38 protein-coding genes are annotated in these 41390 nt (G+C 74.8%); 18 read left to right on the plus strand and 20 right to left on the minus strand.

Annotated features, from left to right (window positions below):
• Positions 1-1051 (plus strand): trypsin-like peptidase domain-containing protein (locus AB0H57_RS01585; RefSeq protein ID WP_357501514.1); only part of this gene is annotated, 1051 nt, incomplete at its 5' end.
• Between the two features lie 120 nt (positions 1052-1171).
• Positions 1172-2131, plus strand: a complete 960-nt coding sequence (locus AB0H57_RS01590; protein ID WP_357501515.1) for a hypothetical protein — start codon at positions 1172-1174, stop codon at positions 2129-2131.
• Between the two features lie 96 nt (positions 2132-2227).
• Here AB0H57_RS01590 and AB0H57_RS01595 read toward each other — a convergent pair whose 3' ends face one another.
• The gene (locus AB0H57_RS01595) at positions 2228-2800 is read right to left on the minus strand and encodes a DUF3000 domain-containing protein (RefSeq protein ID WP_357501516.1); all 573 of its coding nucleotides are present in this window, start codon (positions 2798-2800) and stop codon (positions 2228-2230) included.
• 165 nt (positions 2801-2965) lie between these two features.
• Here AB0H57_RS01595 and hemE point away from each other — a divergent pair, with 165 nt between their 5' ends.
• From hemE to hemQ, 3 genes are read left to right on the plus strand one after another with little or no spacing between them, the layout of a single operon-like run.
• Positions 2966-4042: a uroporphyrinogen decarboxylase gene (gene hemE, locus AB0H57_RS01600; RefSeq protein WP_357501517.1), complete on the plus strand. Its 1077-nt coding sequence runs from the start codon at positions 2966-2968 to the stop codon at positions 4040-4042.
• A gap of 2 nt (positions 4043-4044) precedes the next feature.
• On the plus strand, positions 4045-5454 hold the full coding sequence (gene hemG, locus AB0H57_RS01605; protein WP_357501518.1) for a protoporphyrinogen oxidase: 1410 nt from the start codon (positions 4045-4047) through the stop codon (positions 5452-5454).
• Positions 5451-6152: a hydrogen peroxide-dependent heme synthase gene (gene hemQ, locus AB0H57_RS01610; protein ID WP_357501519.1), complete on the plus strand. Its 702-nt coding sequence runs from the start codon at positions 5451-5453 to the stop codon at positions 6150-6152. The genes hemG and hemQ overlap by 4 nt, the downstream gene beginning before the upstream one ends.
• 70 nt (positions 6153-6222) lie before the next feature.
• Here the strand turns inward: hemQ and AB0H57_RS01615 are convergent, their stop codons facing one another.
• The 3 genes from AB0H57_RS01615 to AB0H57_RS01625 all read right to left on the minus strand — a co-directional run bounded on the left by AB0H57_RS01615 (position 6223) and on the right by AB0H57_RS01625 (position 9439).
• Positions 6223-8595, minus strand: a complete 2373-nt coding sequence (locus tag AB0H57_RS01615; protein ID WP_357501520.1) for an N-acetylmuramoyl-L-alanine amidase — start codon at positions 8593-8595, stop codon at positions 6223-6225.
• A gap of 75 nt (positions 8596-8670) precedes the next feature.
• Positions 8671-9120 (minus strand): GNAT family N-acetyltransferase, encoded by a 450-nt coding sequence (locus AB0H57_RS01620; RefSeq protein ID WP_357501714.1) that lies wholly within the window; start codon positions 9118-9120, stop codon positions 8671-8673.
• 58 nt (positions 9121-9178) lie between these two features.
• Positions 9179-9439 (minus strand): Prokaryotic metallothionein, encoded by a 261-nt coding sequence (locus tag AB0H57_RS01625; protein ID WP_357501521.1) that lies wholly within the window; start codon positions 9437-9439, stop codon positions 9179-9181.
• A 156-nt stretch (positions 9440-9595) separates the two neighbouring features.
• On the opposite strand from AB0H57_RS01625, the gene AB0H57_RS01630 reads away from it, so the two are divergent.
• A complete protein-coding gene (locus AB0H57_RS01630) occupies positions 9596-9871 on the plus strand; it encodes an isoamylase early set domain-containing protein (RefSeq protein ID WP_357501522.1) in 276 nt (91 codons plus the stop codon).
• A 29-nt stretch (positions 9872-9900) separates the two neighbouring features.
• On the opposite strand, the gene msrB is transcribed toward AB0H57_RS01630, so the two are convergent.
• Complete coding sequence (gene msrB / locus AB0H57_RS01635; RefSeq protein WP_357501523.1) at positions 9901-10311, minus strand: peptide-methionine (R)-S-oxide reductase MsrB; 411 nt, start codon at positions 10309-10311, stop codon at positions 9901-9903.
• A gap of 47 nt (positions 10312-10358) precedes the next feature.
• Between msrB and ligD the strand changes: the two genes are divergently transcribed.
• Positions 10359-11384, plus strand: coding sequence for a non-homologous end-joining DNA ligase (gene ligD / locus AB0H57_RS01640; protein WP_357501524.1), 1026 nt, complete (start codon positions 10359-10361; stop codon positions 11382-11384).
• A 21-nt stretch (positions 11385-11405) separates the two neighbouring features.
• Here the strand turns inward: ligD and AB0H57_RS01645 are convergent, their stop codons facing one another.
• Entirely contained in the window at positions 11406-11567 is a 162-nt protein-coding gene (locus AB0H57_RS01645; RefSeq protein WP_357501525.1) for a hypothetical protein, read from the minus strand.
• A gap of 170 nt (positions 11568-11737) precedes the next feature.
• Between AB0H57_RS01645 and AB0H57_RS01650 the strand changes: the two genes are divergently transcribed.
• From AB0H57_RS01650 to AB0H57_RS01665, 4 genes are all read left to right on the plus strand, one after another.
• Positions 11738-14926, plus strand: a complete 3189-nt coding sequence (locus tag AB0H57_RS01650) for an FtsX-like permease family protein (RefSeq protein WP_357501526.1) — start codon at positions 11738-11740, stop codon at positions 14924-14926.
• 61 nt (positions 14927-14987) lie between these two features.
• Positions 14988-17690: an FtsX-like permease family protein gene (locus AB0H57_RS01655; RefSeq protein ID WP_357501527.1), complete on the plus strand. Its 2703-nt coding sequence runs from the start codon at positions 14988-14990 to the stop codon at positions 17688-17690.
• Entirely contained in the window at positions 17687-18679 is a 993-nt protein-coding gene (locus tag AB0H57_RS01660; RefSeq protein WP_357501528.1) for an ABC transporter ATP-binding protein, read from the plus strand. Before AB0H57_RS01655 ends, AB0H57_RS01660 begins: the two co-directional genes overlap by 4 nt.
• Positions 18676-19395, plus strand: coding sequence for an ABC transporter ATP-binding protein (locus AB0H57_RS01665; protein ID WP_357501529.1), 720 nt, complete (start codon positions 18676-18678; stop codon positions 19393-19395). The genes AB0H57_RS01660 and AB0H57_RS01665 overlap by 4 nt, the downstream gene beginning before the upstream one ends.
• A gap of 31 nt (positions 19396-19426) precedes the next feature.
• Here the strand turns inward: AB0H57_RS01665 and AB0H57_RS01670 are convergent, their stop codons facing one another.
• The 4 genes from AB0H57_RS01670 to AB0H57_RS01685 all read right to left on the minus strand — a co-directional run bounded on the left by AB0H57_RS01670 (position 19427) and on the right by AB0H57_RS01685 (position 23369).
• Positions 19427-19990: a hypothetical protein gene (locus tag AB0H57_RS01670; RefSeq protein ID WP_357501530.1), complete on the minus strand. Its 564-nt coding sequence runs from the start codon at positions 19988-19990 to the stop codon at positions 19427-19429.
• A 113-nt stretch (positions 19991-20103) separates the two neighbouring features.
• The gene (locus tag AB0H57_RS01675) at positions 20104-20556 is read right to left on the minus strand and encodes a GNAT family N-acetyltransferase (RefSeq protein WP_357501531.1); all 453 of its coding nucleotides are present in this window, start codon (positions 20554-20556) and stop codon (positions 20104-20106) included.
• 79 nt (positions 20557-20635) lie between these two features.
• The gene (locus AB0H57_RS01680) at positions 20636-22198 is read right to left on the minus strand and encodes an alpha/beta hydrolase (RefSeq protein WP_357501715.1); all 1563 of its coding nucleotides are present in this window, start codon (positions 22196-22198) and stop codon (positions 20636-20638) included.
• A 55-nt stretch (positions 22199-22253) separates the two neighbouring features.
• On the minus strand, positions 22254-23369 hold the full coding sequence (locus tag AB0H57_RS01685; protein WP_357501532.1) for an ATP-dependent DNA ligase: 1116 nt from the start codon (positions 23367-23369) through the stop codon (positions 22254-22256).
• Between the two features lie 136 nt (positions 23370-23505).
• On the opposite strand from AB0H57_RS01685, the gene AB0H57_RS01690 reads away from it, so the two are divergent.
• The 3 genes from AB0H57_RS01690 to AB0H57_RS01700 all read left to right on the plus strand — a co-directional run bounded on the left by AB0H57_RS01690 (position 23506) and on the right by AB0H57_RS01700 (position 24957).
• Positions 23506-23733: a hypothetical protein gene (locus AB0H57_RS01690; protein ID WP_357501533.1), complete on the plus strand. Its 228-nt coding sequence runs from the start codon at positions 23506-23508 to the stop codon at positions 23731-23733.
• Between the two features lie 163 nt (positions 23734-23896).
• The gene (locus tag AB0H57_RS01695; protein ID WP_357501534.1) at positions 23897-24319 is read left to right on the plus strand and encodes an SRPBCC family protein; all 423 of its coding nucleotides are present in this window, start codon (positions 23897-23899) and stop codon (positions 24317-24319) included.
• Between the two features lie 137 nt (positions 24320-24456).
• Positions 24457-24957: a DUF1990 domain-containing protein gene (locus AB0H57_RS01700; RefSeq protein ID WP_357501535.1), complete on the plus strand. Its 501-nt coding sequence runs from the start codon at positions 24457-24459 to the stop codon at positions 24955-24957.
• A gap of 53 nt (positions 24958-25010) precedes the next feature.
• Here AB0H57_RS01700 and AB0H57_RS01705 read toward each other — a convergent pair whose 3' ends face one another.
• The 10 genes from AB0H57_RS01705 to AB0H57_RS01750 form a co-directional block, all read right to left on the minus strand.
• Positions 25011-25931, minus strand: coding sequence for a DNA-3-methyladenine glycosylase 2 family protein (locus tag AB0H57_RS01705; RefSeq protein WP_357501536.1), 921 nt, complete (start codon positions 25929-25931; stop codon positions 25011-25013).
• A 222-nt stretch (positions 25932-26153) separates the two neighbouring features.
• On the minus strand, positions 26154-26828 hold the full coding sequence (locus AB0H57_RS01710; RefSeq protein ID WP_357501537.1) for a hypothetical protein: 675 nt from the start codon (positions 26826-26828) through the stop codon (positions 26154-26156).
• Between the two features lie 202 nt (positions 26829-27030).
• The gene (locus tag AB0H57_RS01715) at positions 27031-27816 is read right to left on the minus strand and encodes a zf-HC2 domain-containing protein (RefSeq protein ID WP_357501538.1); all 786 of its coding nucleotides are present in this window, start codon (positions 27814-27816) and stop codon (positions 27031-27033) included.
• Positions 27813-28511 (minus strand): sigma-70 family RNA polymerase sigma factor, encoded by a 699-nt coding sequence (locus AB0H57_RS01720; RefSeq protein ID WP_357501539.1) that lies wholly within the window; start codon positions 28509-28511, stop codon positions 27813-27815. Before AB0H57_RS01720 ends, AB0H57_RS01715 begins: the two co-directional genes overlap by 4 nt.
• 82 nt (positions 28512-28593) lie before the next feature.
• A complete protein-coding gene (locus tag AB0H57_RS01725) occupies positions 28594-29451 on the minus strand; it encodes a fused MFS/spermidine synthase (protein ID WP_357501540.1) in 858 nt (285 codons plus the stop codon).
• Positions 29451-30422, minus strand: coding sequence for a hypothetical protein (locus AB0H57_RS01730; protein ID WP_357501541.1), 972 nt, complete (start codon positions 30420-30422; stop codon positions 29451-29453). The genes AB0H57_RS01725 and AB0H57_RS01730 overlap by 1 nt, the downstream gene beginning before the upstream one ends.
• Positions 30419-32893 carry an SMC family ATPase gene (locus AB0H57_RS01735; protein ID WP_357501542.1) on the minus strand — a complete coding sequence of 825 codons (2475 nt, stop codon included), beginning with the start codon at positions 32891-32893 and terminating at the stop codon, positions 30419-30421. Before AB0H57_RS01735 ends, AB0H57_RS01730 begins: the two co-directional genes overlap by 4 nt.
• Positions 32893-34041: an exonuclease SbcCD subunit D gene (locus AB0H57_RS01740; protein WP_357501543.1), complete on the minus strand. Its 1149-nt coding sequence runs from the start codon at positions 34039-34041 to the stop codon at positions 32893-32895. Before AB0H57_RS01740 ends, AB0H57_RS01735 begins: the two co-directional genes overlap by 1 nt.
• A gap of 71 nt (positions 34042-34112) precedes the next feature.
• Positions 34113-35861, minus strand: coding sequence for an ATP-binding protein (locus tag AB0H57_RS01745; protein ID WP_357501544.1), 1749 nt, complete (start codon positions 35859-35861; stop codon positions 34113-34115).
• Positions 35862-36120: 259 nt separating this feature from the next.
• The gene (locus AB0H57_RS01750) at positions 36121-36876 is read right to left on the minus strand and encodes a pyrimidine reductase family protein (RefSeq protein ID WP_357501545.1); all 756 of its coding nucleotides are present in this window, start codon (positions 36874-36876) and stop codon (positions 36121-36123) included.
• Positions 36877-37026: 150 nt separating this feature from the next.
• Between AB0H57_RS01750 and AB0H57_RS01755 the strand changes: the two genes are divergently transcribed.
• The 4 genes from AB0H57_RS01755 to AB0H57_RS01770 all read left to right on the plus strand — a co-directional run bounded on the left by AB0H57_RS01755 (position 37027) and on the right by AB0H57_RS01770 (position 41236).
• Entirely contained in the window at positions 37027-37572 is a 546-nt protein-coding gene (locus AB0H57_RS01755; RefSeq protein ID WP_357501546.1) for a plasmid pRiA4b ORF-3 family protein, read from the plus strand.
• Positions 37573-37896: 324 nt separating this feature from the next.
• Positions 37897-39213 (plus strand): extracellular solute-binding protein, encoded by a 1317-nt coding sequence (locus AB0H57_RS01760; RefSeq protein WP_357501547.1) that lies wholly within the window; start codon positions 37897-37899, stop codon positions 39211-39213.
• A gap of 123 nt (positions 39214-39336) precedes the next feature.
• Positions 39337-40326 carry a sugar ABC transporter permease gene (locus AB0H57_RS01765; RefSeq protein ID WP_357501548.1) on the plus strand — a complete coding sequence of 330 codons (990 nt, stop codon included), beginning with the start codon at positions 39337-39339 and terminating at the stop codon, positions 40324-40326.
• Positions 40327-40339: 13 nt separating this feature from the next.
• The gene (locus tag AB0H57_RS01770; protein WP_357501549.1) at positions 40340-41236 is read left to right on the plus strand and encodes a carbohydrate ABC transporter permease; all 897 of its coding nucleotides are present in this window, start codon (positions 40340-40342) and stop codon (positions 41234-41236) included.
• Positions 41237-41390 lie beyond the last annotated feature (154 nt).

The following is a 41390-nucleotide window of genomic DNA, read 5'->3' on the forward strand; positions in this document are numbered from 1 at the left end:
TACCGGAGCAGCCACCGGCCCCGGCCGGTCCGGCAGCCGGATGCCCGGGCAGCCGACCGCGGGGTTCGCGTACCCGGAGCAGTCGACCCCCCGGTCCGCTGGGCAGCCCGTCCCCGGGGCCGCGTACCCGCAGCAGCCGACCGCCGGGTTCGCGTACCCGGGGCGGCCGGTCTCCGGGTCCGGCCCGGTGGCCACCGCGCACCCGGGGCAGCCGGCCGGCGCCGACCTGTCGGGGCAGCCGGCGTATCCGGTCCGGTCCGCCGACCCGACCGCCCGGCGGCGCCGGTGGCCGGTGGTGGCGCTGGCCTTGGCGGGCCTGCTGGCGGCGGTCGCCGGTGCGCAGGCGTACCAGATCCACCGGCTGGACGACCGGCTCACCGCCACCGATCGGCGGCTGGCCGATGCGCAGGGCGCGACCGGGACCCGGTTGGACGGCCTGGAGCAGCGGGCGGAAGCCCTGGAGAAGCAGGCCGGGGCCGCCTTCAACCCGGAGGCGGTGGCCAGTGCGGTGCTGCCCAGCGTGTTCCGGGTCCGCGCCGGCAACTTCACCGGCACGGCGTTCGCGGTCGGCAAGCCCCCGGCCGGGGGAGGCACCACCCTGCTGACGAACTTCCACGTGGTCGAGTCGGTCCACGGCGGCGGCGGCCGGAAGGTCTTCCTGGAGCGCACCGACCAGCGGTTCGAGGCCACCATCGTCCGTGTCGACCGGGACAAGGACCTCGCCCAGTTGCGGACCACCGCCCGGTTCAAGCCGCTGGTCGCGGCCGCCAAGCCGGTCCGCTCCGGGCAGCAGATCATCGTCGTCGGCGCCCCGCTGGGCCTGCAGGACACGGTCACCACGGGTGTGGTGAGCGCCTTCCGCAAGGACGAGGGCGACGCCGGCCCGGTCATCCAGTTCGACGCCTCGATCAACCCCGGCAACTCGGGCGGGCCGGTGATCAGCGGCAACAAGGAGGTCGTCGGCGTCGCGACCGCCAAGGCCCGCAACGCCGAGGGAATCGGCCTCGCGGTCCCCATCAGGACCGCCTGCGACACCTTCGCACTCTGCTGACCGGCTCCTACCGCCGGTCGCTCTCGAACCGCAACGCGCAGCGGCGTGCCCCGACCACGCCGATCCGCAGACCCGAACGCCTCGGGTCCACCCACGGGGACCAGAAACCTGGAGGAAGACATGTCCCAGCCACCGAACGGCGCGGGCCGCTATCCGGCCCAGCCGCCGGGCGGCACCGTGTACGGCAGCCCGTACGGGGGCGCCCAGCCGCCGTCCCCGCAACCCGGGGGCCCCGAGCCGCCGTCCGCGCAGTACGAGCCGGCCCAGCCGCCGTCCGCGCAGTACGAGCCGGCCCAGCCGCCGTCCGCGCAGTACGGGAGCGCGCAGCCGGTGTCCCCGCAGTACGAGCCGGCCCAGCCGCCGCTCCCGCAGTACGGGGGCGGCCAGCCGCCGTTCCCGCAGTACCGGCCGGCCCAGCCGGAACCCACGCTGGCCCAGCGCGGCGTGCCGCAGCCCGCGCCGCCGGTTCCCGGTCGGTACGCCCCGACTGCCGCCCCCACGCCCGGCTATCCGCAGCCGATGTCGGCGCCGCCCGGCTTCGGCCCCGGCTACGGCCCCGAGCCGATGTCGGTCCCGCCCGGCTTCGGCCCCGAGCCGATGTCGGCCCCGCCCGGCTTCGGCCCCGAGCCGATGTCGGCGCCGCCCGGCTCGCCGTACGGGCCGCCGGCCCCGGGCCCCGGCAAGAGCCGCACCGCCCTGATCCTCGCCGTCGTCGCCGGGCTGCTCTTCGTCCTCGGCGGCGTGATGACCGGCCTCTACGTCACCACGAACGGGAAGCTGGATCGGGCTGAGCAGCAGGTGAGCCAGCAGGAGGGCACCATCGGTGCCAACCAGCGGGAGATCGACAAGCAGAAGGCCGACCTCCAGTCGCTGCGGGACAAGCTGGCCGACACGCAGCAGGACCTGACCGGCACCAAGAACGACCGGGACGAGCAGGCCCGGCAGAAGAAGATCATCGCCACCTGTCTGGACAAGCTGACCACGGCTCTCGGGGCGGCGTCGCGGGGCGACCGGGCCGCCTTCGACGCGGCGAGCAAGGGCCTGAACAAGGTCTGTGACGAGGCGGACAACTACCTCTGAGCACCCACGGTACGGGCCGCGCCGGTCACCGGTGCGGCCCGTACGCGTTCCGCTGGCCGGCGACCGGCGTGCCGGTGCGGTCGCGGGCTCAGCCTGTCAGGCCGCGCCCGCCGGGCGGCGGTCCGGCAGCGCCGTCACCCCGGGCGGCGGCAGCCCGGCGGTGGAGGCCAGCAACGCGCACCAGGCGAGCAGGTGCGGGGTCAGGTCGCCGCCGAGCGGCGTCCAGGAGGCGCGGATCTCGATGTCGCCGGCCGCGGGCGGCCCGGCCAGGTCGCCGAACCGGGTCGACATGGTCTGCGTCACGGTGCCGCCGATCGCCCGGTAGCTCGCCTCCTGCGCCTCCAGCGCGTCGGTCAGCCAGGTCCAGCCGACCCCGGGCAGCAGCGGATCCGCGGCCAGGTCGGCCTCCAGGTCGGCGGTCACGTACGTGACCAGCCGCAGGGTGCCCTGCCAGGCCTCGTGCCCGGCCGGGTCGTGCAGCAGGATCAGCCGCCCGGTGGCGACCTCGTCGCCGTCCCGGTGCACCCCGGCGGAGAGCGCGAAAGCGTATGGCGCGAGCCGCTGCGGCGCGCCGACCTCCTCGAGGGTGATCTCGGGCCGGGGGGTGGCCGACCGCAGCCCGGTGACCGCGTGGGCGAACGTCTCCGGGAGCGCGATCGGGGGGGCCATGCCGGCAGCCTATGCCCGGATCGCCCCGGCGGGCGCGACGGCACGCCGACGGCCGGCCCCGGCGGTCCGCCCCGCCGGACGCGGACCCGGGTGTTGACCGGGGCCCCTGCTCTACCGAATGCGTTAACAGGGGGCCCCTCCTTGCACCTCAGGGGGCGTGGCACGATGACCGCGATGAGCACCTACACCACGGGCGCCGCCGCCCACGACTCGGCCTTCGTCCGGGCCTGCCGGCGTCAGCCGGTCCCGCACACTCCGGTCTGGTTCATGCGCCAGGCCGGCCGGTCGCTGCCGGAATACCGCGAGATCCGCGCGAACGTGGCGATGCTGGACTCCTGCCGCCGCCCCGAGCTGGTCACCGAGATCACCCTCCAGCCGGTCCGCCGGCACGGGGTGGACGCCGCGATCCTGTTCAGCGACATCGTCGTCCCGGTCGCCGCCGCCGGCGTGGACCTGGACATCGTGCCCGGCACCGGGCCGGTGGTCGCCGAGCCGGTGCGTACCGCCGCCGACGTGGAGCGGATCCAGCCGATCGGCCGCGACGACGTCCCGTACGTGGACGAGGCGGTCCGGCTGCTCGTCGCCGAGCTCGGCGACACCCCGCTGATCGGCTTCGCCGGCGCCCCGTTCACCCTGGCCAGCTACCTGGTCGAGGGCGGCCCGTCGCGGACCCACGCGAAGACCAAGGCGATGATGCACGGCGACCCGGAGCTGTGGCACGCGCTCTGCGGCCGGCTCGCCGACGTGACGCTGGAGTTCCTCCGGGTGCAGGTCGCCGCCGGGGTGTCCGCGGTGCAGCTGTTCGACTCGTGGGCCGGCGCGCTCTCCGAGGCCGACTACCGCCGCTTCGTCATGCCGCACTCGGCAAGGGTGCTGGCGGGCCTGGTCGACGCGGGCGTGCCGCGGATCCACTTCGGGGTGGGCACCGGCGAGCTGCTGGCCGCGATGGGCGAGGCCGGGGCGGACGTGGTGGGCGTGGACTGGCGTACCCCGCTGGACGTCGCGACCCGCCGGATCGGCCCGGACAAGGCCGTGCAGGGCAACCTCGACCCGACCCTGCTGTTCGCCCCCTGGCCGGTGGTCGAGGCGGAGGTGCGGCGGATCCTCGCCGAGGGCCGGGCCGCCCCCGGGCACGTGTTCAACCTCGGCCACGGCGTGCTGCCGGAGACCGACCCGGAGGTGCTGACCCGGGTGGTCGCGCTGGTCCACGAGGTCTCCGCCCGCCCGGCGGAGCGGGGCTGACCATGGCCCGGCCGTGGCGCATCGCGATCATCGGCGGCGGGATCACCGGGCTGGCCGCCGCGGTCCGGTTGCGCGACGCCGCCCCCGCCGGCACCGAGATCACCGTGTACGAGGGCTCCAGCGCGCTCGGGGGCAAGCTGCGCACCGGCGAGCTGGCCGGCCGGCGGGTCGAGTTCGGCGCGGAGTCGTTCCTGATGCGCGACCCGGCCGGCGGCGAGTCCGCCGCGGTGGCCCTGGCCCGCCGGCTCGGCCTGGCGGAACAGATCGTGCACCCCACCGTCGGGCAGGCCGCCCTCGCGGTCGACGGCGAGCTGCGCCCGGTCCCCGGCGGCACCCTGGTCGGCGTACCCGGGGATCTGGAGAAGGTGGCCGCGGTGGCGGCGCCGGCGGCGGACGCCGACCGCGACGCCGGCCGGCCGCTGCTCGGCGCGGACCAGGATGTGGCGGTCGGCGCGCTGGTTCGGGCCCGCCTGGGGGACCAGGTGGTGGACCGGCTGGTCGACCCGATGCTCGGCGGCGTGTACGCCGGCCGGGCCGACGACCTGTCGCTGGCCACCACCATGCCGGCCCTGGCCCGGGCGGCCCGGGTGGAGCACACCCTGGTCGGCGCGGTCCGCGCCGCGCAGGCCGCCGCCCCCCGTACGCCCGGCGCGCCGGTCTTCGGCACCCTGGCCGGCGGCCTGAGCACCCTGGTCGAGGCGGCGGCCCGGGCCGGGGGCGCGACCATCCGCACCGGGGCGACCGTGCGGGAGCTGACCCCGACCGGCGGCGGCTGGCGGCTGACCGTCGGCCCCACCCGTGACCCGGAGTTGGTCGAGGCGGACGCGGTGCTGCTGGCCGTGCCGGCCCGGCCGGCCGCCCGGCTGCTCGCCGACGCGGCCCCCGCGGTGGCCGCCGGGATCGGCGGGCTCGACTACGCCAGCGTCGCGCTGGTCACCCTGGCCCTGCCCGCGCCGCGACTGCCCCGGCTCTCCGGCTTCCTGGTGCCGGCCACCGCAGGGCTGCTGATCAAGGCGTCGACGTTCTTCACCACCAAGTGGGGGCACCTGACCCAGCCGGACGGGTTGGCCCTGGTCCGCGCCTCCGTCGGCCGGTACGGCGAGGAGACCGCGCTCCAGCTCGCCGACGACGACCTGCTGGCGGCCGTGCACAAGGAGCTGTCCGGGGTGCTCGGCGTGCCGCTGCCCGCCCCGCTCGCCGGCCACGTGCAGCGCTGGGGCGGGGCGCTGCCCCAGTACGCCCCCGGTCACCTGGACCGGGTGGCGGCGGCCCGGGCGGCGCTGCGCGCGGCGCACCCCACGCTGGTCCTGGCCGGCGCCGGCTACGACGGCGTCGGCATCCCGGTCTGCGTCCGCTCCGGCGCGACGGCGGCCGACGAGATCATCGAAGCACTGGGAGGATCGGGGAGATGACCGAGCAGACCAACGCGGCCCGGCTGCGGGAGCTGAACGCCAGCGTCCGCTACACCATGTGGTCGGTGTACCGGGCGAGTGGACCGCTGCCGTCCCTGCGGGACAACGTCGTCGGCGAGGTCGAGTCGCTCTTCGAGGAGCTGGCCGGCAAGGACGTCACCGTCCGCGGCACGTACGACGTGTCCGGGCTGCGCGCCGACGCGGACGTGCTGATCTGGTGGCACTCCTCCTCCAGCGACGCGCTCCAGGACGCGTACCTGCGGTTCCGGCGCACCACGCTGGGCCGGGCGCTCACCCCGGTCTGGTCGCAGATGGCGCTGCACCGGCCGGCCGAGTTCAACAAGAGCCACATCCCGGCGTTCCTGGCCGGCGAGGAGCCGCGCCGCTACCTCTGCGTCTACCCGTTCGTCCGCTCATACGAGTGGTACCTGCTGCCCGACGCGGAGCGGCGGGAGCTGCTGGCCGAGCACGGCCGGCTGGCCCGCGGCTACCCGGACGTCCGCGCCAACACCGTCGCCTCGTTCGCCCTCGGCGACTACGAGTGGATGCTCGCCTTCGAGGCCGACGAGCTGCACCGCATCGTCGACCTGATGCGGGACCTGCGCGCCTCCGGCGCCCGCCGGCACGTGCGCGAGGAAGTCCCCTTCTACACCGGGCGCCGCCGCTCGATCGCCGACATCGTCAGCTGCCTGGTCTGACCGCCGGGCAGCACGAACGAACCGGGCCCCGGAGGAGTTCCTCCGGGGCCCGACTCGGGTGTTCAGCGGATCACTTGACGACGGCGAACCCGTCCACGGTGACGGCCGGGCGGCCGGCGGTGCCGACCACCACCACCTCGATGGTGTGGCTGCCGCTGGCGGTCCAGCTCTTCGTCCACACCGCCTGCCGGTACGGGGTGTTCGCGGCGTACAGGTCGACGGTGCCGGCCTTCACCCCGTCGAGGTAGATGTCCGCCTGCCCGGACTGCGGCGAGCGGGCGGCGACGAGGGCGACCGAACGGCCGGTGAAGGTCCACTTCAGCGACGAGCCCTTGGTCGACGAGGTGGTCGCCAGCTTGCCCAGGTGGGAAACGCTGCTGACGTCCTTCCAGGTGCCCTTGCGGGTGGCCGACCGCTCGGAGGTCAGCCCGGCCGTACGGGTGCTGGCGGCGGTCTGCGGGTTCCCCGCCCAGTCGGCGGCCTTCACCTGCCAGGTGGTGGCGGTGTTGTGCGCCGCCGTCCGGGCCCAGCTCCCGTTCGGCGTGTACTGCATCTCGGCCGGGGAGTTGAGGATCTGCACGAACCGTACGGAGGTGTTGTCCGTCGCCTTCGCGGTGACGGTCACCGGCATGGTGGCGGTGGTGCTCAGCGTGCCGGTGCGCAGCGCCACCTCCGGGTTCTGGGTGAAGGTCGGCGCGACGGCGTCGCCGTACAGTTGCAGGGCGGGCGTGGTGGTGAGGTGCCCGAGGACGTGCACGCCGCGTACCTGAAGGGTGTGCGGCCCGGGGGTGACGCGGGCGCTGCCGCTGCGGGCGGTGCCCGGAGTGGTCCCGGCGACCTGGCCGTCGAGCAGCACCTCGAACCGCTCGATCAGCGGCGACGGCGTGGTCACCCCCCAGTTCACCGTGACCGTCGGGTGCCGGGTGAAGTAGGTGCCGCCGGTCAGCGAGGCGTTCAGGCCGGTCACCTTGAGGCCCATGATCCGGGCTGCCTTGTTGCGGATGGTGGGCAGCTGGTTGTAGAGGCTGTCGCCCGGGCACACGGTGGCGTCGCCGTCGCGGTGGCCGGGGATGCGGTGCAGGGTGACCGACGTGCCCACCTGCGGGAACTTCTTGTTCGCCACGACGGTGGTGGTGGTGAAGGTCCCGGCCGGGTCGTAGCCGTACGGGCCGAGCTTGTACGCGGCGACGTGCGCGATCGCGTTCTGCACGGTCTCTGAGACGCCGGCGGTGGTGAAGGTGCCGATCACCGCGATGGATGAGTAGTTCGTGTTGAAGCCGAGGGTCTGCGCGCCGACGACCGGCTTGTCGATGCCGCCCTTGCGTCCCTCGTAGACGGTGCCGCACTTGTCGATCAGGAAGTTGTACCCGATGTCGTTGTAGCCGTCGCTCTTCACGTCGGTGGCGAAGATGCTGCGCACGATGGCGGCCGAGTCAGCGCAGTTGTAGTCGTTGCCGGTCGCCGTGTGGTGCACCCAGAACCCCCGGACCTCGGTGCCGTACTCCGGCGGGTCCTTGACCAGCGTCTCGTCGGCCCCCCACTGCGCCCGGGTGAGCAGCGTCGGGGTCGGGACGGTGCTGGCCGCGGTGGTGCCGGCCGAGGCGGCCGTGGCGGTCGCCCGGGGCAGCGGCTTGGTGCTGGTGGTGGGCGCCGGCGCCGTGGTCGTGGTGGTGGGGGCCGGGGCGGGCGCGGTGGCGGTCGGCTCGGGTGCCGGCGCGGTGGCGGTCGGGGCCGGCTCGGCGGTCGCGGTGGGGGCCGGGTCGGTGGGGTCCGGCTCGGCGGGCGTCGGATCGGTGGTGGGCGTCTCGGTGGGGTCCGGGTCGGCGGTCGGCTCCAGCGCCCGCACCTGCGCCACCGGCTGCAACCGCGGCGCCCGGCGCTCGCCGGTGCCGGCCGCGTGCTTGCGCACCCGGGCCTGCTCGCCGGGGTCGATCAGGTCCAGCCGCAGGCCCTCGGGCAGCTTGTGGCTGACCTTGCCGGACGCGGCCTCGACCCGCACCTCGACCCCGTCCGAGGGGCCGACCCAGAGCGAATTAGTGCCGCCCCGCAGCCTGCCGGGCACGTCCTCGGGGCTGCCCGGATCCACCCCGCTGGGCTCGTCGACGGTGAGCTGCTTCCAACCCGACCAGGAACCGGTCTTGACCGCGCGGGTCCGGACGGAGACGGTGCCGTTCAGCTCGACCCTCGGGTTCTTCCAGGTCAACCCGAGCATGCTGAACCGGTCGGTGCGCCGCTGCGCGATGACCGCCTCGGTCGGCTTGTCCGCCGGCAGGTCGACGGTGTGCAGGGCGGTGGTCACCGGGCCGCTGGCCAGCTCCCACTGGCCCGCTTCGTCGTTGGCGTCCGGGCCGGTGGCGATCACGGTGGCGGTCACCGCGACGGCGGTGGCCACCACACCGGCGGCTATCGCCGCCGTCCGGCCGTTCCAGCTGATCCCCGTCAATCTCACTGCGTAGTCCCTCCGCATGACGTCATCGGGGATTCAAGCGGTCCCCGGCGGGGAGACGTTACACCGAGATCATCTGCCGATGCGTCGATGCATCGGGGTGTGCGGGATGCCGTCCTCGACGTACTCCGGGCCGCTGACGGCGAAACCGTGCCGGGCGTAGAAGCCGACCAGGTAGGACTGTGCCTCCAGGACGCAGGGCCGGTCACCGACCACCCGCAGCGCCCCGGCCATCAGCCGGCCGGCGTGCCCGCCGCGCCGGGCGGCGGGCGCGACCACCACCCGGCCGATCCGGGCCACGCCGCCGGGATCGGCGAGGATCCTCAGGTACGCCAGCGGCCCGCGCTCCCCGGGCAGCCAGAGATGGCGGGTGCCGGGGTCGACGTCCCGCCCGTCGAGTTCCGGGTACGGGCAGGACTGCTCGACGACGAATACGTCGATGCGCAGCTTCAGCAGGTCGTGGAAGGTGCGGACGTCCAACTCGTCGAACGCCGCGACCCGGACCTCGGAACTCGTCGACAGCACCCCGCCGATGCTACGACCCACCCCGGCGCCCGCCCAGGGACGGGCGCCGGTGGCGTCAGGAGGGACGGGCGCCGACGGCGTCGCGGATCTGGGCGCCGTCGCCGCTCACGGTGCTGCGGGCGCAGTGGCCGCAGCAGAAGAACCGGCCGTTCACCTCCACGCCGTGACCGACGATCTTGACTTGGCAGTGCTCGCAGATCGGCGCGAGCTTGTGCGCGGCGCACTCGAACGAGTCGAAGGTGTGCACGTCACCGCTGACCGTGCGGACCTCGAACGTCATCCAGTAGTCGTTACCGCAGACTTCACAGGTTGCCATCTGAAACCCCCCGAAAACGGACCCGTCACCCCAGGGTCGAGGAGCGGACACGTCGCGGCAACCGGAACCGGCGAATCTGGTCGGACTCGACGGCGAGTCGCCCCCGGCGTGTCGCGCGTTAGCCCTGGTGACCGCCCTCGTACCCCGGAGGACCACGTGATCAAGCGGAACAAGCTCTTCGGCAGTCAGACCCGGGTCACCTTCTGCCTGCCCCGGGACACCCCGCCCGGCACGGTCAGCGTGGTGGGCTGCTTCAACGGCTGGGAGCCCGGCCGGCACGAGTTGGTCGCCCGGCGGGACGGCACCCGCACCGTCACCGTCCGGCTCGGGCCGGGCGACTACCGCTTCCGCTACCTGGCCACCGGCGGCGTCTGGCTCGACGACGAGTCCGCCGACGAGGTGGACGACCAGGGCAGCCGCCTGCGGCTCTGACCGCTCACCCGCCGCCGGCCGCCCACCGGTCAGGCCTCGCGCGGCTCCAGCCGGATCGAGATCGAGTTGACGCAGTGCCGGGTGTCCTTGGGGGTGAAGCCCTCGCCGGAGAAGACGTGCCCCAGGTGGCTGTCGCAGCGGGCGCAGCGGATCTCCGTACGCCGCGTGCCGAGGGTGTCGTCGGGGATCTCCTTGACCGCGCCGGGGATGGCGTCGTCGAAGCTCGGCCAGCCGCAGTGCGAGTCGAACTTGGCGTCGCTGCGGAACAGCTCCGCCCCGCACGCCCGGCAGTGGTAGACGCCCGGCGTCTTGGTGTCGACGTACTCGCCGGTCCACGGGCGCTCGGTGCCCGCCTGCCGCAGCACCCGGAACTCCTCGGGACTCAGTCGCACCCGCCACTCGTCCTCGGTGGTGGGCAGTTCGCTCTCGGAAAGACTCACCGGTCAACGGTACGTCGGACGTCGGTGCCATCGCATATGGTCGCGCAATGGGTGGCACGAAAGCCGCAGCCGAGCAGATCGAGGTGGCCGGGCAGACCGTACGGTTGAGCAGCCCGGACCGGGTGATCTTCCCGCAGCGCGGCTTCACCAAGGCGGACGTCTTCCACTACTACCTGGCGGTCGGCGACGGGATCATGCGGGCGCTGCGGGACCGCCCGACCACGCTGCAACGCTTCCCCGACGGCATCGAGGGGGAGATGTTCTTCCAGAAGCGGGTGCCGACCCGTGGCGTGCCGCCCTGGGTGCGCACGGCGACGATCAGCTTCCCCAGTGGCCGCAACGCCGACGAGCTCTGCCCGGCCGACCTGGCGCACGTCGCCTGGGCGGCGCAGATGGGCACCGTCGTGTTCCACCCCTGGCCGGTCCGCGCCGGCCACGTCGACCACCCGGACGAGCTGCGGGTGGATCTCGACCCGCAGCCCGGCACCGACTTCGCCGACGCGGCCACCGCCGCCGGGGAGCTGCGCGCCCTCCTCGACGAGCTGGGCGTGCCCGGCTGGCCGAAGACCTCCGGCGGCCGGGGCGTGCACGTCTATCTGCGGATCCAGCCTCGCTGGACGTTCGTCGAGGTGCGCCGGGCGACCATCGCGCTGGCCCGGGAGCTGGAACGCCGCCGGCCCGACCTGGTCACCACCGCCTGGTGGAAGGAGGAGCGCGGCGAGCGGGTCTTCGTGGACTACAACCAGATGGCCCGGGACCGCACCATCGCCTGCGCGTACTCGCTGCGGGCGAATGGCCGGGCCACCGTCTCCACCCCGGTCGGCTGGGACGAGCTGGCCGACGTCGACCCGGACGACTTCGACCTGCGTACGGTGCCGGCCCGGCTGGCCGAGCGAGGCGACCCGCACGCCGGCATCGACGACGCGGGGTGGGACATCAGCCCCCTGCTGGAGTGGGCCGACCGGGACGCCGCCGCCGGCCAGGGCGACCTGCCGTACCCACCGGACCACCCGAAGATGCCCGGCGAGCCGAAGCGCGTCCAACCCTCCCGAGACCGCGACCGCCCCCGCTGAGGTGCAAGGCGGGGCCCCCGCTCAACGCTTCCGGTAGAGGAAGGCCCCGTCGTCGCGCCGAGCCGTCCACGCCACGAACCGGTCGAACAACTCCGCCGGGGACGGCCCGGGGTTGGCATTCAGCCCGAGCAGGTCCCCGGCCGCGTCGAAGAGGCAACCGGCCAGGTAGACGCTGAGTCCCACCCGGTCCCGCCGGTACGAACTGGCTACGGACTGAGCAAGGGCCCCGGAACCCCCGGGGCCCTCGTCGTTTGCCCCGCACCGGGTAACGATCACGTAACGGGCGCGAACCTTTCCCGGCCCCTGACACCTTTCTCTCGGCGTCGGCCCACCCGGGCCCGGGGAGGCGTCGGATGAAGTTGGTGTGGAGGCGGGCCCGCGCGGCACGCGGTCTGCTGGTCGCCGCGACGGTTGCGGCCCTGGTGTCGGTGGCACTGGTCACCGGGTTGTCCGACTACAACCGCCGCGCGGTCGAGGCGGGTCAGCTCAGCGTGCTGGCCGCGTCGCCGGCGGAGGAGCGCAGCCTGCTGCTCGGCGGCGCCGGCGGCCGGGACCAGGCCGAGTTCACCGCGCGCGACCGGGCCGTACGCGACTGGTTCGCCCGGGGTGTGGGCGGCGTGCCGGCCGCCGTGGCCGGCTCCCGGGGCGGCACGGGCCGGGAGCTGACCGGCGACCTGGGCACCGTGGCGCGGCAGGACGACGATCCGGTCTTCGCCAACCTCGCCCTGCTGGACGACCTGCCCGGGCACGCCGAGCTCACCGCCGGGACCTGGCCGGTGGACGGGGCGACGCCGACGCAGGTGACCGTGCCGGAGCGGGTCGCCGCGACCCTGGGGCTGACCGTCGGCGAGCGGGTTCCGCTGCGCGACCGCAGCACCGAGAAGGCCAGCGAGGTGGTGGTCGCCGGCACCTGGCGGCCCCGCGACCCGGCCTCGCCCTACTGGAGGCTGGCCCCGGGTGTGACCGCCGCCGTTGGCAACGACACCTCGTACGGGCCGTTCGCGCTCACCCCGGCCGACTTCGCGCGTACCTTCCCGGGGCCCACGTCGGCGTCCTGGGTGGTCACCCCCGACCTGGGCCGCGCCGATCCGGCCCGGCTCGACGGGATACGCCGGGCGGTGGCGGCGGCCGGCGCTGAGCTGCCCACCGCCACCGGGCTGGGTTCCTCGGCGCAGCTCGTCACCAGCATGGACCAGTTGCTCGACCGCCTCGGCCGGGCCGACCTGGTGGGCCGGTCCGCGCTGCTCACCCCGCTGCTGCTGATCCTGGTGCTCGGCGGCTACGCGCTGCTCCTGGTCGCCGCGCTCCTGCACGAGGACCGCCGGGACCAGAACGCCCTGCTGCGCGCCCGGGGCGCGGCCCGCGGCCAGCTCGCCGGCCTGGCCGCCCGGGAGGCCACCCTGGTCGTGCTGCCCGCGGTGCTGCTCGCCCCATTCTTCGCCGGCGAGGTGCTGCGCTGGGTACGCCCCGCCGGTGGCGGGATGCTCCTGCCCGCCGGCAGCGCCGCCCTGATCTGGGCGGTCACCCTGGCCACCGCCCTCGGATGCCTGGTGGCCATGGTGGTGCCGACCCTGCGGACCGCCCGGACCTACGTGGCGGAGATGTCCGCCCGGTCCCGGCCGGACCGCTCCGCCCTGGTGCAGCGGGCCGGGATCGACCTCGCCCTGGTCGGGCTCGCCGTGCTGGCCTGGACGCAGCTGCGCGGCTACGCCGGCCCGCTGGCCGGCACCGGCGGCGGGCTCGGCGTGGACCCGCTGCTCGTCGCCGCGCCCACCATCGGGGTGCTGGCCGGCGCGGTGGTGGCGTTGCGGATGCTGCCCCCGGCCACCCGGTTCGCCGAGCGGTTCGTCGACCGGCGGCCCTGGACCGCCACCATGTTCGGGATGTGGCAGGCGGGGCGCCGCCCGCACGCCGGGCCGGTGCTGCTGCTCGCCCTCGCCGTGGGCAGCAGCACCCTCGCCTGGTCGCTGGTCACCACCGGCGAACGGTCCCACGTCGACCAGGCCGACCACACCGTCGGCGCCGACCTGCGGGTGACCGAGCGCAACGGTGCCGCGCCGATCGGGCGCGTCGGTGAGCTGCGGTCCCTGGAGGGCATCCGGGAGGCGCTGCCGGCCTGGCGGGACGAGGTGCGGCTCGGCCCGAACGACCTGTCCACCACGGTGGTCGCCCTCGACGCGGCCCACGCCGCCGGCCTGGTCCGGCTGGACGAGCGGCTCGCCGACGAACCGGTCCCGGCGCTCTGGCAGCGGCTGACCCGGGCCCGCGGAGCGCCCGCCGGGGTCGACCTGCCGCCGGGCGCCCGGCGGCTCACCGGCACCCTCCGCACCCCGGTCGACTTCGCGGTCCGCCCGCACCCGGTGCGGGTGGCGGCCCTGGTGACCAGCCCGGCCGGGCTCGCGTACCGGGTGGCGCTGCCGGACGGGCACTCCTCCGGCCGCCCCGTGCCGTTCACCATCGACCTGCCCGACGTCGGCTCCGGCGTGCTGCGGCTCGCCGGGTTCGAGGCCGACGCCGGGGATTCGCTCGGCAGCACGTACCACCTGCGGCTCGGCGACATGAAGGTCGTCGGCGCCGACGGCGCGGCGCGGCCGGTGGACCTCGGCGGGCAGTGGGCCAGGATCTCCGCCCCCGGCACCGGGGCAGGGCGGATCGAGCCGGGCGTCGGAGGGCTGGCCGCCCAGCAGCAGGTGGGCTTCCTGCCCGGCGGACAGTTCGCGTACCAGCGGCCCACCCGGTTCGTCGTCGTACCCGGCGGGGAGAACCCGCCGGTGCCGGCGCTGATCACCCCGCAGGTGCGCGACGGACTGAGCCTGCGCGTCGGGGACACCCTGGACGTCGCCCTGTCCGGCGCGACCGTGCAGGTGCAGGTGGCCGGCGAGATCGAGGCGGTGCCGACCGCGGCCGGCGCGGGCATCCTGCTGGACCTGCCGGCCGCCGTGGACTGGCTGATCCGGGCCCGCGGCGACGTACGCCAGATCCCGGAATGGTGGCTCGCGACGGCTCCCGACGGCCAGGCCGCTGCGGCCACGGCGGCGGCGGAGCTGCCCGGCGTGACGGTGGCGGACCGGCAGGCGGTGGCCGAGGCGGCGGCCCGCGACCCGTACTGGCTGGGGGCGCGCACCGGCCTGCTGGCCGCGGCGCTCGGCTCGATCCTGCTGGCCCTGGTCGGACTGGGGGTCGACGTGTGGGCCACCGCCCGCCGCCGGCTCGGCGAGTACGCGGTGTTGAACACCCTGGGCGCGGCGCCCCGGCTGCTGGCCCGGGCGCTCCTGGCCGAGCAGGCGTTCCTGGCCGGCATCGGGGTGGGCGTCGGGCTGCTGCTCGGCACCGGCGTGGGCGCGACCATGGCGCCGCTGCTGATCCTGACGCCGGCCGCCGGGCGGCCGGTGCCCGAGGCGGCCTTCGCGCTGCCCTGGGCGCCGATCGGCGCCACCGCGCTCGGGCTGCTGCTGACCGCGCTGGCGTTCAGCGCGGCCATCGCGCTCGGCATCCGGCAGCGGGTGGCCGCGGCACAACTGCGGATCGGGGGAGACCAGTGAGGGGACGAATGGGCACGGGCGGTCGGGCCGGACGCGACGGCGAGCCGGGCGGGGTGGCGTGATGGGACTGTTCGCGGTGCTGCGCCGGGTCCGTGCCTTCGGCGGGCACTTCCTGCTCCTGGCGGTGCTCGCCCTGGTCACCGCGTTCCTGGTCAGCGGAATGCCCCGGACGGGCAACCGGCTGGCCCAGGACGGGCTGGACCACTACCTGGCCGGGCAGCCCGCCGCCCAGCGGGACCTGACGTATCTGGGCCTCGCGATCTCCGCCGCGGACGGCGAGTCGATGACGCAGCTGCGCGCAACGCGGCTGGACGAGCTGCCCGAGAAGATGCCGGCGGAGCTCCGCCAGGCCATCGCGCAGCGCTGGTACCAGGCGGACACGGCACCCGGCGAGCTGAAGGGGCCGGATCTGGCCGCGCGCAACCTCAAGGTCGAACTCACCCTGCGGTTCATGCCCGGCGCCGAGGAGGCCATCGATCTCATCGACGGGCGGTGGCCGGCCGCCAGCCAGCCGAAGGACCGCCCGATCGAGGTGGCGCTGGCGACGGACACTGCCGGCAAACTGAACCTGCGGGTGGGCAGCCGACTGCTGCTCAACCGGATCGGCCCGGAACCGGACCCGAATCCGTCGCCCGTGGTGGTGGTCGGACTGTTCCGGCCCCGTGACCCGGCCGACGGAGCGTGGGACGGCCTGCCGCAGGTGCTGAAGGTGTCCGAGCCGCAGGGCGAGTCGGGGCCGTTCGGTCTGGTCGGGCTCACCGCCACCGGCCCGGTGGACCGGCTGGTCGCCGCGGGCTGGGACGGCCAGTTCAGCTGGCGGTACCGGGTCGGGGCCGACCGGATCGACGTGCGGGAGCTGCACGACATGGTGGCCGCCGTGCGGCAGGTGCAGCGCAACCCGCCGCCGCGCACCGACTTCAGGCAGGGCCTGGAGGACCTGCTGACCCGCTTCGGCGGCACCGTCGACGCCGCCCGTACGCTGCTCGCGATCATCTCCGCCGGGGTGCTGGCCACCCTCGGCGGCCTGGTCGCGCTCGCCGCGGGGCTGGCCGCCCGGCGCCGGCAGGGCGAGTTCGCGCTGATCCGCGCCCGCGGCGGCGGGCGGGCCACCGGCCCGGCCCGCAGCCTCGCCGAGGCGTTGCTGGTGGTGCCACCGGCCGCGGTGGCCGGCTGGTGGCTGGGCGCGCTGGTGCCCGGCGCGCCGGGCGACTCGGTGAGGCTGGCCCTGGCCGTCGGTGTGGCGATCACCCTCGCGCTGCCGGTCGCCGCCCTGGTCGCGGCGGGCGGGGACGGCCGGCGGGACCTGGTGCGGCTGCGCCCGTCCACCCGCCGGCTGACCCTGGAGGTGTCCCTGCTCGCCCTGGCGGTGCTGGCCGTCGTGCTGCTGCGCCGACGCGGACTGACGCTGGGAACGGTCGATCCGCTGCTGGTGACGGTGCCGGTGCTGCTGGCCGTGGCCGCGGCGGTGATCGCGCTGCGCCTCTACCCGTGGCCGCTGCGGCTGGTCAGCCGGATCGCCGCCCGCGCCCGGGGCACGGTGGCGTTCCTGGGCACGGCCAGCGCCGGCCGGTCCGGGGTGGCGACGCCGCTGGTCGTGGTGGTGGTGGCGATCGCCACCGCGGCGTTCTGCGGAGTGGTCGCCGCCGGCATCGAGGCCGGCCGGGACCGGGCGGTCACCCGGACGGTGCCCGCCGACGCGGCGATCCTCGGTACCCGGCTCGCCCCGGACACGGCGGCGGCGCTGGAGCGGGCGGCCGGCGTGCGCGCGGTGACCCCGCTGGCGCTCGGCGCCGGGCAACGGCTCGCCATCGACGTCGAGGGCACCGACGCCCGGCTCGGCGACGTCACGGTGCTGGTGCTCGACGGCGCGGGCTTCGCCGCGGTGGCGGACGCCGCCGGCGTGCAGGTGCCGGTGCCGGACGCGCTGCGGGCCCCGGCGGGTGCCGGACCGCTGCCGGCGGTGGTCTCCCCGCAGCTCGCGGCGGAGCTCGCCGACGCCGGGCTGGACACCAGCGCGTTCGTCCCCGTGCAGGGACGGCGGCAGCCGTTCCGGGTGGCCGCCACCGTGGCGGACTTCCCGCTGGTCGACACCGGCCGCTACCTGGTCCTGCCCTGGTCGGCGCTGCCCGCCGCGCAGCGGGACGCCGTGGTGCCGACCGGCTTCCTGGTGGCCGGGGACGACCTGGACGGGCCGGAGCTGGCCCGGATCGGCAACGAGGGCCAGCGGCGCTACCAGACCAGCGGCGCGGTCACCAGCAACCGCACGCCGCTGGACGTGCAGGTGCGGACCTGGGCCGCGCAGCGGGCCGAGTTGGGCGCCGGCGGAGCCAACGGCCTGTTGGCCTTCGGTTTCGTCGCGGGCACCGTCGGCGGGACCGTGCTCGGCCTGCTCGCCATCGCCTTCACCGTGCTGGCCGGCGCGCGTACCCGCGGCCAGGTGCTGTCCCGGCTGCGCACCCTCGGCCTGTCCCGCCGGCAGGGCCGGGGGCTGCTCCTGGTGGAGCTGGCGCCGCTGGTGACGGTCGCGGTGCTGACCGGCGCGATCACCGGCGCGCTGCTGCCGCTGCTGCTCACGCCGCTGCTGGGGCTGTCCGCGTTCACCGGCGGCGTGCCGGTGCGGGCGGCGTTCGAACCCGGGCTGGTGGCCGGCGCGGTGCTGCTCGCCGTGGTCGCCCTGGCCTTCGCCGTCGCGGTCGAGGCCGTCAACAACCGCCGGCAGCGCCTCGGGGAGGCGCTGCGGCTCGGAGAGGAGAGCGGAGAATGACAGTCACCGCCGAGGCGGCCGGCGTTCCCGACCTGGCCGCCCTGCAACAGCGGGCCGCCCAGCGGGCCGCGGAACGGGCCGGCGGCCAGGACCGGCTGCGCGGGCACATCGTCTGCGACGGCCTGGTCCGCATCTTCAAGACCGAGGGGGTGGAGGTCTTCGCCCTCCAGGGGCTCGACCTGGTCATCGACCGGGGTGAGCTGGTGGCGATCGTCGGCGCCTCCGGGTCCGGCAAGTCGACCCTGCTGAACATCCTCTCCGGCCTGGACACCCCCACCGCCGGCATCGCCCGGGTGGCCGAGTACGACCTGCTGTCGCTGTCGGCCCGCAAGCGGCTCGCCTACCGGCGGGAGGTGGTCGGCTTCGTCTGGCAGCAGACCGGCCGCAACCTGCTGCCGTACCTGACCGCGCTGGAGAACGTGGAGCTGCCGATGAAGCTGGCCCGGCGCGGCGGCGGCGGGCGGGCCCGCCGCAAGCGCGCCCGCGAGCTGCTCGACCTGGTGGGCGTGGGCCACTGCGCCGACCGCCGGCCAGCCCAGCTCAGCGGCGGCGAGCAGCAGCGCTGCGCGGTGGCCGTGGCGGTCGCCAACGACCCGGAGGTGCTCTTCGCCGACGAGCCGACCGGCGAGCTGGACGAGGCCACCGGCGCCGAGGTCTTCGCCGCGCTGCGCACCATCAACGCCGAACTCGGCGTCACCATCGTGGTGGTCACCCACGACCACACCGTGGCCAGCCAGGTCCGGCGGACCGTCGCGATCCGCGACGGACGCACCGCCTCGGAAGTACGCCGGACCGCGCGCGTCGGCGCGGACGGCAGCACCGAGCTGGTCAGCGAGGAGTACGCGGTGCTCGACCGGACCGGGCGGATGCAACTGCCCGCGCCCTTCGTCGAGGCGCTGTCGTTGCGGGACCGGGTCCGGCTGAACCTGGAACCGGATCACGTCGAGGTCCGGCCGGGCGACCGGCGCGAACAGGGGAACGAGGAATGAGCGAGCAGGTGGCGGTGCGGGACACCCACGCCGCGGTGACCGACGACGTGGTCCAGGTCGAGCGGGTGAACCGTACCTTCGGCCGGGGCGAGCACGCGGTGCACGCGGTGCGGGACGTCTCGCTGACCGCCCGGCGGGGCGAGCTGGTGGTGGTGCGTGGCCGGTCCGGGGCCGGCAAGACCACCCTGCTCAACCTGGTCGGCGGGCTGGACCGGCCGGACTCCGGTCAGGTGCGGGTGGCCGGGCGCGACGTCAGCGGCGCCCCGGAGCGGGAGCTGCTGGAGCTGCGCCGGGGCACCATCGGCTTCGTGTTCCAGACCTTCGGCCTGGTGCCGATCCTGTCGGCGGCGGAGAACGTGGGCGTGCCGCTGCGACTGGCCTGGGTGCCGGCGGCGGAACGCGAGGAGCGGGTGGCCGTGCTGCTGGAACTGGTGGGCCTGGGCGGGCAGGCGCAGCAGCGGCCGTACGAGCTCTCCGGCGGTCAGCAGCAGCGGGTGGCGGTGGCCCGGGCGCTGGCCAACGAACCGGACCTGCTGATCGCCGACGAGCCCACCGGCCAGCTCGACTCGGAGACCGGCCGGTCCATCATGGACCTGCTGCGGGCCGTGGTGCACGCCCGGGGGATGACCGCCCTGGTGGCCACCCACGACCCGGCGCTGATCGAACTGGCCGACCGTACCCTCACCCTCCGCGACGGCCGCCTCGCCGACGACTGACAGAGCCGACCGGACCGCGCCGACGCCGACGTCACGGTCGGCGCGGTGTGGCCGGCCGTGCCGGGTGGGTGGGGCGGTGGCGGTGGTGGTAGCTGCCCGCGAGGACCAGCAGGAGGGGACCCCAGAGCAGCAGCGGGGCGTAGCAGACCACCAGCAGCGCGAAGCCGGCGGGTGGGAAGCCCAGGTCGTTGCCGTTGACGGCGACGCCCCAGGCGGCGTACCCCCAGATCAGGGTGAGCGCGACGGCGCCCGCGGTGGCGGCGGTGACCGCGAACCACGGCGGCACCCGCCGGCCGCCGACCAGCGGCAGCCGGCGGGGGAGCACCTCGCCCCACGGCCGGACCAGGCCGAGCGAGAGCAGGGCGAGCGCCTCCGACACCAGGCTGAGCGCCACGATGTAGAGGCTCTCGCCGAGGCCGGGGCGGACCGGGACGCCGTGCAGCGTGGCGCCGATCGGCACGCCGGTGACCAGGGCGATCCGCCACAGGCCGGACGGCAGGACGACCAGCGGGATCAGGTGGGCGACGCGGACCGCCCAGCGGGGCGCGAGCCGGACGTCGCGGCGGGGGACGGCCGGCGCGGCGGCTACGGACATGACAACCTCCTCGGTGACCCGTCCAGCCTGGCCGGCGGCGCGACCCCGGCCCTCCCGGCCGCCGGGGAACCGGCTCCCCGGCGCGGGGGAGCGGCGGCCCGGCGGGGCCACCGTCAGAGCGCCAGCTTCATCCCCTCGTGGCTGGCCACGAAGCCGAGGTCGCGGTAGAAGCGGTGCGCGTCGGCGCGGGTCTTGTCGGTGGTGAGCTGCACCAGCCCGCAGCCGCGCTGCCGCGCCTCGGCGACGGCCCAGGCCATCATCCGCCGGCCCAGGCCCTGGCCGCGCAGGTCCGAGCGGACCCGCACCGACTCGATCAGGGAACGTTCGGCGCCGTGCCGGCCCAACCCCGGGATGTACGTGATCTGCATGCACCCGATCAGCTCCCCGCCCCGGTCGGCGACGATCAGGTGGTTCCGGGCGTCGGCGGTGATGTCCGCGAAGGCCCGCTCGTACGCCTCGTCGACCTCGGTGAAGTCGCGGGCCTTGCCCAGCATGTCGTCGGCGAGCAGGGCCACGACGGCGGGCAGGTCGGCCCGGACCGCCTCGCGCAGGGTCACATCGGTCATGGCGGCAGCCTGGCACAACGACGTGCGGCGATGCGCCGGGCCCGCCGCCGCTCGGGGTCGCCGGCCCGCCGCCGCTGCGCTATCGCGCCGGGCAGCGCAGCCCGTCGCGCGGCACGGTCAACGAGACCAGGTAGGCGTCGACCGCCTCGGTGATGCAGCTGGTCTGCGGGTACGCGGTGTGCCCCTCGCCCTCCCAGGTGAGCACCCGTCCCACCCCGAGCATCGAGGCCAGCGCCGGGGTCTGCTCGTACGGGGTGGCCGGGTCGCCGGTGGTGCCCACCACCACGATCGGTGGCGCGCCGACCGCCTTGCCCGTCGGGTACGGGTCGCGCTGGCCCGGCCACTCGGCGCAGCCCAGCATCCCCACCGCGAGCGCGGGCCCGAACAGCGGGTATTTCGCGCGCCACTGCGACTGCAACTGGCGGATCCGCTCCAGGGTGGGCTTCTCGGTCTCGTCGGCGCAGTTCACCGCGAGGTTGGCGTCGAACAGGTTGGAGTAGTGGCCGTCGGAGTCCCGCCCCGCGTACGCGTCGGCGAGCTTGAACACGTCGGCCGGGTCGCCGGCCGCCAGCTTGTCGATGGCCCGGGCCAGCTCCTGCCACCCCGACTCGGTGTAGAGGGAGGAGATCACCGCGTAGAACACCCAGCCGGAGGTGGCCTGCCGGCCGTCGGCGCCCCGGACCGGGGAGACCTTCGCCTTGTCGATGGCCGTGGTGACCGCGGCCCGGGCGTCGGGCGCGATCGGGCAGCGACCGGCGTTCGCCGCGCACCACCGGTCGAAGTTGTCGAACGCCCGCTCGAAGCCCCGGGCCTGGCTCTCCGAGCCGGCGATCAGCTTCTGCTGCGGGTCCACCGCGCCGTCGAGCACCAGCGCCCGCACCCGGTCCGGGTAGAGCTGGGCGTAGGTGGCGCCGAGCAGCGTGCCGTAGGAGTAGCCGAGGTAGGTGAGCTTCTCGTCGCCCACGGCGGCGCGGACCGCGTCCATGTCCCGGGCGGCCTGCTCGGTGCCGTAGAGCGGGAGCTGGTCGCCGTACTTGTCGCCGCAGCCCTTGCCGATCCGGCGGTTCAGCCCGACGAACCCGTCGAAGGACGCCTGGCCCTGCGGGTCGGGGTCGTAGCCGAAGCTGGCGTCCAGATCGGCGTCGGAGATGCACTTCACCGGGCTGGACCGGGACACGCCGCGGGGGTCGAAGCCGACGATGTCGAACCGGTCGGTCACCGAGGCGGGCAGCCCACCGAACGTGGGACCGAAGGAGAGGTAGACCGCCGTGTCCACCCCGGAACCGCCCGGCCCACCGGGGTTGATGACCAGCGAGCCGAGCCGGTCCCGCTGCTTCGACGACCGGGCCCGCAGCAGGGCGATCTCGAACGTCTCCCCGGAACCGGGGCCGCTGGTGGCGGCGGTGCCGGCGCCCCAGTTGCGGGGCACGGCGATCTTCGCGCACTCGTAGCGCATGCCGGGCGCGCCACGGCCGACCAGCTCGTCGGGGATCTCCGGGCAGGGTCGCCAGGTCGGCGCGTTGCCCGGCGCGGCCACCCCGCCCGCACCCTCCGTGCGTGGCGCGAACGCCGGCAGGGTGCAACCGGCGGCGACCAGCGCCGCCGCGGCCAACCCGGCCACGATGAGCCGGGCCCGGCGGATCCGGTCGGGGAAGCGCGTCACGTCTCGACCTCCGGTGATCGTTTCGACGGCCAGGCTACGCCCGGCCGCCCGGCCCGGGCTCGACGGTGGCCGCCGGGTCGCCACGCAGGACCTGGTCCACGTCGTAGCGGATCGGGCGGTCGAGCTGGTCGTAGCCGCAGGAGCGGGGATCGCGGTCCGGCCGCCAGCGGACGAACTGCGCCGTGTGCCGCAGCCGGTCGCCCTCCATCGCGTCGTAGCCGACCTCGGCCACCAGCTCCGGTCGCAGCGGCTCCCACTCCAGGTTCTTTCCCCCGGTCCACCGGCTGACCCCGCCCGGGATGCGCTGGCCGCGCTCGTGGTCGCCGTGCACCCAGGGGTGCTCGGCGCCGACCTCCCGGTACGGCTCCAGCTCGGTCAGCAGCTCCTGCCGGCGGGCCGCGGTGAACGACGAGCTGACCCCGATGTGGTGCAGCACCCCGGCGTCGTCGTAGAGGCCGAGCAGCAGCGAGCCGACCACCGGCCCGGACTTGTGCCAGCGGAAGCCGGCCACCACCACGTCGGCGGTGCGGGCGTGCTTGACCTTGAACATCAGCCGCTTGCCCGGCTCGTACGGCAGGTCGGCCGGCTTGGCGATCAACCCGTCCAGCCCGGCCCCCTCGAACACGTCGAACCAGCGGCGGGCCGTCTCCGGGTCGGTGGTGACCTGGGTGACGTGCACGGGCGGGCGGACCTTGGCCAGCGCCGCCTCCAGCCGGGCCCGGCGCTGCGGGTAGGGCTGGTCGAGCAGCAGCTCGTCGTCCAGCGCGAGCAGGTCGAAGGCGACGAAGTCGGCCGGGGTGGTCTCGGCGAGCAGCTTCACCCGGGAGGCGGCCGGGTGGATCCGCTGGGCGAGCAGCTCGAAGTCGAGCCGGGGCTGGCCGTCGGGGCCGTCCCGCCGGATCACGATCAGCTCGCCGTCGACCGCGCATCTGGGCGGGAGCTGCCGGCGCGCCTGCTCGACCACCTCCGGGAAGTAACGGGTCATCGTCTTGCCGCCCCGGCTGGCCAGCTCGACCTCGTCCCCGTCGCGGAAGATGATGCAGCGGAAACCGTCCCACTTCGGCTCGTACGTCATGCCGTCGGCGGTGGGCAGGCGGGGCACGCTCTTGGCCAGCATCGGCTCGATCGGCGGAGTGATCGGCAGGTCCACGGCGACCAGTCAATCAGACGGCACCGACAGTCGTGAGGCACATCACCCGCCGGGCGTGGGTGGCGTGTCCCGGCGCGTACCCCGCGTCCCCCGGGACCGGATCGCGTCTGCGCAGCTCAGAGCTACCGTCGCCGACGTGCGGGAGTGGTACTGCGAATGCTGCGGGCGGTGGCGGGTCAGCATCGAGCTGATCCGGGGCCGGCACCGGTACCGGCTCGCCCACCGCTACCGGCCCGAGCACGGCGGCGGCTGGAACGTGCTCGGTGAGGTCGCCGTCGTGGCCGAGCTGGCGGACCTGCTCCACCGGCACGCCGGGCCCGACCTGGCCGACCTGCGCGAGGCCGAGCTGCCCGAGGCCGGCTGACCGGTTCGCCGGCGGAAGGCCGCCCACGGGGCGCCACCCGCCGGCGCCGCCGGGCCCGCGCCGGATCGACCGGCGGCGGTACGCTCACCTGCCGGCGTCGCACGGCGTGCTGCGGCGAGCCCGCCCGGGCACCGGTTCTCCGGCTCGGTGAGGGAGGATCCGCATGCGCTTCGAGGCGACGACCGAGGTGGCCGCGCCGCAGGAGTCCATCTGGGCGGTGACGGTCGACGTCGAGCGGTGGCCCGAGTGGACGGCGTCGGTGCGCCGCGCCGAGCGGCTGGACTCCGGCCCGTTCGCCGTCGGCTCCGCCGCCCGGGTCGAACAGCCCCGGCTGCGCCCGGCGGTCTGGCGGGTCACCGAGCTGGCCGCGCCGACGTACTTCCGGTGGGTCTCCGGCAGCCCCGGTGTCCGCACGGTGGCCGAGCACCGGTTGGTGCCGCTGCCGGACGGCCGGGTCCGGGTGCTGCTCTCCGTGGCGCAGACCGGCCCGCTGGCCCCACTGGTCGGCCGGCTCGGCGGCAACCTGGTCCGCCGTTACCTGCGGACGGAGGCCGACGGCCTCAAGCGCCGCTGCGAGCAGGACTGACCGCCGGCTCCTCCAGCACCGTCAGGCGAATCGTTCCGGGGGTCACCGCAGCTCAGCGCACTGTGATCCGGCGTCGCCGGGCGGCCCGGCCACCGCGCCCGTACGCTGGCGCTGTCCCGATCCGGAAGGCGGCCGTCGTGTCCGAGCTGACGTACCCGCAGGTCGGGGCGACCCGGCACGGGCCGCTGCCGGCCGGCTACCACCACCTGCGGCACCGGGTCCGGCTGCCGGACGGCTGCTTCGCCGCCGCGGCGCGGGCGGTGCTGACCTGGCGGCTGCACCGGGCGGCCGGGGTGGCGATGCGCACCGCGGCGCCCCGGGCCGAGGTGGGCGTCCGGGTCGCCCCCGGCCTGGGGGTCGGCCCGCTGCGGCTGTGGGGACCGACCGAGGTGGTCTGGGTGGCGGACGAGCCGGGCTGGGCCGGCTTCGGCTACGGCACCCTGCCCGGGCACCCGGAGATCGGCGAGGAGGCGTTCCTGGTCCGCCGCGACGGCGACGCGGTCGTGTTCGAGGTGGTGGCGTTCAGCCGCCCGGCGCACTGGTACGTCCGCGCCGCCGGCCCGGCCACCCGGGCCTTCCAGCGGGCGTACGCCTGGTGGCTGGGGCGGACGCTGCGCCGGCTCTGCGCGGCCGGCTGACCGGGCGGGGGCCGGTCGGCAGCCGGCGGGCCGGTCGGCAGGCGGCCGGGCGATCAGAAGCGGGCGAAGGAGCGGATCGGCATCCGCGGCCCGTACCGGGGCGCCTGGGCACCGGCGGCGGCCAGCAGCACGCAGACCCGGCCGCGGTGACCGCGGAACGGCGCCAGCAGCTCGAGCATCCGGGCGTCGTCCGCGCGGGCTTCGCCGGCCAGCGCCCAGGCCACCGTGTTGGGCACGTGGTAGTCGCCGACGCTGACCGCGTCCGGGTCGCCGTACGCGACGCGGACCACCTCGGCGGCGGTCCACGGTCCGATGCCGGGCACGGCGGTGAGGCGGCGCGTCGCCTCGGCGGCGTCCGCGCAGCGTTCCAGCCGGTCGGCGAGGGCGGCGGCGCGGCGCAGCGTGTCCGCCCGCCGCTGCTCCACCCCGAACGGGTGGAAGATCCAGTACGGCGCGGCGGCCACCGCGGCCGGATCCGGCGGCAGCAGCAGCGGCTGCCGAGGCCCCGGCGCCGGCTCGCCGAAGTGGCGGACCGTCGCCGCGTACGCCCGGTACGCCTCCTTGCCGGTGACCTTCTGCTCGAAGACCGCCCGCAGCACCCGGGGGAAGACCAGCCCGGTGGCGGGCATCCGCAGCCCGTGGTGCCGGGCGGCCAGCCGGGCCACCACCGGGTGCGCGGCGGCCAGTTCGGCGAACCCGGTCAGGTCGTCGCGGAGCCCCGCGATGCCGTCGGCCCGGTCCACCACCCAGCCGCCGCCCGGCCCGTACCCCTCGGCCACCACCGCGCCGCCCGCCGGCCGCAGGCTCAGCGTGGCCGGACCGTCCGGGGTGCGGGTGGCCCACCACAAGGCGCCGTCCGCGATCCGGGCGCACGGGTCGTACGGGCTGAAGGTCAGCGGCCGGACCGAGTCGGCCAGCCGGTAGCCGGGTGGCGGGCGCAGCTCGCGGCTGGCGCTCGGCGCGGTCTCGGTCACCCCGACACTCTGCCACGGCCGGGGGCCGTGACGAGCGACACCGCCGGCGCGCCGGGCCGAGGGGCGCGCCGGGGCTGAACGGGTCGCGGCGCCGGCCCACGAGTGGGCCGGCGCCGTACCCCGGGACGCGGGGCGCTGCCGGTGCGTTGGCGTCCAGGTCGTCCGGGGCGGTGGCCGGTCGCGCCCTCCCCGACGGCGACCGGCCACCGGGTCACCGGTGGGTCAGTACGAGTAGCCGCCGTCCCCCGAGCTGCCGCCGGCGCTGTCGTCGGCGCTGTCGGCCGGCGGGGCCACCGGCTTCGGGGTGCCCTTCGGCAGGCAGGTCAGGTTCTTCTTGCCGTTCGGGGCGACCACGAACCAGGTGCCGCCGACGCCCTGGCCCTTCCACTGGCCGGGCTTCTTGTCGCCGATGTAGCGGTAGAGCGGCCAGCCGCCGAGGGTGATCTGCCGGGTGCCGTCCTGCCGGGTGACCGTGCCGACCTTGTCGTCGGAGACCCCGTTGAGCTGCGGGTTGCCGTCGGTGAGCGCGGGCGGCCAGACCTGGGCGCACTTGCCCACGCAGTTGGACGAGGGCGGGTCGGCCGAGTCCTTGTCGAACCGGTAGAGGATCCAACCGTCCTGGTCGGTCACCACGTTGCCCATCCGGGCCACCTTCTTGCCGCGCAGTTCGTCGGTGAGCCGGACGTCGGCCGGCGGCGCCTGGCCGTCGCCCGGCGCCTCCTGGCTGGCCTCCGGCTCCGCCGCAACGGTGGGCTCCGCCGCCGCGGTGGGCTCGGCCGCGGCGACGGCGACCGGCTCCGCCGCGCTCGAGTTCGTCGCGTCGTAACCTGCGGGAGCGCAGGCCGTCAGGGCGACCATCGCGCTAGCGACGATGACGGTTCGCTTCATCTGTGCCACGTGCCCTCCTCATGCTTGGCAGTTCGCCAATGAGTACGGCCCGGCCGCTGTCAAGGTTGAACATCGATGAGTGGCTCATTTCACATGTGACCCGTTGAACCGCCCGACCCCCTTGTCCGTGCCCCGAAGCGACGGCGTACCGCGGGCGGGCACGACGAAGGCGCCGGTCGGACCGCCCGACCGGCGCCGCACCAGACCACCCCTACTGCAGCGGCACCGTCACCAGTGGACTGGCCACCCCGTTGGCGTCCACCGACTCGATCTGCACCTTCCGGATGTCGCCGCGGGGCACCGCGGTCGCCGCCTGCAACTGCAACGGCAGCGGGTTGCTGTTCGTGCCGTACCCGGTGCCCGGCACCGACCAGGAGGACACCACCTCGGTGGCGTCGTTCTTGCGCACCACCACCAGGCGGCAGGTGCGTGGCCCGGGCAGTCGGGTCAGGTTGAAGTTGACCAGGGTGCCGTACTCCTTGGCCGCCAGCCACAGGTCTGCCTTGACCCCGGTGCTCTGGTCGGTGGCGCTCACCGGATCGCCGTCCGGCAGCTGGCCCTCGCCGCCGAACCCGGGGCCGGAGGTCGTCGGCCCCGGCGTGGGCTGCTCCGGCCCGGCGGTGGGCCGGCCGGTCGGCAGCGCCTGCGGCGCGCCTTCCGTGTCGGTGAGGCTGGCGATCCCGACGCCGGTCAGCCCGCCGAACACCACCACCGCGGCGGCGGCGGCGAGCACCTGCCGGAACCGGGCCCGGCGCCGGTCCGCGCGGACCGCCACCAGAGTACGGTCCAGCAGGGCCGGATCCGTGGCCGTCTGCTCCAGGGCCATCATCGTCTCGCCGTCGATGCCGGAGAGCAGGCCCACCACCGGCACCATCGTCTCCAGCTCGGCGGCACACGCCCAGCAGGTGGCGAGGTGCTCCTCGAACCGTTCCGCCTCCTGCTGGTCCAGCACGCCGAGCGCGTACGCGGCGACGTCCATGTGGTCGACCCGGCTCATTCCGTCACCCCCCGCTCCTGCAGAGCCGTACGCAGCGCGCGCAACGCGTAGTAGACCCGGGACTTGGCGGTGCCGAGCGGGAGCCCCAGCTCCTCGGCCGCCTCCGGCACCGTCCGACCCCGAAAGTACGTCGCCACCAGGATCTCCCGGTGCGACTGGCTCAGCGTACGCAGCGCGTCGGCCATCGTCATGGTGCGCAACACCCGTTCGGTGCTGTCCGCCTCGGCGAACGCGGTCAGGTCCCGGTCGTACGTCTCCGCCGGCCGGGCCTGCTCGCTGCGGTGCTCGTCGATCGCGATGCGCCGGGCCACCGTCACCAGCCACGGCCGCAGCGACCCCTGACCGTGCACGCCGAGCCGGTGCGCGTTGCGCCAGGCCCGCAGCAGGGTCTCCTGCACGATGTCCTCGGCGCGCTGCCGGTCGCCGCCGGTCAGCCGCATCACGAAGGCCAGCAGCGGCCCCGCGTGCTCGGCGTACAGCAGCCGGATCAACTGGTCGGAATGACTGGCCTCGGTGGACGTCGCCTGATGGCGCCCGGGCGCCGGTCGCGGCGGCACCGGGTCATTCTGGCGAACCGCCGGGTGGGCGTCGACCCCCCGGCCCGACCTGGACGCGCGCGACTGGGACTGGGCCCGGGCGGAACGCCACTCGGGCCGCGCCATGTCGCCGTGCCAGCCGGCCGCCACCGCATGCATGCAGACCTCCGGTGTCAAATGACATCAGCCGGCCCCCCACGGGCATGGCTGCCCGGTGATACGCAGCAACCCGCCGGACGGATCAACGCTCGACGGAAAAAATTCCGGGCGGCGGCGGGGTGGAGTCGGTGGCGTCGGCGTCGCGCACCACGGCGGCACCCGAGGCGAACCGGTCCAGCTCCGCGCCGGCCAGCACCCGGCCGGGGAACCAGTCCCCGGCGGCCCGCCGGGTCAGCTCCGGCACCGGCGGCTCGACCCGGCCGGCCACCAGCACCAGGTTGCCGTAGCGGCGCCCGCGCAGCACCGCCGCGTCGCTCACCAGGCAGGCCCGGGGCAGCACCGCGCGCACCGTGGCCACCTGCGCGCGGGCGTGCCGCAGCGGCGGGCCGTCCGCGATGTTGGCCAGGTACCAGCCGCCCGGCCGCAGCACCCGGGCCACCTCGGTGGCGTACTCCAGGCTGGTCAGGTGAGCCGGGGTGCGGGCGCCGGCGAACACGTCGGCGACCACCACGTCGAAGGCGGCGTCCCGGCTGGCGGTGAGGGTGGCCCGGGCGTCCGCGACCCGCACCCGCAGCCGCGGGTCGGTCGGCCAGGGCAGCTCCCGGCGGACCAGTTCGACCAGCGCGGCGTCCACCTCGGACACCCGCTGGGTGGAGCCGGGCCGGGTGGCGGCGACGTACCGGGGCAGGGTCAGCGCGCCGCCGCCCAGGTGCAGCACCCGCAGCGGCGCCCCGGCCGGGGCCACCAGGTCGAGGGCGGCGGCCAGCCGCCGGACGTACTCGAACTCCAGGTGCGTCGGGTCGGCCAGGTCCACGTGCGACTGCGGCGCGCCGTCCAGGAGCAGGGTGTACGACCGGGGCCGGTCCCGGTCCGGCACCAGCTCGGCCCGGCCGGTGTCGACCGGCGCGACCACCCGGTCGGTGGCCCGCTTGCGGCCCATCAGCGGCGCATCCCACCGGAGCGGGCGGCGGCGGTCAGCGCCCGGTGCAGCAGCCGGGCGTCGCCGAGCAGCCCCCGCAACCGGCGTTCCAGCCCGGCGATCGGGATCAGGTTCTGCGGAGCCCGCGGGTCCTTGTACGGGGTGGAGGCGAACCGGGGCAGGGTGACCAGGGACAGGTCGGCCAGCTCGATCGCCTCGGCCGCGGTCAGCTCGGCCGAGCACTCCATCCGGACGATGCCCGCCCAGGGCGCGCCCACCGCCACCGGCAGCCGCAGGTACCACGACCAGCCGCCCCACGCGGTGCCGAGCTTGAACACCGGGGAGCGCTGCCCCGAGCGCAGGCCGGTGACCACGGCGGTGAGCCGGGCGTCGAGGTACTGGCTGTGCTGGGTCTTGATGTAGCCGAGGGTGCGCGGCAGGTGCCGCCGGCTGCGCAGCGGACCGTCCACCACCAGCAGGTCGCCGTCGGTGCGGGCGGCGTCGGAGACGGCCACCTCCAGCGCGGTGAGTGGCCCCTGCACCGCCGCCGGCAGCTTGCTCAGCTCGCCGGCCCCGCCGACCCGGTGCACCGGGTAGCGGACCTGGCCGCAGACCACCTCGGCCGCCGACGGGCTGGCGGTGAACAGGCCCCGCTCCACCCGCGCCCCGGCCAGCTCGGCCGCCCCCCGCTCCAGGTCGCAGCGGACCACCCCGGCCGCGTACGAGGCGGCGATGCCCGGATAGGACGCGCCGTCCTCCTCGGCCGTCCACACGCTGGCGTCGATCCGGCGTACCCCGTCGACCAGCAGCACCACGTCCGGGGCCCGCAGCTCCGGCCGGGGGTCGATCGCCCGCCAGTCCACCGCGGGCAGTTCGGCGTCCGCCTCGACCTGGGCGCTGCTCGGGGCCGCCGGCCCGCCGGCCGACGCCTCGAACGACGCCCCGTACGCCGGATCCCACGCGTCGACGAAGTACCGAGGTTGCGTACTCAAAGGCCGGTCCGTTCGATCCGGGCGCTGCGGGCGTCCTTGCGTACCTCGAAGCGGACCGGGATGCGTTCGGCCAGCGCCGGTACGTGGGTGACCACCCCGACCATGCGGTCGCCCCGGGCGGCGAGCCCCTCCAGGGTGGCGGCCACCGTGTCCAGGGTGGCCGCGTCCAGGGTGCCGAAGCCCTCGTCCAGCACGATCGACTCCAGGCTGGCGGCCGTGGTGGACATCCCGGCCAACTGCTCGGACAGGGCCAGCGCCAGGGCCAGCGAGGCCTGGAACGTCTCGCCACCGGACAGCGTGCGCACGCCCCGGCGCAGCCCGGCGTCGTGGTGGTCCACCACGGAGAACTCGCCCTTGTCGTGGACCAGGTCGTACTGGCCGCCGGAGAGCTCGCGCAGGATCCGGGAGGCGCCGTCGACCAGCAGGTCCAGCGCCTCGGCCAGCAACCAGCGTTCGAAGTTGTTGGCCCGCAGGTGCCCGGCCAGGGCCCGGGCCACCTGGGCCCGCTGGCGGTGCTCCTCCCGCTGCCCGCGCAGCTCGGCGGCCTGTTCCCGGCGCTCCTCCAGCCGGCGGTGCGCCGCCTCGGCCCGTTCCACCGCCACCGTCACCGCGCGGACCGGGTCGTCGGCGGGGGGCAGCCCGCCACCGGCCAGCAGGCCACCGATCCGCTCCGCGACCACACCGACCGCCGCCTCGGCACCGGTCACCGCCGCGGCGAGACCGACCCGCTCCGCGCGCCGCCGCCCGGCCTGCCCGTCGGCCCACGCCACCAGCGCCGACCAGGCCGCGGCGACGTCGTCCCGGTCGGCGGCCGGCGGCCCGAACCGGGCCAGCCCGTCCCGGGTGCCGTCGAAGTCCCGCCAGGCGCGGCGTAGCCGCTCCTCCGCCGCGTCGAGCGCGCCGCGGGCCCGGCGGGCGGCGTCCCGGCCGGCCCGTACCGCGCCGGCCGCCTCCTCCAGGGCGCGGCGCAGCCGGTCGTGCTCGGCCAGCGACTCCCGCAGCGCGGCCGGCGTGGCGGCGCCGGCGAGTTGCGCGTCCAGTTCGGCCAGCCGGGCCCGCAACTGGTCGTCCTCGGCCCGGGCGCGCAGCAGCAGCCGGTCCAGCTCCTGGGCGGCGGCGTCGCGCTCCTGCACGACCCGTCTCGCCGCCTCGCTGGCCGCCCGGGCCGCCTTGCCGGCGGCGACCGCCCGGGCCACCGCCGAGCCCTTCGGCACGGCCGGCACCCGCGGCACCACCTGCTCGCAGACCGGGCAGGGGGCGCCGGCGGTCAGGTGCGCCCGCAGCGCCACCGCCTGGTCGGTCGCCTTCGCCTCCTCGTGCGCCCGGAACGCCGTCTCCAGCTCCGCCTCGGCCCGCTCGGCGGCGGCCCGCGCCTGCGCGAGCGCGCCGGCCGCCGCGTCGTGCTCGGTCTGCGCCGCCGCCACCGCCGCCCGGACGGCCGTCGCCTCGCCGGTCAGCCGCTCCCGGTCGGCGTGCGCCCGCAGCAGCAGCCGCAGCGCGCTCTCGTCGCCGGCCGCGGCCAGCTCGCCGCGCAGCTTCTCCTCGCGCTCCTCGGCCAGCCCGACCGCCGCCGCGGCCTCGTCGGCCGCCGCGCGGGCCGCCGCCACCGCCCGGGCCAGCTCGGCGATCCCGGCCGGCGGCCGGACCCCGGCCAGCACGGCCAGCTCCGCGTCCAACCCCGCCAGCTCCGCCGCCCGCTCCCGCGCCGCGGCCCGGGCCCGCTCCAGCTCGGGTACGGCGGCCTCGACCGCCCCGGACAGCTCCCGCATCCGGTCGACCTGGGCGAGCGCCTCGGCGAGCGCCTCGTCGTCCACGTCGGCCAGCCCGGCGAGCATCCGGTCCACCGCCTCCAGCTTGGCCTCCGCCCGGCCGGCGCGTTCGGTGGCCAGCTTCTGCACCTGCTCGTAGACGCCGAGGCCGAGCAGGTTCACCAGGATCTGCTGCCGGGTCGCCGGCTTGGCGTGCAGGAAGTCGGCGAACTGGCCCTGCGGCAGCACCACGCAACTGGTGAACTGCTCGTACGGCAGCCCGACCGCCGCCAGCACCGCGGACTCCATCTCGGCCGCGGTGCCGGCCAGCACCTCGCCGAGGTCCTCCGGGCTGAGCCCGGTGTCCAGCTTGGTGACGTCGAAGCCGGGCGGCATCAGTTGCAGGCCGGCGCCGGCCGTCTTGACGTTGCCCCGGCCGTCCCGGCGCACCACCCGGGTGGCCACGTACCGGTCACCGGCGGACTCGAAGACCAGCCGGACCCGGGCCTCGGTGGCCGACGGCGCGAGCGCGTTGGCCAGGCCCCGAGTGCCGCCCCAGCGGGGCACCGTGCCGTAGAGGGCGAAGCAGATCGCGTCCAGCACCGTGGACTTGCCCGAGCCGGTCGGCCCGACCAGCGCGAAGAAGTCCGCGTCGGTGAAGTCGACGGTGGTCTCCTCGCGGAAGACGGTGAAGCCCGCCAGGTCCAGCCGCATCGGGCGCATCAGCCACCCACCTCCTCGAACAGCTCGTCGAAGAGCTCCCGGACCCCCTCGTCGGCGTGCCCCTTGCCGTCCAGGTAGTCGGCGAAGAGCTGGCGGGGCGAGCGGCCGGCCCGCTGGGCGGTGCGGGTGCCGCTGCCCGGCGCCGGCACCAGCTCCGGGTCGATCCGGATCTCCAGCGCCCGGGGCAGCAGCTCCTGCACCTCCTCGCGCAGCCCGGCCCGGGGCTGCTCCCGTACGAACACCCGCAGCCAGCCCTCCGGCGCCGCCAGCTCGGCGAGCTGCGCCAGGGTGCCGCGCACCGTACGCAGCGGCACCGCCGCCGGCACCGGCACCTCGCGGATCTGGGCGGCGGTGGTGGCGGTCACCTCCACCAGGGTCACCGACGGAACGTTCTCCTGCTCGCCGAAGTCGACCGCGAGCGGGCTGCCGCTGTACCGGATCGGACAGGGGCCGATCACCCGCTGCGACCGGTGCAGGTGGCCCAGCGCCACGTAGTGCGCGTTCCCGGGGAAGATCGTCGCCGGTACGGCGTAGCCCAGCACGGTGTGCGCGTCCCGCTCGCCGCCGCCGGTGCTTGCCCCGACCACGGTGACGTGGGCGGTGACCAGGTGCACCCGGTCCGGCTCGGTGAAGCCCTCGGCGAGCCGGCCCAGCAGCCGGCCCAGGTGGTCGGCGTAGGTCTGGTTGGCCTCGGCGGCGGTCAGCTCGTACATCTCCACCGCGCGGACGGCGTACCGCTGGGAGAGGAAGGGCAGCGCGGCCACCTGCCAGCGCTCGCCGCCGCCGGTGACCCCGTCGATGATGTGCTCGGCCGGATTTTCCCGGACGCCGCCGCGCAGGGTGATCCCGGCCGCCTCGGCCCACGGTCGCAGCGCGTCCAGGGCCGGCCCGTTGTCGTGGTTGCCGCCGATCGCCAGCACGTCCGCGCCGAGGCGGCGCAGCGCGGTGAGTGCCCGGGTGACCAGGCGGGTGGCCTCCGGCGTCGGCGCCGCGGTGTCGTACAGGTCACCGGCGACGATCACCAGGTCGGGGCGCTCCGCGCGGGCGATCTCGATGACCCCGGCCAGCACCTGCTTGTGCTCGTCGAGGCGGGACTTCCCCTTGAGCACCTTGCCGACGTGCCAGTCCGAGGTGTGCAGGATCTTCACGGTGCCCGCCCTTCGTTCGCGGCTGCGGTGCTTCGCTGCGCTGCGCTCCTCGCGCTCACCGGGTCCCCCTCCTAGAACGGGATGTCGTCGTCGGAGGAGCTGGAGCCGACCACCGCGAACGGGTCGGCGGCCTGGGTGATCGACCGTAGCGTCTCCGACGGGGCGCGGCCCGCCTCGGAGACCCGGGTGGCCCAGGCGGGGAAGGGGAACTCCAGGCAGAGCGGGACCGGGATGTCCGGCTGGTTGACGAACATCGTGCCCGGCTTGGCCAGCAGCGCCCGCTGGCGCTGGGCCGGCGGGAGGAAGCCGTACTCCGGGCGGGACGCCTCGGCCGGGTCGAGCCGGCCGACCACCCGGATCGCCGAGTTGGTGACGATCCGCCGCTCCACCTCGCTCGCCGTCTGCTGGGCGCCGACCAGGATCACCCCGAGCGAGCGGCCCCGCTCGGCGATGTCCAGCAGCACCTCCTTGATCGGGGAGGAGCCCTCGCGCGGGGCGTACTTGTTCAGCTCGTCGAGCACCACGAAGAGCAGCGGCTTGGCGGTGCCGGCCTTCTCCTTGCGCTCGAACTCGCTCTTCAGCGTCACGCCGACCACGAAGCGCTGCGCCCGGTCCGGCAGGTTGTGCAGGTCGACCACGGTGACCTGGGCGCTCTCCGCGGTGTTGATCGAGTGCGGCCGGCGGGTGGCCAGGTCGCCGCGGATCAGCCGGCCCAGGTCCTTCTTGCTGCCGATCAACCGGCGGGCGAAGGCGTTGACCGTGCCGAGGCCGACCGCGCTGCCGGCCCAGTCGCTCCGGGTCTCGTCGTCGTTGAGCTGCTCCACCACGTGGTCGACCAGGTCGGCGTAGGAGCCGAGCCGGACCCCGTCGATGCTCACCCCGCCGTCGGCGGGCTGGGCGTACCGGGCCAGGTGCGCGGCGACCGAGTGGACCACCATCGTGTACTGCTGGCGCTCGTCGTCGGCGTCGGCGAAGACGTACGGCAGGAGGCGGTCGGCGCAGAACTCGGTAAGCGTCCAGTAGAAGCTGTCCACTCCGGTCAGCCGGCTGCTCACGTCGGGCGTGCCGGAAGAGTCGCCGACCCTCGGCGGGGCGTACACCCGCACGTCGGGGAAGGCGCCGGCGGTCAGGCCGAGCTTCGCGTACCCGGCGCGGGTCGCGTCGTCGAGGCGGGTGTTCGGGTGGTCGAGGAAGAGCAGGTCCTCGCCCTTGACGTTGAAGATGAGCGCCTTGGCGTTGACCGCGTCGCCGCCCAGCACCCCGGAGCGGAACACCGAATAGAGCAGGAACGTGGCGAAGCTGGTCTTGGTGGCCACGCCGGAGATGCCGGAGATGGAGACGTGCGCGCCCCGGGTGCCGTCGAGGAAGTCGGCGTTGAGGTAGACCGGCACGCCGTCGCGGCCCATCCCCATCGGGATGCGCCGCTCCATCCGGTCGAAGTGCAGCGCCCGGGCCCGGGCGTCGCCCTCGGCCCGGTGCACCGTCGCGCCCGGCGTCGGCGGGACGTAGAACTCCGGGTCGACCCGGGTGGTGGTGATCTCGGCGGCCTCCTGCACCTGGGCCGGGAGGGTGCCGTCGGCGATGGCGAAGACGTCCGAGTCGAACTGGGCGCCCTCGTGCCGGGCCCGGACCTGGGTGACCACCCCGGCGATCGTCACCGGCTCCCGGTCGGGCAGCTCCCGGCGGGTCACCACCACGTCGTCGAGCTGGAGGTAGCTGTCCGGGGAGACGGCCGTCCAGAACTGCAACGGGGTGGCATCGGCGGTGCCCAGCACTCGGCCGACCGGCTCACCGGGGCTGTCGAGCAGGTCGTCGGTCATCAGCGGGCTCCGGTCGGCTGGTCGCTCGGGGCGCGGCTCACGCCCTGGGTGTCGTCTCGGTCAGGGCACACGCCCTGCATCCTGCCCGAGGTATGCGACAGGTTGCCACGCGACGCGGCGGACGCCACGCCGGTCGTCCAGGCCCGATCGCTCGGCGGGTTCGGCCGACCACGGGGAGTGCGAATCCGGGCTGGTCACGCTCCTCGCCCTTGGCGAGCAGCGGCCGGCCCGCCGGGGGGCAAGACTCGCCAGGTGGGCCTCATCGTTCCACGCTGCGGGCGTAGCGCAGCATCAGTACGCCGTCCGCGGCGGCCAGCACGTGCCGCAGCCCGAGCTGCCGGGGCGGGCTGGTGGCCCCGGCCGTGATCCGGCCCGGCCCGGGCCCGGCCAGCAGCGGGGCGACGGTCAGGCAGAGCTCGTCGACCAGGTCGGCGGCGGTCAGCGCGCCGAACAGCTGCGGCCCGCCCTCGCACAGCAGCTCCGCCAGCCCGCGCCGGCGCAGCTCGACCAGGCCGGCGGCGAGGTCCACCCGGTCGGTGCCGCAGCGGACCAGCTCGGCCACGTCGGTCAGCCCGGGTGGCGGCTGGGCCCCGGCGTGGGTGAGCACGACCGGCCGTACCGGCGCGTCGGCGAAGGCCGCCTGGGCCGGGTCGAGGTCCAGCGAGCCGGAGACCACGACCAGGGCCGGGTACTCGGCCAGCCCGTGCTCGCGCCGCCACGCCCGGCGGTCCGCGCTGAGCCGTACCGCCCGGTAGCCCTCGTGCCGGAGCGTGCCGGCGGCGACCAGCAGCCCGTCGCAGAGCATCCGCAGCAGGCCGAAGACCCGCTTGTCGGGCTCGCCGGAGAGGCCGGCGGAGTAGCCGTCCAGGGTGACCGCGCCGTCGAGACTCGACACGAAGTTCACCCGCAGGTGGGGACCGCCGGCGCGGCCGTAGAGCGCGGTCAGGTCCGGGTCGGACAGCGGCGCCGGGTCGGGCGCCGGCCAGAGCCGGGAAATCGGCGTTTTGACGGTCATTCGCCGGCGGGACCGGTGACCGGCGGGGTCGGTTCGGGGGTACGGTGCTGGCAGTCGCACCACTTCCGGCCCGGACATTCGTCGTGCCGCCGCTCCCGGCACGCTCGGCAGATCATGCCGGCAGCCTATGCGGTGGAAGGAGGGGACAGCATGCCACGTCAGATCTTCCAGGTGCAGATGTCCCTCGCCGGGGTGCGACCCCCGGTCTGGCGGCGGGTGCTGGTCCCCGGCGGTTTCACCCTCGACCGGCTGCACCGGGTGGTGCAGTACGCGATGGGCTGGCAGGACTGCCACCTGCACTCCTTCGACATCGACGGCATCCAGTACGGCGAGCCCGATCCGGACGGCGAGCTGGCGGTCCGCGACGAGCTGGACGTCCGCCTCGACGCGGTGGTCGGCAAGGGCAGCCGGTTCCAGTACACGTACGACTTCGGTGACTGGTGGGAGCACGACCTGCTGGTGGAGGACGCGCTGACCGGGGATCCGGAGCAGCGGTACCCGTACTGCGTGGACGGGGCGCGGGCGTGCCCGCCGGAGGACGTGGGCGGGCCGCCGGGATATCAGCTCCTGCTGGCCGCGCTGGCCGATCCGGGGCATCCCGAACACGCCGCGATGCGCCGCTTCGTCGGCGACCGCTTCGCCTCGGAGGCGTTCGACGCCGGCCGGGTGAGCACCCTGCTGCGTCGCCTCTGCTGACCGGCGCGTACCCGCCGGGCGAGGGCGCGGGGTGCGCGCGCCGGACGGCCTGATTCGCCGCGAGCCCTCGCCGGTATGTCCGTGATCCGGCGGTCCATCCCTGTCAGCGGGCGGTTCCATGCGGTAACGAAATGGGAACGCTCCCAGGCCGGTATTGACACCCTCGACACCCACCGGCAATCTCATGGGAGCGCTCCCGGTAGTGACGTGGATCTCTCCAGGTTCCCTTCCGGATGCCGCCGTCGGCGTTGTCCGGCGGGCGGTCGCGCCGTGCAGCAACCCCCACCACACACAACGCCTCACCATCGAAAGAGGGGTCTGAAGATGACCGTCCCAATCGGTCGCCGGCGGTTCGCGGCCATCGCGCTCGCCTCAGTCGCGGTGCTCGCCGCCGCCACCGCCTGCAGCAACGACTCGTCGGGCGGCGGCGGCACCGCCGACGACCCGATCACGCTCGTCGTCGACGTCTTCGGCGACCAGGGCTTCGGCTACGAGGAGCTCTACAAGCAGTACCAAGCCGACCACCCGAACATCAAGATCACCGAGCGCGGCAAGGGTCTCGGCCTGGGCGACTACAACACCCGGCTGACCCAGCAGATCACCGCCGGCGCCGGCGCCGGGGACGTCGTGGCCCTGGAAGAGGGCACGATCGTCCAGTTCTTCGCGCAGACCGACAAGTTCCAGAACCTGGCCGACTACGGCGCCAACGACCTCAAGGACAACTTCCTGCCGTGGAAGTGGCAGGCGGGCGTGACCCCCGACGGCACGGTGCTCGGTCTCGGCACGGACGTCGGCTCGATGGCCCTGTGCTACCGCAGCGACCTGTTCAAGGCCGCCGGCCTGCCCACCGACCGGGAAGAGGTCGGCGCGCTCTGGCCGACCTGGGACGAGTTCATCGCCACCGGCCAGAAGTTCGCCGCCGCCGACAAGAAGCACAAGTTCGTCGACTCGGCGACCAACTTCTACAACGTGGTGCTGATGCAGATCGCCAGCAACGGCAGCGGCCAGACCTACTACGACAAGAGCAACAAGCTGATCATCGGGGAGAACCCGGACGTCCAGACCGCGTACAACCTCACCACCAAGATGATCGCGGCCGGGCTGTCGAACAACCTCCAGTCGTTCTCCAACGAGTGGAACGCCGGGTTCAAGAACGGCACCTTCGCCACCATCGCCTGCCCGGCCTGGATGACCGGCGTCATCAAGGGCCAGGCCGGTGACGCGGCGGCCGGCAAGTGGGACATCGCCAAGGCCCCCGGCGCCGCCGGCAACTGGGGCGGCTCCTGGCTGGCCGTGCCGAAGTCCAGCAAGCACCCCAAGGAGGCCGCCGAGCTGGCCAAGTTCCTGACCAGCAACAAGGGCCAGGTCGAGGCGTTCAAGGCGGTCGGCAACCTGCCGTCGTCCCCGCAGGGTCTCGCCGACCCGGCGGTCTCCTCGGCCACCAACGACTACTTCAGCAACGCCCCGACCGGCAAGATCTTCGCCGCCGGTGCCAGCGAGCTGAAGCCGGTCTACCTCGGCCCGAAGAACAACGCGGTCCGGACCGCTGTGGAGAACACCCTGCGCGCGGTCGAGCAGGGTAAGCCCGCGGCGGAGCAGTGGCAGGCAGCGCTGAAGAACGGCGAGGCGGCCGGCAAGTAGCCAAGGCCCTACCGCCCGGTCACGGGTGGTGCCGACCGACACCGGCGGCACCACCCGTGATCCCACGTCGGAGCCCGTGATCCGGCGTCGTCGCGTCGACGCCACTCACCCGAAGGAACTCTGATGAGCCTTCCCATCGACACCGCGGCCCCACCCGGCCCGTCCCGGCCGCCGGCCGCCCCGGCCGCGCACCGGCGGCGCCCGGCCGGGCGCATCCTCAACCGGCTGGATCTGCGCTACACCCCGTACCTGTTCGTCCTGCCGTTCTTCGTCATCTTCGCGATCTTCGGCGTCTACCCGATCGTCTACACCTTCTGGATCGCGCTGACCGACCGCTCGCCGCTGAACCCGACGATCAGCTTCGTCGGCCTGGACAACTTCGTCGAGCTGCTCACCAACGACCCGCAGTTCTGGAACGCGGTGACGAACACCTTCGGGATGTTCGTGCTCTCCACCGTGCCGCAGCTGCTGCTGGCGCTGTTGCTGGCCAACGCGCTGAACCGGCGCATCCGGGGGCAGATGTTCTTCCGGCTGGCCATCGCCATGCCGATCATCACCTCGACGGCGGTCGTCGCGCTGATCTTCTCGATGATCTACGCGCGCGAGTTCGGGCTGGTCAACTGGCTGCTCGACCTGGTGGGGGTCGATCCGGTCGACTGGCGGGCCGGCCGCTTCGCCTCCTGGTTCGCCATCTCGACAATGGTCGACTGGCGGTGGATCGGCTACAACGCCCTGATCTACCTCGCCGCCATGCAGTCCATCAACAAGGACGTGTACGAGGCAGCGGCGCTGGACGGCGCCTCCCGCCGCCGCCAGTTCTGGTCGATCACGGTCCCGCAGCTGCGCCCGACGATCATCTTCACGCTGATCATCTCGACCATCGGCGGCCTGCAGCTGTTCACCGAGCCGCTGATGTTCACCAGCGGGTCCGGGGCCATGTCCGGCGGCACCGAGGGGCAGTTCCAGACCATCACCATGTACCTGCTCGACGTCATGAACCAGCGCTTCCGCTGGGGGTACGCCGGCGCGGTGGCGTTGATGCTCTTCCTGCTGATCGCCGTCTTCTCGTTCATCAACTACCTGCTGGCCCGCCGGATCAGCACGGACAAGTGAGGGTGGCGCACGAATGACCAGTACCACGCTGCACCCGCCCCTCCCGCGGGCCCCGGAGCCGCGGCTCCGCCACCGCGCGGAGAAGCTCTGGGCGGCCAGCCCGCTGACCTGGGTCGGGCTCGTCCTCGGGGTGTTCCTCTCGCTCTTCCCGTTCTACTGGATGATCGTGATCGCGTCGCGTACCAACGACGCCGCGAACTCCTGGCCGCCACCGTTCCTGCCCGGCGGGGAACTCGGCGAGAACGTCCGCCGGGTGCTCGCCAACGGCGACGCCGCCATCGTCAAGGGCCTGCTGAACTCGTTCCTGGTCTCCGGCACGATCACGGTGGCCACGGTGTTCTTCGGCTCGCTGGCCGGCTTCGCCTTCGCCAAGCTGCGCTTCCGGGGCAAGAACGCGCTGCTGCTGATCATCCTGGCCTCGATGATGGTGCCGATCCAGCTCGGCGTGCTGCCGCTGTACATCCTGATGGCCAAGCTGGACTGGCTCAACACCATGCCGTCGGTCACCGTGCCGTTCCTCATCGGCGGCTTCGGGATCTTCATGATGCGGCAGTACGCGGAGCAGGCCGTGCCGAACGAGTTGATCGAGGCGGCCCGGGTCGACGGCTGCTCCACCTGGAAGGTGTACTGGCACGTGGTGGTGCCGGCGCTGCGCCCGGCCGCCGCGGTGCTCGGCCTGCTCACCTTCATGGAGCAGTGGAACCAGTTCTTCTGGCCGTTCGTGGTGCTGGCCGACCCGGCCAACCCGACCGTGCAGATCTCGCTGCGCAGCCTGAACACGGCCTACTTCGCCGACAACTCGCAGATCTTCGCCGGTACCTTGATCGCGACGCTGCCGCTGTTCATCGTCTTCGTCCTGTTCGGCCGCCAGATCATCGGCGGGATCATGGAAGGTGCCGTCAAATCGTGAGCGCGAGGAGTGAGCCGGGGTTGCGAGCCCCGCAGTCGCGAGCGGAAGAAGGCTCGGTGAGCGCGAGGAGTGAGCCGGGGTTGCGAGCCCCGCAGTCGCGAGCGGAAGAAGGCTCGGTGAGCGCGAGGAGTGAGCCGGGGTTGCGAGCCCCGCA

The organism is Micromonospora sp. NPDC050686 (assembly GCF_040654475.1).
Classification (GTDB): Bacteria; Actinomycetota; Actinomycetes; order Mycobacteriales; family Micromonosporaceae; genus Micromonospora.

Excerpts from the sequence above, each read along its gene's own strand:
- AB0H57_RS01590 (WP_357501515.1), top strand. The coding sequence starts at position 1,172 with ATGTCCCAGCCACCGAACGGCGCGGGCCGCTATCCGGCCCAGCCGCCG.
- AB0H57_RS01595 (WP_357501516.1), bottom strand. The coding sequence starts at position 2,800 with ATGGCCCCCCCGATCGCGCTCCCGGAGACGTTCGCCCACGCGGTCACC.
- hemE (WP_357501517.1), top strand. The coding sequence starts at position 2,966 with ATGACCGCGATGAGCACCTACACCACGGGCGCCGCCGCCCACGACTCG.
- hemG (WP_357501518.1), top strand. The coding sequence starts at position 4,045 with ATGGCCCGGCCGTGGCGCATCGCGATCATCGGCGGCGGGATCACCGGG.
- hemQ (WP_357501519.1), top strand. The coding sequence starts at position 5,451 with ATGACCGAGCAGACCAACGCGGCCCGGCTGCGGGAGCTGAACGCCAGC.
- AB0H57_RS01625 (WP_357501521.1), bottom strand. The coding sequence starts at position 9,439 with ATGGCAACCTGTGAAGTCTGCGGTAACGACTACTGGATGACGTTCGAG.
- ligD (WP_357501524.1), top strand. The coding sequence starts at position 10,359 with ATGGGTGGCACGAAAGCCGCAGCCGAGCAGATCGAGGTGGCCGGGCAG.
- AB0H57_RS01650 (WP_357501526.1), top strand. The coding sequence starts at position 11,738 with ATGAAGTTGGTGTGGAGGCGGGCCCGCGCGGCACGCGGTCTGCTGGTC.
- AB0H57_RS01655 (WP_357501527.1), top strand. The coding sequence starts at position 14,988 with ATGGGACTGTTCGCGGTGCTGCGCCGGGTCCGTGCCTTCGGCGGGCAC.
- AB0H57_RS01660 (WP_357501528.1), top strand. The coding sequence starts at position 17,687 with ATGACAGTCACCGCCGAGGCGGCCGGCGTTCCCGACCTGGCCGCCCTG.
- AB0H57_RS01665 (WP_357501529.1), top strand. The coding sequence starts at position 18,676 with ATGAGCGAGCAGGTGGCGGTGCGGGACACCCACGCCGCGGTGACCGAC.
- AB0H57_RS01670 (WP_357501530.1), bottom strand. The coding sequence starts at position 19,990 with ATGTCCGTAGCCGCCGCGCCGGCCGTCCCCCGCCGCGACGTCCGGCTC.
- AB0H57_RS01675 (WP_357501531.1), bottom strand. The coding sequence starts at position 20,556 with ATGACCGATGTGACCCTGCGCGAGGCGGTCCGGGCCGACCTGCCCGCC.
- AB0H57_RS01695 (WP_357501534.1), top strand. The coding sequence starts at position 23,897 with ATGCGCTTCGAGGCGACGACCGAGGTGGCCGCGCCGCAGGAGTCCATC.
- AB0H57_RS01715 (WP_357501538.1), bottom strand. The coding sequence starts at position 27,816 with ATGAGCCGGGTCGACCACATGGACGTCGCCGCGTACGCGCTCGGCGTG.
- AB0H57_RS01720 (WP_357501539.1), bottom strand. The coding sequence starts at position 28,511 with ATGCATGCGGTGGCGGCCGGCTGGCACGGCGACATGGCGCGGCCCGAG.
- AB0H57_RS01725 (WP_357501540.1), bottom strand. The coding sequence starts at position 29,451 with ATGGGCCGCAAGCGGGCCACCGACCGGGTGGTCGCGCCGGTCGACACC.
- AB0H57_RS01735 (WP_357501542.1), bottom strand. The coding sequence starts at position 32,893 with ATGCGCCCGATGCGGCTGGACCTGGCGGGCTTCACCGTCTTCCGCGAG.
- AB0H57_RS01745 (WP_357501544.1), bottom strand. The coding sequence starts at position 35,861 with ATGACCGACGACCTGCTCGACAGCCCCGGTGAGCCGGTCGGCCGAGTG.
- AB0H57_RS01750 (WP_357501545.1), bottom strand. The coding sequence starts at position 36,876 with ATGACCGTCAAAACGCCGATTTCCCGGCTCTGGCCGGCGCCCGACCCG.
- AB0H57_RS01755 (WP_357501546.1), top strand. The coding sequence starts at position 37,027 with ATGCCACGTCAGATCTTCCAGGTGCAGATGTCCCTCGCCGGGGTGCGA.
- AB0H57_RS01760 (WP_357501547.1), top strand. The coding sequence starts at position 37,897 with ATGACCGTCCCAATCGGTCGCCGGCGGTTCGCGGCCATCGCGCTCGCC.
- AB0H57_RS01765 (WP_357501548.1), top strand. The coding sequence starts at position 39,337 with ATGAGCCTTCCCATCGACACCGCGGCCCCACCCGGCCCGTCCCGGCCG.
- AB0H57_RS01770 (WP_357501549.1), top strand. The coding sequence starts at position 40,340 with ATGACCAGTACCACGCTGCACCCGCCCCTCCCGCGGGCCCCGGAGCCG.